The organism is Colwellia sp. BRX8-5 (assembly GCF_014077325.1).
GTDB lineage: Bacteria > Pseudomonadota > Gammaproteobacteria > Enterobacterales > Alteromonadaceae > Colwellia_A.
This window is the reverse complement of the sequence record NZ_JACGVR010000024.1, coordinates 1-57671: the sequence shown is the minus strand read 5'-3', so window position 1 is coordinate 57671 and position 57671 is coordinate 1. Positions and strand designations below refer to the sequence as shown.

Annotated in this window: 47 protein-coding genes, 4 tRNA genes and 1 pseudogene; 19 read left to right on the top strand and 33 right to left on the bottom strand. The window is 38.0% G+C overall.

The genetic code is table 11. The features are described 5' to 3' along the window. Nucleotides 1–22: 22 nt before the first annotated feature. The 16 genes from H4J62_RS14640 to argC all read right to left on the bottom strand — a co-directional run bounded on the left by H4J62_RS14640 (nt 23) and on the right by argC (nt 15559). Nucleotides 23–98, bottom strand: a tRNA-Thr gene (locus H4J62_RS14640). A gap of 13 nt (nt 99–111) precedes the next feature. Beyond that, nucleotides 112–185: transfer RNA gene (locus tag H4J62_RS14635), tRNA-Gly, on the bottom strand. Between the two features lie 24 nt (nt 186–209). After that, nucleotides 210–294, bottom strand: a tRNA-Tyr gene (locus tag H4J62_RS14630). A 25-nt stretch (nt 295–319) separates the two neighbouring features. Further along, nucleotides 320–395: transfer RNA gene (locus H4J62_RS14625), tRNA-Thr, on the bottom strand. A gap of 152 nt (nt 396–547) precedes the next feature. Then, nucleotides 548–1264: a type III pantothenate kinase gene (locus tag H4J62_RS14620; RefSeq protein ID WP_182216812.1), complete on the bottom strand. Its 717-nt coding sequence runs from the start codon at nt 1262–1264 to the stop codon at nt 548–550. Then, entirely contained in the window at nt 1261–2271 is a 1011-nt protein-coding gene (gene birA, locus H4J62_RS14615; RefSeq protein ID WP_182216810.1) for a bifunctional biotin--[acetyl-CoA-carboxylase] ligase/biotin operon repressor BirA, read from the bottom strand. The genes H4J62_RS14620 and birA overlap by 4 nt, the downstream gene beginning before the upstream one ends. A gap of 2 nt (nt 2272–2273) precedes the next feature. Further along, nucleotides 2274–3299, bottom strand: a complete 1026-nt coding sequence (gene murB / locus H4J62_RS14610; protein ID WP_182216808.1) for a UDP-N-acetylmuramate dehydrogenase — start codon at nt 3297–3299, stop codon at nt 2274–2276. A gap of 454 nt (nt 3300–3753) precedes the next feature. Further along, a complete protein-coding gene (locus H4J62_RS14605; RefSeq protein ID WP_182216806.1) occupies nt 3754–5919 on the bottom strand; it encodes a polysaccharide biosynthesis tyrosine autokinase in 2166 nt (721 codons plus the stop codon). 109 nt (nt 5920–6028) lie between these two features. Beyond that, the gene (locus H4J62_RS14600; RefSeq protein ID WP_182216804.1) at nt 6029–6544 is read right to left on the bottom strand and encodes a polysaccharide biosynthesis/export family protein; all 516 of its coding nucleotides are present in this window, start codon (nt 6542–6544) and stop codon (nt 6029–6031) included. A 15-nt stretch (nt 6545–6559) separates the two neighbouring features. After that, complete coding sequence (locus H4J62_RS14595; protein ID WP_182216802.1) at nt 6560–7753, bottom strand: outer membrane beta-barrel protein; 1194 nt, start codon at nt 7751–7753, stop codon at nt 6560–6562. Nucleotides 7754–8001: 248 nt separating this feature from the next. Continuing rightward, nucleotides 8002–9321: an amino-acid N-acetyltransferase gene (argA, locus tag H4J62_RS14590; protein ID WP_182216800.1), complete on the bottom strand. Its 1320-nt coding sequence runs from the start codon at nt 9319–9321 to the stop codon at nt 8002–8004. Between the two features lie 102 nt (nt 9322–9423). Beyond that, complete coding sequence (argH, locus tag H4J62_RS14585; RefSeq protein WP_182170403.1) at nt 9424–11367, bottom strand: argininosuccinate lyase; 1944 nt, start codon at nt 11365–11367, stop codon at nt 9424–9426. A 2-nt stretch (nt 11368–11369) separates the two neighbouring features. Continuing rightward, nucleotides 11370–12641, bottom strand: a complete 1272-nt coding sequence (locus H4J62_RS14580; RefSeq protein ID WP_182216798.1) for an argininosuccinate synthase — start codon at nt 12639–12641, stop codon at nt 11370–11372. A 77-nt stretch (nt 12642–12718) separates the two neighbouring features. Beyond that, a complete protein-coding gene (locus tag H4J62_RS14575; protein WP_182216797.1) occupies nt 12719–13669 on the bottom strand; it encodes an ornithine carbamoyltransferase in 951 nt (316 codons plus the stop codon). A 49-nt stretch (nt 13670–13718) separates the two neighbouring features. After that, nucleotides 13719–14525, bottom strand: coding sequence for an acetylglutamate kinase (gene argB / locus H4J62_RS14570; RefSeq protein ID WP_070375629.1), 807 nt, complete (start codon nt 14523–14525; stop codon nt 13719–13721). Then, a complete protein-coding gene (gene argC / locus H4J62_RS14565) occupies nt 14525–15559 on the bottom strand; it encodes an N-acetyl-gamma-glutamyl-phosphate reductase (RefSeq protein WP_182216795.1) in 1035 nt (344 codons plus the stop codon). Before argC ends, argB begins: the two co-directional genes overlap by 1 nt. A gap of 185 nt (nt 15560–15744) precedes the next feature. Here argC and argE point away from each other — a divergent pair, with 185 nt between their 5' ends. After that, nucleotides 15745–16893 carry an acetylornithine deacetylase gene (gene argE, locus H4J62_RS14560; RefSeq protein WP_182216793.1) on the top strand — a complete coding sequence of 383 codons (1149 nt, stop codon included), beginning with the start codon at nt 15745–15747 and terminating at the stop codon, nt 16891–16893. A 78-nt stretch (nt 16894–16971) separates the two neighbouring features. Here argE and H4J62_RS14555 read toward each other — a convergent pair whose 3' ends face one another. Further along, on the bottom strand, nt 16972–18873 hold the full coding sequence (locus H4J62_RS14555) for a beta-ketoacyl synthase (RefSeq protein ID WP_182216791.1): 1902 nt from the start codon (nt 18871–18873) through the stop codon (nt 16972–16974). Between the two features lie 126 nt (nt 18874–18999). Between H4J62_RS14555 and H4J62_RS14550 the strand changes: the two genes are divergently transcribed. Both H4J62_RS14550 and H4J62_RS14545 read left to right on the top strand, forming a co-directional pair. Further along, nucleotides 19000–20004, top strand: a complete 1005-nt coding sequence (locus H4J62_RS14550) for a GlxA family transcriptional regulator (protein WP_182216790.1) — start codon at nt 19000–19002, stop codon at nt 20002–20004. A gap of 159 nt (nt 20005–20163) precedes the next feature. Beyond that, nucleotides 20164–21282, top strand: coding sequence for a beta-ketoacyl-ACP synthase III (locus H4J62_RS14545; RefSeq protein ID WP_070375624.1), 1119 nt, complete (start codon nt 20164–20166; stop codon nt 21280–21282). A gap of 66 nt (nt 21283–21348) precedes the next feature. Here the strand turns inward: H4J62_RS14545 and H4J62_RS14540 are convergent, their stop codons facing one another. Then, nucleotides 21349–21657 (bottom strand): metalloregulator ArsR/SmtB family transcription factor, encoded by a 309-nt coding sequence (locus tag H4J62_RS14540; RefSeq protein ID WP_083277999.1) that lies wholly within the window; start codon nt 21655–21657, stop codon nt 21349–21351. Nucleotides 21658–21775: 118 nt separating this feature from the next. Between H4J62_RS14540 and H4J62_RS14535 the strand changes: the two genes are divergently transcribed. The 10 genes from H4J62_RS14535 to H4J62_RS14490 all read left to right on the top strand — a co-directional run bounded on the left by H4J62_RS14535 (nt 21776) and on the right by H4J62_RS14490 (nt 33043). After that, the gene (locus H4J62_RS14535; protein WP_259364654.1) at nt 21776–24355 is read left to right on the top strand and encodes an RND family transporter; all 2580 of its coding nucleotides are present in this window, start codon (nt 21776–21778) and stop codon (nt 24353–24355) included. Nucleotides 24356–24364: 9 nt separating this feature from the next. Beyond that, nucleotides 24365–25156, top strand: coding sequence for an outer membrane lipoprotein-sorting protein (locus H4J62_RS14530; protein ID WP_182216788.1), 792 nt, complete (start codon nt 24365–24367; stop codon nt 25154–25156). Nucleotides 25157–25269: 113 nt separating this feature from the next. After that, nucleotides 25270–26574 (top strand): hypothetical protein, encoded by a 1305-nt coding sequence (locus H4J62_RS14525; RefSeq protein ID WP_182216786.1) that lies wholly within the window; start codon nt 25270–25272, stop codon nt 26572–26574. A 142-nt stretch (nt 26575–26716) separates the two neighbouring features. Continuing rightward, nucleotides 26717–27286, top strand: coding sequence for a hypothetical protein (locus H4J62_RS14520; RefSeq protein WP_182216784.1), 570 nt, complete (start codon nt 26717–26719; stop codon nt 27284–27286). 92 nt (nt 27287–27378) lie between these two features. Beyond that, entirely contained in the window at nt 27379–28008 is a 630-nt protein-coding gene (locus H4J62_RS14515; protein ID WP_182216782.1) for a dUTP diphosphatase, read from the top strand. 288 nt (nt 28009–28296) lie between these two features. Continuing rightward, a complete protein-coding gene (locus H4J62_RS14510) occupies nt 28297–28971 on the top strand; it encodes a DUF2726 domain-containing protein (RefSeq protein ID WP_182216781.1) in 675 nt (224 codons plus the stop codon). A 439-nt stretch (nt 28972–29410) separates the two neighbouring features. Continuing rightward, the gene (gene mtnN / locus H4J62_RS14505) at nt 29411–30121 is read left to right on the top strand and encodes a 5'-methylthioadenosine/S-adenosylhomocysteine nucleosidase (RefSeq protein ID WP_182216779.1); all 711 of its coding nucleotides are present in this window, start codon (nt 29411–29413) and stop codon (nt 30119–30121) included. A gap of 178 nt (nt 30122–30299) precedes the next feature. Next, nucleotides 30300–31283 (top strand): cobalamin biosynthesis protein, encoded by a 984-nt coding sequence (locus H4J62_RS14500; protein ID WP_182216777.1) that lies wholly within the window; start codon nt 30300–30302, stop codon nt 31281–31283. Nucleotides 31284–31288: 5 nt separating this feature from the next. After that, complete coding sequence (locus H4J62_RS14495; protein WP_070375615.1) at nt 31289–31918, top strand: trimeric intracellular cation channel family protein; 630 nt, start codon at nt 31289–31291, stop codon at nt 31916–31918. A gap of 138 nt (nt 31919–32056) precedes the next feature. Next, the gene (locus H4J62_RS14490; protein ID WP_182216776.1) at nt 32057–33043 is read left to right on the top strand and encodes a sensor domain-containing diguanylate cyclase; all 987 of its coding nucleotides are present in this window, start codon (nt 32057–32059) and stop codon (nt 33041–33043) included. Between the two features lie 17 nt (nt 33044–33060). Here the strand turns inward: H4J62_RS14490 and H4J62_RS14485 are convergent, their stop codons facing one another. From H4J62_RS14485 to nosR, 9 genes are all read right to left on the bottom strand, one after another. Then, entirely contained in the window at nt 33061–33384 is a 324-nt protein-coding gene (locus H4J62_RS14485) for a ribonuclease E inhibitor RraB (RefSeq protein WP_182216774.1), read from the bottom strand. A gap of 67 nt (nt 33385–33451) precedes the next feature. After that, nucleotides 33452–33937, bottom strand: a complete 486-nt coding sequence (locus H4J62_RS14480; RefSeq protein ID WP_182216772.1) for a hypothetical protein — start codon at nt 33935–33937, stop codon at nt 33452–33454. After that, nucleotides 33930–34469: a DUF4136 domain-containing protein gene (locus tag H4J62_RS14475; protein WP_182216771.1), complete on the bottom strand. Its 540-nt coding sequence runs from the start codon at nt 34467–34469 to the stop codon at nt 33930–33932. The genes H4J62_RS14480 and H4J62_RS14475 overlap by 8 nt, the downstream gene beginning before the upstream one ends. A 184-nt stretch (nt 34470–34653) precedes the next feature. Continuing rightward, complete coding sequence (locus tag H4J62_RS14470) at nt 34654–35175, bottom strand: nitrous oxide reductase accessory protein NosL (RefSeq protein WP_182216769.1); 522 nt, start codon at nt 35173–35175, stop codon at nt 34654–34656. Next, on the bottom strand, nt 35175–35993 hold the full coding sequence (locus H4J62_RS14465) for an ABC transporter permease (RefSeq protein WP_182216767.1): 819 nt from the start codon (nt 35991–35993) through the stop codon (nt 35175–35177). The genes H4J62_RS14470 and H4J62_RS14465 overlap by 1 nt, the downstream gene beginning before the upstream one ends. Continuing rightward, the gene (locus H4J62_RS14460) at nt 35993–36949 is read right to left on the bottom strand and encodes an ABC transporter ATP-binding protein (RefSeq protein WP_182216766.1); all 957 of its coding nucleotides are present in this window, start codon (nt 36947–36949) and stop codon (nt 35993–35995) included. Before H4J62_RS14460 ends, H4J62_RS14465 begins: the two co-directional genes overlap by 1 nt. 12 nt (nt 36950–36961) lie before the next feature. After that, a complete protein-coding gene (locus tag H4J62_RS14455) occupies nt 36962–38329 on the bottom strand; it encodes a nitrous oxide reductase family maturation protein NosD (protein ID WP_404842417.1) in 1368 nt (455 codons plus the stop codon). A 155-nt stretch (nt 38330–38484) separates the two neighbouring features. Beyond that, nucleotides 38485–40374, bottom strand: coding sequence for a TAT-dependent nitrous-oxide reductase (nosZ, locus tag H4J62_RS14450; RefSeq protein WP_182216762.1), 1890 nt, complete (start codon nt 40372–40374; stop codon nt 38485–38487). Between the two features lie 71 nt (nt 40375–40445). Continuing rightward, nucleotides 40446–42578, bottom strand: coding sequence for a transcriptional regulator NosR (gene nosR, locus H4J62_RS14445; protein WP_182216761.1), 2133 nt, complete (start codon nt 42576–42578; stop codon nt 40446–40448). Nucleotides 42579–42870: 292 nt separating this feature from the next. Here nosR and H4J62_RS14440 point away from each other — a divergent pair, with 292 nt between their 5' ends. Beyond that, complete coding sequence (locus H4J62_RS14440; protein WP_182216759.1) at nt 42871–43011, top strand: hypothetical protein; 141 nt, start codon at nt 42871–42873, stop codon at nt 43009–43011. 5 nt (nt 43012–43016) lie between these two features. Here H4J62_RS14440 and H4J62_RS14435 read toward each other — a convergent pair whose 3' ends face one another. Both H4J62_RS14435 and tyrS read right to left on the bottom strand, forming a co-directional pair. After that, nucleotides 43017–43283 (bottom strand): hypothetical protein, encoded by a 267-nt coding sequence (locus H4J62_RS14435; RefSeq protein WP_070375611.1) that lies wholly within the window; start codon nt 43281–43283, stop codon nt 43017–43019. A 364-nt stretch (nt 43284–43647) separates the two neighbouring features. Then, entirely contained in the window at nt 43648–44853 is a 1206-nt protein-coding gene (tyrS, locus tag H4J62_RS14430; protein WP_182216818.1) for a tyrosine--tRNA ligase, read from the bottom strand. A 237-nt stretch (nt 44854–45090) separates the two neighbouring features. Between tyrS and H4J62_RS14425 the strand changes: the two genes are divergently transcribed. From H4J62_RS14425 to H4J62_RS14415, 3 genes are all read left to right on the top strand, one after another. After that, nucleotides 45091–46479: an OapA family protein gene (locus tag H4J62_RS14425; protein ID WP_182216757.1), complete on the top strand. Its 1389-nt coding sequence runs from the start codon at nt 45091–45093 to the stop codon at nt 46477–46479. Between the two features lie 34 nt (nt 46480–46513). After that, entirely contained in the window at nt 46514–47638 is a 1125-nt protein-coding gene (locus tag H4J62_RS14420; protein ID WP_182216755.1) for an anhydro-N-acetylmuramic acid kinase, read from the top strand. Nucleotides 47639–47801: 163 nt separating this feature from the next. After that, nucleotides 47802–47993: a hypothetical protein gene (locus tag H4J62_RS14415; RefSeq protein ID WP_070375607.1), complete on the top strand. Its 192-nt coding sequence runs from the start codon at nt 47802–47804 to the stop codon at nt 47991–47993. An 84-nt stretch (nt 47994–48077) separates the two neighbouring features. Here H4J62_RS14415 and H4J62_RS14410 read toward each other — a convergent pair whose 3' ends face one another. Beyond that, nucleotides 48078–48356, bottom strand: a complete 279-nt coding sequence (locus H4J62_RS14410; protein ID WP_182216753.1) for a hypothetical protein — start codon at nt 48354–48356, stop codon at nt 48078–48080. A 97-nt stretch (nt 48357–48453) separates the two neighbouring features. Beyond that, the gene (locus tag H4J62_RS14405) at nt 48454–50061 is read right to left on the bottom strand and encodes a methyl-accepting chemotaxis protein (RefSeq protein ID WP_182216751.1); all 1608 of its coding nucleotides are present in this window, start codon (nt 50059–50061) and stop codon (nt 48454–48456) included. Nucleotides 50062–50885: 824 nt separating this feature from the next. Here H4J62_RS14405 and H4J62_RS20505 point away from each other — a divergent pair. Further along, nucleotides 50886–52877 (top strand): annotated as a pseudogene (locus H4J62_RS20505) (M4 family metallopeptidase). 98 nt (nt 52878–52975) lie between these two features. After that, nucleotides 52976–53569: a hypothetical protein gene (locus tag H4J62_RS14390; RefSeq protein ID WP_182216747.1), complete on the top strand. Its 594-nt coding sequence runs from the start codon at nt 52976–52978 to the stop codon at nt 53567–53569. Nucleotides 53570–54365: 796 nt separating this feature from the next. On the opposite strand, the gene H4J62_RS14385 is transcribed toward H4J62_RS14390, so the two are convergent. Further along, the gene (locus H4J62_RS14385) at nt 54366–55454 is read right to left on the bottom strand and encodes an ACP S-malonyltransferase (protein WP_182216745.1); all 1089 of its coding nucleotides are present in this window, start codon (nt 55452–55454) and stop codon (nt 54366–54368) included. Then, nucleotides 55451–57655: an alpha-ketoacid dehydrogenase subunit alpha/beta gene (locus H4J62_RS14380; RefSeq protein ID WP_182216814.1), complete on the bottom strand. Its 2205-nt coding sequence runs from the start codon at nt 57653–57655 to the stop codon at nt 55451–55453. Before H4J62_RS14380 ends, H4J62_RS14385 begins: the two co-directional genes overlap by 4 nt. Nucleotides 57656–57671 lie beyond the last annotated feature (16 nt).

Here is a 57671-nt window from a genome sequence, read left to right as displayed (position 1 = left end):
GTGAGATAGAAATCTTAAGGAATGGTGCTGATAGGCAGATTCGAACTGCCGACCTCACCCTTACCAAGGGTGCGCTCTACCAACTGAGCCATATCAGCAATCACTTAAAGATGGAGCGGACGGCGAGAATCGAACTCGCAGCTTTAGCTTGGAAGGCTAAGGTATTACCACTATACGACGTCCGCTTTTCTATCTTCATTATTGCAAAGTGGTGGAGGGAGGTGGATTCGAACCACCGAAGGCTGAGCCGTCAGATTTACAATCTGATCCCTTTGGCCACTCGGGAACCCCTCCAATACTTTTACAACAATTTTATTAATGGTGCCGACTGCCGGAGTCGAACTGGCGACCTACTGATTACAAGTCAGTTGCTCTACCAACTGAGCTAAGTCGGCACTACATTAAGTGGTGCGAATTCTAGTGGAATGTTTTCTCCCTTGCAAGCGTAAAAACAAAAAAAAACCATGTTTTTAACCATTTGATGTTTTTTTAATCGCCTAACGTTAAATGTTGCCACAAACTGGCGATATAATTTGCCATAAGCGAATTAGAATCGTTGCATGCCGATAAAGACTAGCTCATCAATAATGTAATGTTGCCTGTTTAATAAAGCCGCTATTTTTTTAGCGTTACCGCCAGTAAGTAATACTTTATCTAATGAGACTTGTTTATTAGCTTGCTTGATACCTTGTTCAATAAAACCAAGTGTTGCTGCCCAGCAAGCATTATTGACACCGTCAGAGGTACTTTTACCAAAAGAAATGTTGGCCTGATGTTCTTGAGTTGCCAGCACTTTTGTAGTATTTGATAAAAGACTATTAAATAATATATCAATACCTGGCAAAATCCACCCACCTAAATGTATGCCCTGACTATCGAGTAAGTCTATGGTTGTCGCTGTTCCCGCGTCAATAATAAGGACATTCTCATCTGGGTACAAAATATTAGCCGCCAGTAACGTCAACCATCGATCAATACCTAACGTTGTCGGTTGTTGATAGCTTGAAGTAACGCCAAAGCATTTGCTTTCACTGTTTACTATGTGCAGTTCAATATTATGCTGCTGAGCATAGGCTATAAAGACCTCTATAATATAAGCTTCGCTAACACTCGCAACGACGATAGATACCACTGATTCAGTGATACTTGATAGCCACTTTTCATTAATGGTTTCATTTCTTTCACTTTGAATTATTGATAATTCACCTTGCTGCTCAAAAGTGTATTTGGTGCGAGTATTGCCAATATCAACTAATAACCTCATGTGTCAGCCCTCAAGCTAACTTCACCACCATAAATAGGACTAATTTGGCCATCAACTTCTAACAATAAAGCTCCTTGGTTATTAATGCCTCGACAAATACCTTTCTTTTCACGCGTGCCGGTGATTAACCTTATCGGTTTATTGATATAATAATCTTGTTTGACCCACTCCTTGGCCATAGACAACAACCCTTCATGTTGATGCTGCTGAAGCCTTAATGAGAGTTTAGAAATTAACGTTGCAGCTAAAACATTTCGGTCAATCGTATTAACCGCGTTATTTTCATGCTCGGTGGTACTTTGAATCATAGCTGTTTGCAAATCTGTCCAAGGTTGATCGACTTGTTCTGCACTTTTTTGGGGCATATTAATATTTAAACCAATACCAATAACACAGTGACACGGTTCAAGAGCTTGCCCATCCAAATCAATAAGGATACCAGCCAGCTTAACCCCGCCAAAATAAATGTCATTGGGCCACTTTAACTGCACATCAATTTGATAAAGTTCTTTTACTGCATCGCTAACCGCTAGAGCCGACACGACACTTAATCCCATAGCTGCCGCCATACCTTGCTCTAAATACCAATACATCGACATATATATATGTGAACCAAAAGGTGAGATCCACTTACGCCCGCGTCGACCCCGCCCTGCATCTTGATATTCAGCTAAACAGACTTGCAAATTATGATTTTGATTGGGTAAACGACGCAATAAATAACTATTGGTTGAGTCGATAATATTATGCACTTCGACTTTGTTTTTATGACCCAATGCACTTAACTTGTATTGAATTTCTTTTTCATCTAATAGTGTTAACGGTTCAGATAATTTATAGCCTTTGCCGGTAACACTATAAATATCAAGCCCCATTTCAATTAGCGAGGCGATATGATTAGATATTGCTGCGCGACTCACCCCTAGCTGCTCACCTAACCATTGCCCAGAAACAAATTGTCCATCGGCTAAATATTGTATTAATTGCTCTCGTATTGCTTTGGCCATGATCAGTTTATAGCTCCTAAGGTAACTTCGCCCTGCTCACCGAGCATTCTTACTTCTGGTTGCAGCATAATGGCAAATAAGGCTAATACGGTTTGCTGTACATGTAGGGCTAAATTTTTGATATCTGCCCCGCAGGCCGAATCAATATTGGTTAGCACTAGCGCTTGCTTATTATGCACAGCTGCACCGTTGAGTTGATAACCTTTAAGCCCTGCTCTTTCAATTAACCAACCTGCTGCTAGCTTAACAGTGCCATTATCTTGTTGATAAGCGGCAATTTCTGGATGGTTATTTTTTAATAATAAAAATTGCTCAGCGCTGACCACAGGGTTTTTAAAGAAGCTGCCAGCGTTTGGGATAACCTTGGGATCAGGTAACTTAGCATTTCGTATGGCAATCACGGTATCCATAATAACCCTAGCATGACTATTTTTGGGCAAGGTATTTAATCCTTGGTAATTCAGCTTAGGCTGCCAGTTTTTTGGAAAACGTAAAGTAATATCTGTGATGATACCTTTATTTTTTAAAGCATTTTTAAAAATACTATCGCGATAGTCAAATTGACATTGTGCCTGAGTTAAGTGCTGTGATTTATTTTTAGCAAAATCAAACCAAGTTACACTTTCAATAAAATCAGCAATTTCAACGCCATAAGCACCAATATTTTGTACTGGAGCAGCGCCAACACTGCCAGGAATAAGCGCTAAGTTTTCTAGACCGTTAATGCCTTCATCAATACAAAAGCATACCAAGTCGTGCCAATTTTCACCGCAAGCGGCATTGACCTGATAATATTCTTCGGTTTCATTCACATGAATCCCTAAAAACTCAGGCTTAATAATTACCGGTGTTACACCCTCGACAAAAAGCGTATTACTGCCCGCGCCTAAAATATAAAAAGGTTCGCTAGTCACCGCTGCTAATAATTGCAGATCTTGTTCACTATTTGGATAATAAATAATGGGTGTCGTTGCATAGACTGCAAAACTGTTATTTTTTTGTAGGGAAAATTGTTGGCGTGATTTCATATTATAAGCAGAAGTACTTGCTGGTAAAAACTTACTCTTATTCTACCGCAGTTTTCAATAAGCGGAAGAGGTTAATATTGAGAAAAAGATTAACCCTGTTTGCGTACCGGTAGTTTAACAATATTATTAGCGCGTTCGTTGTAATACTTGTTTTGGTATTTATCAGTATCAATGCTTTGGCTGTGGTTGATTATGATGCCTTCAAATATTGGCTGCATTGACTATCGACTACTGACTACTGATAAAAAGAAGAACACTAACCTTGCTTGCGTACCGGTAGTTTAACAATATTATTAGCGCGTTCGTTGTAATACTTATTTTGGTATTTATCAGTATCAATGCTTTGGCTGTGGTTGATTATGATGCCTTCAAATATTGGCTGCATTGACTATCGACTATTGATAAAAAGAAGAACACTAACCTTGCTTACGTACCGGTAATTTAACAATGTTTATTAACCTTGTTTGCGTACCGGTAGTTTAACAATGTTATTAGCACGTTCGTTGTAATACTTGTTTTGGTATTTATCAGCATCAATGCTTTGGCTATGGTTGATTATGATGCCTTCAATGGGTGCATTGACTTGCTTTAGCATACGTAAACCTGTGGTAATTTGCTCTCGTTTCGTTTTTTCACCATGAACAACATACAAAACCGTTTCAACTAATTTAGAAATAATAGCCGCATCACTCACAGCATTTACCGGTGGTGTCTCAATAATAATTCGGTCATAAAAATTACCAAAAACTTTAATGAGCATATTAAGGCGCTTCATTGATAAAAAAACTAGCGGATTAGCCGGAGAAATACCCGAGGTTAAAATATCTAACTTTAAGTTTTTATCGCGGATAATACATTCATTAATTTGATGTGTTTTCGCTAATAGATTTGATAATCCTGGGCGATGTGGACTTAAATTCATATTTTTTGCTACGGTCGGATGTCGCATATCCGCTTCAATGAGCAAAACCTTTTCCATTTCACTAAACGAGCGGGCTAAATGTAGTGCTATAGTCGACTTCCCTTCATTTGGCACCGAGGATGTTATCGCAATCACTTTAGCTGGCTTACTTTCGCCATTAAACAATAAAGAGGTTCTTAACGTGCGCACCGCTTCGGTAAAGCGATTATCTGTGTAATAGGGATCACTCTTTTTTTCAGCACTTGGCGCTTGAAACTTTGGTAAAATAGCGAGAACAGGTGCTTCGGTAAAGCTATCAAGTTTTCGACGTGAATTTAACGTATCCATTGATATCTCACGCATAATGATAATTATGGCAATAATCGCAAACGATAGCATAAAACTCATAATCACTATGAGGGCTTTTTTCGGGGCGAATCTATCCGTGGGTATAATCGCTTTATCAATAAAACGCACGTAAAAGTTTGCTTTATAATTACCCATAGCGTCAGTCTCTTTTAAACGGACTAAATAGTTATTATAAAGTTCTTTATTGGTATCAACTTCGCGTTGCAATTGTGAAAATTTATTTTGTAAACGGCTCAAGCGTAAGTAATCTACTTTCGCAATTGCCAAACGATTATTCGTTGCTTTAACTTTTTCAGAAGAGTTTAGGTAATCTTTTTCAATAGATATTACAATTTCATCAACGAGCTGTACGATGCCTTTTTGTAATGACTCTAGCTCTGCTTGTACCGCTATACGTTTGGGGTGCTTGGGCCCGTAACGCTTGGAAAGCTCAAATATCTTACGTGCTGCTTTTTCATCGGCACGCCTTAATTGTACAAGATCACTTTGCTGACTGATTTCCTGAAGTTCCAGAAGTTGCGCGGTATTTTTTCGACGCTTTTGCATACTTTGGTAAGTTACTTCTAAATCATCTTTGATTTTTTCAGCTCGTATTGCTGAAGAAGTTAACTCGGTTAACTCAGAGCTAACTAGGCCAGCAATCCCTAAAATATCAACAATACCTTCCGCTTCACGGTATTCTTGTAGTGCTTGCTCTGATGTTTCAAGCTTTTTCTCTAACTCTTCAAGTTGGTCAACAAGCCACTGCGACGTTGACTCCTTTGACGCGCTATGGATTTCATCTTGGTATTGAAGATAAGTGAGACCGATTTGATTAGCGACTTTTTGTGCTAATTGAGGTGAGTGAGCAGCAAAACTTATTTTAACAAGTTCGGTGCTCGCTATCGGAGCGATAGTTAAACGACTTTCAAAGATTGAGATTAAGCTACTGACCGTTGGTCTACTAGTCCGCTTTCCTATGTCAGCGAAGAAGCTTATTTTGTCATTGTATTTACCACTATTAAATTCCTGATGTTCAACCAAATTTAAACTAATAATAACGCGCTCAGCAAATTTTCGAGACTTTAATAATTCGTACTGGGTTTTAACTTGCTCTTTACTGGCGCTAGATTCATTAAAGGCGTCATTAATCGATAAAGTATTAGCGGGTTTATTACTGCCTATTTGTAAAATAGCCGTGGCTTTAAAGGAAGGCTTGAGCAACGAAACATAAAAAGAAACCATCAGTGAAACGAGTAAAGTAAAGAAAACAATCTGCCAACGTCGAGACCAAAGCGGTCTTAAGACCTCTTTTAAATCTATCTCTTGGTTTGGGGCATTAAAATTTACGCTTTGATTATCGTTTAACATTACTGCTCATTATTATTTGCAAAACCACATATAAATACGGCTAATAAAATCTGTCGAAAATCCTTTTTCAGTTTTTATAATTATTTTTATTGTTATTGTTATGTTTATTTTAGAAAAAACTTTGTTCTATTTTTATAATATCATCAGGGTGGATCTCAGTAGCAATATTCCCCTCCAACGTCACTTTAACACCTTTGACTAGTCGTGTGATTTTCCAATCAGAAGTCGACGCTCTATTAGATAATCCTCCAGCGATTGCAATGGCTTTATCTAAGGTCAAATAATCTTGATAAGGGTAACCTCCTGGTCGTGTAACTTGTCCGTGGATAAAAAACGGCCGATAAATAGACACAGAAACAGAGACTTGTGGGTCAACAATATAATCTCCTAGTAAGCCTTTTCTTATCGTGGTTTCAAGTTTCTTAGTTGATAAACCTATTACTTGTATATCAGCTAAAAACGGAAAAGATATAAAACCCGATTTATCAATTTTCACATCAGTTGTTAAATCGTCTTCACCGTAAACAACAATATGTATTTTATCGCCAGGGCCCAGTAAATAATCACTTGCCTCACAAAAAAAGCTGCAGAACACTAAAATTAGTGACAAAACATAGTAACGCATATTTTTTATCCAATACTAAATATTAACATTAAAGCCTAACGATAAGCTATTGCCCTGGTTGTTTAGCCTATCATCACTTGCTGTTAGTTCTTTAAAAGTAAAACCTGCAAATACAGTCAGCCAATCATTACGTTGATAATTCAACCTAACCTCTGAGTATAAATAATCTTCATTAATCGTTTGCTCAAGGTAAACGACCTTTTCTTGTCTATACCCAACAACCGCAGATGTCTGAAAATAATCAGTCAGTTGATGAGTAAGTTGTAAATTAGTACTGTCAACAACTCGATAGCTATCGACAATTCTGTTGGTTGTTTCATAATTTCGTTGGGTGTTTATATTCATTTGCATAAAATTCGTTGGCTGCCAATTAATATCAACTCGCCATTTAAAGCGAGTATCGCTGGCAAATAATGTTTCTTCAAAAGTTAATCTTTGATAACCAATTAATGCTTGCAGTTGAGTTATAGCCGTCGATTGCCACTTCATACCGACTAATACCGCATATATGTCTTTATTTAACGGGCTATTATTTTGAAAGTTTGATTGGGTATAAGCTAAATCTGCAGCGAAATATGTCTTTCCTGACAGTAAATAATCAAAACTAGCCGCAACACTTTGATCAACACGGTCAAGTGCCTTATTTTCGGCTCGTCTTGTTTTATAGCGAAAGTCTTCTTGACCGATTGAAAGTTTTAATTTCGCCACTGAATCAATTTGGCCATATAAGTAACCTATATTAGCGGCAAGCGATTTTTTATCATCTCCGCTTGTTTTTGATTCTGCATTGCCTAAAGATAGGCCAGTACCGCGATATTCATAACTTTCCTGTAACTTAATATCTGCAAACAGTGTTTTGTTATGATCAAGCTTAAAGAAATAGCTTGGCTTAAATAATAAATTATTATGATCGTCTTCACTAAAGTGACTAAATTGGTAATGACTGACCTTTGTCGCTAATTGTATTAAATGTCGTGATAACTGTGTTTGAATAAAGACGGACGGTTCAATTTTTATGTAGCCGGTACTTTCTTCATCACTTCCTTGATTAAGAAAGTTACTTATTTGACCATATTCAGATAACAGCGTTGCTGTAAATTGATCACCACTTTCTAGCGCGAAGTCAGTTTCTGCTTTGAGTGCAAAAGAAGTCAGCAAAGTCATTGCAAAAGCAATGAGAAGAATGACTAAAAGTCTAAATATGACCATTGAAAAGTATAAACCTTACAAACAAATAATGAGCGCGGCACACAATATGCCCTAAAAGTAACGAATATGAAACATTACTGTTACATAAGTGCACGATTATTGTATATAAATGCTTTTATATTTACTTTGTTGCATAAATAAACAAACTCAAATATTTAAAGCCCACCTTAAAAACAAAAAAGCCGCTTTTAAAAGCGGCATTTATTTTCATAAATAAACGTTGAATTGATAACAGCGAGACCTATTCACTAAATATGTTTGATGTATACCTTAGATTTTCGTTGGAAGTTATACAGCTGTTTTTTACCTTCAGGTAAATCTTCCATTGAACTCTCGATAAAACCTTGTTCTCTAAACCAATGACCACTGACCGTTGTTAAGACAAATAATGAGGTTAAATGTTGATCAAAAGCCTTTACTTCTAAGGCATTCATTAAGCGCTCACCTCGATTTCCATTGCGATAATCAGGATGAATCGCCACACAGGCTATTTCTCCTGAACTTGCTTCGGGATAAGGATACAAAGCAGCACAAGCAATAATAACATCTTCCTTTTTAAGTACCGTAAAGCGATCAATTTCAACTTCAAGTAGTTCTCTTGAGCGCTTCACCAGAATACCTTCCTCTTCTAAGGGGGCAATCAGTTCTAAAATGCCACCGACATCATCGATGCTAGCGGTACAAACTTCTTCTTTATGATCTTTAGCAATTAAAGTACCGGCACCATCGCGGGTAAATAACTCTTGTAGTAAAGCACTATCACTTTGGTAGCTCACGCAGTGACAACGCTCTATACCATTTTCTCCACTCTCGATTATCGCTCTTAATAATAATTGGCGAACATGACAATCTTTATCATCCAATAACGTTTTTACTCGCCGTACACTACAGCTACGAATAAGCTCACCCGACTCATCAATTAAACCATCCTCTTGAGTAAAGGTAATTAATTTATCCGCTTTAAGGGCGAGTGCTGTTTTAGTCGCGACATCTTCAAGTGCTAAGTTAAACACTTCACCGGTAGAAGAGTAGCCAATCGGCGATAATACCACTATCGAGCCATAATCAAGCTGGGTATGAATACCGACCGCATCGATTCGTCTTACGCTACCGGTATATTTATAATCGACGCCATCACGGACCCCTATCGGTTTAGCAATGACAAAATTCCCGGTGCTAACACGAATTCGCGAACCATGCATAGGCGAGTTAACTAAGCCCATAGTGAGTAAAGCTTCGATATGTAAGCGCAATGAACCCGTCGCATCTTTTACTGCAACCAAAGTTTCAGCGTCGGTTACTCTAATATTATTTTCAATATGGCGAGTAATGTTACGCTGATCCATACGCTCTTCTATCTGTGGCCTAGCGCCATGAACTAAGACTAACTTAACACCCAAGCTACGCAACAAAGCAATATCATGAATAATATTGGCAAAATTTGGGTGAAGCACGGCTTCGCCACCAAACATAAGCACCACTGTTTTTCCACGGTGCGCATTAATATAGGGCGCAGCATTTCTAAACCATTTAACATAATTTTGTTCGTTATTATTGATGCTATCCATTTTCTAAGTTGTAACTACCTATTTGTTTATCCCAAACGCTAGCGTTTAGGATCTTAGCTAAAGTAAATACCTTGCCTAAATCAGTTAAAATGACGACTGAAATTATGCCTGTTGAGGCTGACTAAGTATGTATTCCATGGCGACTTCATCAGCAGGGTCTTTATGTGGGCTGGGTTCGCTATCTTCAATAATATTATCGGCTAGTGAACTTTTATCAATTAAGTTAAAACCAAGCTGCTGAAAATATTTTGGAATATAAGTTAAAACAATAATTTGCTCTAATTCCATTTGATAGGCAAATTCTAACAAATACTGAATAAGTGCTTTGCCTTGACCTTGCTGTTGGGCATCATCTTGTAAAACAACTGAGCGTATTTCAGCTAAACCTGTTTGATAGATATAAAGTGATGCGCTGCCAACAACCTTACCGTCAAGCTCGGCAACAACAAAATTCTGAATATCATGAATAATATTGTCACGTGACCGTGGCAGTATTTCCCCTTTATCGGCCCAAAAGTTGGTCAGTTGATAAATACTATCAACATCAGACATTCTCGCTCGACGAACAGACATAGCGGCAGCACGTTGCGCATTTAAACGCTGTTTTACTTGCTTTAATGCCCTTTGAATTCTTTGTTTGCCTGGCGCACCAACAACTTGCTCATTTAAGATAGCTTCATTGCCAGACTGAGTAGTCGCCAGTGCTTTTTCAACTTGTGAACGAGAAGTACCGCCGAGTGCTTCACGCTTATTAAGTGTCGATTCAATAGAAAGATGCTGATAAACATCTTGCTCAATTCTATCGCTGAATTCTTGTAGTTGGCTTATCGTTAAATCTTCTAAAGGTACACCTTTGTCAATAGCAGCTAATACGACTTCACCAACAATATGATGTGCTTCACGAAACGGAATATCTTTACCGACTAAATAGTCAGCAAGTTCAGTGGCATTCGCATAGCCTTGTTGGGCCGCGGCTAATGTCCGTGAGCGATTTACTTTCAGACCATCAGCAACGAGTACTGCCATTTCCATACATTCTTGCCACGTATCAAGCGCATCAAATAAACCTTCTTTGTCTTCTTGCATATCTTTATTGTAAGCAAGTGCCAACGCTTTCATTGTGGTTAACATCCCCGTTAAGGCGCCAAAAACACGACCTGACTTACCGCGGATTAATTCACAGGCATCAGGGTTTTTCTTTTGTGGCATTAATGATGAACCAGAACTGACCAAATCACTCATTTCAACAAAGCCAGCTTCACCTGAATTGTAGAAAATTAAATCTTCGGCGAAACGTGATAAATGCATCATTGAAATACTGGCTGAAGCCAACAATTCAATGACATGATCGCGGTCAGAAACAGCATCAAGACTGTTCATGGTGGCCGTTCTGAAACCTAAGCGACTTGCCAGTGCATTTCTATCAATAGGATAAGCGGTACCGGCTAAAGCGCCTGAGCCCAGTGGCGAAACATCTAAACGATAAAGCGCATCTTTTAAACGGCCAATATCACGGTTAAACATTTCTACATACGCTAAACACCAATGGCCAAAAGTTATTGGCTGCGCTCTTTGTAAATGGGTATAGCCTGGTAGTACCGTATCTTTTTCACGTTCCGCTAAATTCATCATCGCTTGTTGTAAATTGACAAGAGCAAACAGTAAATCGCCGCCCTTTTCTTTACACCATAGCTTTAAATCAGTCGCGACTTGGTCATTACGGCTGCGCCCTGTATGAAGCTTTTTACCTAAGTCACCCGTTTTTTCAATTAGCTGGATCTCTACCCAACTATGAATATCTTCCGCATCAGACAACAATATTTGTTGCGGATTTTCTTCTACCGACGCTTTTAATTCTTGCAATGCTGCCGTTAAGCGAACCAGTTCATCTTCATTTATAACGCCTACTTCATGAATAGCTTGCGCCCAGGCTATTGAACCAACAATGTCTTGCACTGCCATGCGGTAATCTACCGGCAATGAGTCATTGAACTTCTTAAATTGTAAACTCGCCTTTTCTTTAAAACGTCCACCCCATAAAGCCATGATTATTTTTCCTTATGCTTTAGCACAGTATCTTTTTGAGAAAGTGCGGTGATCCTACTCGATAAGCTAAATAAACGAATAAATCCTTCGGCGTGTTTTTGGTCATAAACATCGTCAGCACCAAAAGTAGCAAATGCTTCAGAATACAAACTATTTGGCGAACGACGTTGTATGACTTGTGCCATGCCTTTATACAATTTAACAACGACATCACCCGTTAGTTTTTCAGCAAATGAGGCAGCAGAAGCCAATTGAGCTTTAGCAAGCGGGGTAAACCAGCGACCATCATAAATAACATGTGAAAATTCAAGACCAATAGATTCGCGATATTTAAGTGACTCTTTGTCGAGAATAAGTGACTCTAAACCTTTATAAGCCGCCATCAAAATAGTACCGCCTGGCGTTTCATAACAACCACGAGACTTCATACCAACCAAGCGGTTTTCGACAATATCGATTCTACCAACACCGTGGGCAGCTCCTTTAGCATTTAAGTACATTAACGCTTGATAAGCACCGGCACTGTTTTCCTGGCCATTACCAGAGAAGTCTATTCCATCAATAGCAACAAGCTCACCGTCAGCAAAACTTAATTGTACTTTTTCAGGCTCATCAGGCGCATCCATAGGATCAACTGTCATGGTCCATACTTCTTTTGATGGCTCACACCAAGGGTCTTCTAACTCACCACCTTCATGAGAAATATGCCAAGCATTAGCATCACGACTGTAGATTTTAGTTAATGAAGCCGCACAAGGAATGTTACGTTCGGCAAGATAATCTAGTAAGTCTTCACGCGAAACCATGTCCCACTCACGCCATGGGGCGATAACAGTAAGCTCTGGCGCTAGTGCAGCAAAACAAGACTCAAAACGAACTTGGTCGTTGCCTTTACCCGTACAACCATGACACACGGCATCAGCACCCACTTTAAGAGCGATTTCTATGTGCGCTTTAGCAATAATAGGTCGTGCCATTGACGTACCTAATAAATATTGACCTTCGTATACCGCACCGGTTTTTAAAATGGGGTACACATACTCTTTTATGTATTCTTCTTTAAGATCAACCACGTAACATTCAGATGCCCCTGAAGCAATCGCTTTCTCTTTAACACCTTCAAGCTCTTCATCACCTTGGCCAACATCAGCACAAAACGCGATAACCTCACAGCCTTGATAATTTTCTTTTAACCATGGAATAATCGCTGAGGTATCTAATCCACCAGAATATGCTAATACTACTTTTTTGATTTGTTTTTTTGCTAAAGCCATTGTCTTATTCCTAACTAATCTTGATAAATTGTCATGCTGAATATAAATCAGCTGCTGACCTAATAATTTCTACACTATTATTTAGCTAATAGCGTAACGAGTACCGCATTTTGCGCCCACATTCTATTTTCTGCTGCTTGGAAAACTACCGACATTTCACTGTCAAAAAGTGCGGTTGTTATTTCTTCCTCTAAGTGCGCTGGTTGGCAATGCATCACAATACTGGCGCCACTGCCTTTCATCATTTGATGGTTCACTTGATAGGGTGCAAACTTCTCTAGAAGTGCAGCTTTTTTACTGGCATCTTCAAAGCCCATTGATACCCATGTATCGGTATAAATAGCATCTTGCGGCCCTAAAGCCTCAACATCTGATGTAAGTACCAACTTACTCCCTGACTTATCTGCAAAAGCTTTCGCTTTACTCAATAATTGTGCTTCTGGTTCATGCCCCGCTGGGCAAACCAAGGTAAAATCGACCCCTAGTATTGCAGCCATAAACATCAACGAATTGGACACATTGTTACCATCACCAATATAAGCAAGTTTAACCTTTGTTAAATCTATACCTTTACCTAAAACAAAATATTCTTGCAAAGTGACAAAGTCAGCTAGTGCTTGGCACGGATGATATATATCACACAGTGCATTAATCACTGGAATAGTTGCGTGCTCAGCTAAACCTTCGATGGCGCTGTTTTCAAAAACACGTGCAACGATAGCGTCAGCATAGCAAGAAAGATTTTTAGCGTAATCACTAACTCGTTCTCGCTCACCTAGTTTGCCATTTTGTTGGCCTAAATATAGCGCATGGCCGCCTAATTTGTTAATACCCATATCAAAACTAACGTGTGTTCTTAATGAAGGTTTTTCAAAGAGCATCACTACAGATTTACCCGCTAAAGCTTTACTATAGTCGCTAGGATGGTTTTTAATCTTTATTGCTAAAGCAATCAGATCAATTATTTGTGTTTTAGTCAGTTGATCATCTGCTAAAAAGTTTTCTAATCTTGTGTGTGTCGGTGACATGATAAGTCCTATCCGAAAAATCGTTAAATTAAGTGTGACTTAACTGTGGTTAATGTGGCTGAATGCGTGTGCCAATGGCATCACCCTTTATTAGATTGATGATTTGCTCAGGCGACTGCCAACTGGCAACCGCGATACTTCGTCGCAATTGGCTTGCTGCATGCAAAGCGGCATTAACTTTTGCGGTCATCCCACCAGCAATAACACCTTGCTCTATTAAGGAATTTGCCTGAGTTTTACTCAGTGAAGCAATATATTCGCCACGCGCATCTTTTACACCATTAACATCGGTTAGCAGTAGCAATTCGGCATTTAGTAACTGACAAATTGCGACAGCTGCATCATCCGCATTAACATTCACTAACTCACCATTGGCTAATGAACCAATAGAAGAGATAACCGGCAAAAAGTTTGCACTTAAAAGTGTATCGAGTAACTTACTATTATTTGCACTAGGCTCACCCACCATACCCAGGCCTTTATCGCTTAACTGACACGAAACCATATCACCATCGACCAGTGACAATCCAACGGCTTGCATGTGTAAACTTGCTGCAGTGGCAACAATCGCTTTATTAACACTACCTGCTAATGCACCCGCAATAAGGGGCATTTGCTCTTGAGGTGTAACACGTAAACCCTGTTTTTTTTCTGAAGTAAAACCAGCTTGGCTGAGTATTTCATCAACAACACAGCCGCCGCCATGCACTAGCACCACGGCTTGATTTTTTAATGTCGCGATAATTTTTAATAAATCAGCTAAAGCATCTTTTTTTTCAAGAATAGCGCCACCGATTTTGATCACTAATGGCTTGTTAGTTTTAGACGTTACTGATGTGTTTATTGTCTTAGTCATTAACTCTTTCCCAAAGTTACATTGTGCAACAAACTATACTCACTCGCTAAACCCAGAGAAATATTCGCACATTGCACCGCTTGTGAAGCAGCACCTTTTAATAAATTATCGATAGCACAACTCACCACAACAACTTGTTTTTCTTCATCGACTTGCCAATGTAAATCAGCAAATGGTGTATTAGCCACATTGTCTATTTTCGGCCAAGCGCCGGTTAAGCGCACCAATGGCTTATCTTGATAAGCGTTTAAAAAAGCTTCGTTAATATGTTTTGTCGTAATACCTGCTTTGATTTGCAAAGTGACAGTTGCCAGCAATCCTCTTTTATAAGGTGCAAGGTGAGGATTAAAAATAACCGCGGCATTAGCTTCTTGGCTTATCTCGGGTTGATGCCTGTGTTGTAAAATATTGTAGGGTGTTAGGCTGACTTCATAAAAGCTTGTCGCTAATGAGGCTTTTCTACCCGCACCGCTGACGCCGCTGATCCCATTAACAACAATGAGAGAGTTTTCAAGATGGTAGTTATTTACGGTAATCGGCTTAAGTGATAATAAACTTGCTGTTGGGTAACAACCAGGTACAGCAACTAATTGTGTATTAGCAATATCATCTTGCTGCCATTCGGCTAAACCATAAGTTGCTTGGGCAAGCGCCGATAAGTTTTTATGTTCAAAACCATAGAATGTTGGATAATCTTCACTATTTTTTAAACGAAAACCACCCGAGAGATCGAAAACCTTAACACCTTTCTCAACAAAAGCTTGTGCCCAGTCAGCACTGAACTCATGCGGAGTAGCAAAGAATACCGCATCAAGCTTTTGTACCGTATCATCGAACCAACGCTGTGAAAAACAGAGTAAAGGTAAATCACATACGCCTAAGTAACGCGGATGTAATTGCGAAAAGGTCATATCTGCCGAGCTACTGTTTTCTGACACCAGTAAATATTCAAGGGAAATTTTATCGTGCGCAGACAATAAATTAATCAGCTCTGCACCCACATATCCACTTGCTCCAATAACCGCGACTTTCATACAACCTCATCTATTAATTTTTTATTAACCTAAGGAAAGCAGAAAACAAATTATTTTCAATAGCCTTCTATATTTAGGTTATTTACACTAGAATAGGAAAATAACACCCAATGACTCGTTATGCAACAAATAAGCATAATTACCCATGGTTTTTTTTATTTATTCATTTTCAACTGTGAGCCACTATGAAAAATTTGCCCAACTTTACTGATTCATTAACACAACTTATTGCCAGTGCTTCTATTAGCTCGACACAAGCGAGCTGGGATCAAGGAAATTTAGCAGTTATTCAACTATTGGCAAGTTGGTTTGAACAACTCGGTTTTAGTATCGACATTCAAGCGGTGCCAGAAACCCGCAATAAATATAATTTATTAGCAAAACTCGGTAGTGGAACAGGAGGATTGTTACTGGCAGGTCATAGTGACACTGTACCTTTTGATGAAAATCGTTGGCAGTCAGACCCGTTCAAAATTGTTGATAAAGATAATAAGTTTTATGGTTTAGGCACGTGTGATATGAAAGGTTTTTTTGCTTTTATTTTACAAGTTTGTAAAGGATTAACCGCGCAACAGTTAAAAAAACCACTTTACATTTTGGCCACCGCAGATGAAGAAACCACCATGGCTGGCGCACGTTTTTTCACCAAAAACCAACAGATAAAACCCGATGTTGCTATTATTGGTGAGCCAACAAATTTGGTCCCTGTCATCATGCATAAAGGTCATATGTCCCATCGCATAACTATTCAAGGTCAATCAGGACACTCAAGCAAGCCAAGTTTAGGCGTGAATGCGATAGAAATTATCCATCAAGTGATTGGCCAATTAATGCAACTCAAAGAAAAATTGGCTCTCAATTATAGTAATCAAGCCTTTGATGTAAAGGAGCCAACCCTTAATTTTGGCGCAATACACGGCGGCGACAATGCCAATCGAATTTGTGGTCACTGCGAGTTAGACATTGATATGCGTGCCCTACCCGGCATGACTGACAGCGAACTTATCTTACTACTCAGTGAAGCGTTAAAACCGTTAGCTGAAAAATACCCTAATAGAATTTCATTTAGTGAATTGGATCCGAGTTCACCCAGCTTTGAACAAAGTAAAAACAGTGATTTTGTCACTATAGCCGAAGAAATAAGTGGTCATTCATGTTGTGCGGTTAACTATGCGACCGAAGCTCCTTTCATCCAACAACTGGGTTGTCAAACTATCGTTTTAGGTCCTGGTTCAATTGATCAAGCACACCAGCCTAATGAATTTCTAGCGCATAGCGAAATTGATAAAACTGAACAACTATTACTGAAGATGATCGAAAGATACTGTTTATAAAGGTACAAAAAAGCAAAGCGATAATGCTTTGCTCTTTCGTTTTTACTTAGTATAACCTTGCAAGGGGTTAAGTTATGACTACACCATATCCGCAAACGGATTTTTACTGGGTAAGGCAATACTATTAGTAAAGCCGGTCATTGAGATATTTTCAGTGTTAATTTCAATATCATCATCACCTAGTACACCCACACCAAATTTATAAATTAATTCAAACTGTCCATTGTTGGCTTTTTCTTGATAGATACTTTGTTTCACTTCAACCGCAGATAACTTTTCTTGGTAACGGGTCATTTCTGCTATGCTATATCGTTTTTTCAGCATAGAGAGCGTTACGTCTGGTGAGAGTATAGTGGCCGTGGCATTGTTACCGCCAAAACCTTTTGAATTGATGAAAGCAACATCCATCGCTTCACACTGCCAGTGATCAAGAGCGATATTCAAGCGCTCATTATGTACATCATCGGCTATCGATTTAATGGTCGTAATACCCGGCATAATATTATGAGCAAAAACACCTAGCGCCATAGTGATTTGGTCACCACTTGCTGGTGCAATAGTATGGCCAACATAAGCTTTAGGCGCGGCTACAGGCCAATTATGAATATCAAAAGTTTCGGCCAAACGGTGATAAATTAACGACTCGGTGATACGGTTTTGTGGGGTACTTGAACCATGAGCTAATATAAAGCTACGCTTTTGTACCGACTCTTCCCCTAAAATACTTTTTGCTAATGCCACTGACTTCGCCATGGTAATGTAATTACCAGGACCTGGAGCGGTAATAGATTTTTTAATACCATCGGCATTAATGAATACATCAGCAACCGACCCCAAAGGTTTAGCGCCTAATTCAACGGCTAATTCGTCATCCATAATCACCAGAAAATGTGCAGCTTCACCAATAGTAAAACCACAATTTTCACCAAACGGGCGACTGGTATTACGATGGTCAGCTTGGCCATCAGTAATACCATCAAGTTTTTTCAAACCTTCTTCATTAGCCAATGCACTCATGTTACCGAAACCTTCAATAATTTCCGGTGTTATTGGGCTTTCACTACTGCCCACAATAGCAACACGCACTCGACCTGATTTAATATCTTGAATAGCATTACGTAAGTTATAAAGAAAACTTGCACAAGCGCCAGTCGAAGTCGAAGTGGTACCCACACTGCCGGTCACATAACCATTAATAAAATCAGCTGACATGGTGTTTAAGCCCAACGCTAAGTTTTTAGTGGTAACACGATCGCCATGCAAACGATTTTGTAACATGCCCCCTAAACCTTCCGATTGCATTTGACCGAAAGCTGAAGAAGAATAAGTACCCACGTGGTCTGGGCTTACTTTTTCTAATATTTCATCCCAGCTAAAGCCCGTTGAATGAATAGCGTCTGCAGCACCAAAAATAGTCGTTTGTAAACCACGTGGCTGATAACGACTATTATATAATGTCGACGGTTCAAAGCCGGTAGGTAATTGCCCCGCTGCTTTAATCGGATTATCGCGATAACTACTATGTTTAATATCTAAATTATCAGTAATTTCAACCTTTACGCGTTTATCTGCTAAGGGTGTTACTGTCCATGAGCGCGGTAAGGGTTTTGGTAATTCTTTTTCTTTAATTTCAAAAGTAATATTTTCAGTGCTCGGTGTTGCCGCCATATTTGTGTGGCAATGCGTCGCGTCAGGGTCAAAGTGATTATTTTCAATTTTACGGATAAGGGTGCCATCAAGAATTTGCTGGCCAAAACGTGCTTCTACTTCGCTTAATGCAACACTATTACCCTCAACGTCAACTAACTGACCTGCTTGGAAAGTTAAGATATTCATCAAAGTAGCAAGACCAACAAAAGTTTCTTGGCGTGCTTCTGCAGTTAATTTGTCGATAACAATACGACGAAAACCTTGATGAAACGAGGTGCGGCCAGCAGCGTTTACGCCGCCCATGCCAACAATAATAGGTAAAGCAGTCATTTATAATTCTCTTAAATACATGAGTCGTAATTCTTGTTACTAGTGTAAAAAGAAATACCAATAATTAATTGTCGTTTTCAGCCAAAAACAATACAATAACAGCCAAATATTGCAAAAGTTATTAATATGCCACTCAAGACAAGCCGAAAAACAATCAATGTTGCCTTGGTTTTATATGATCATATGTTAGCAACCAGCGTAAGCTTACCTATTGAAATGCTTAGAGCAGGCGAAGCTTTTGCTCGAAGAGAAGATAGGCAGTCACCTAAACTCAGTATTGAAATGGTGAGCGAACTATTAGCCCCAGTGCGCACCAGAGCACTTATTAAGCTTTATCCCGATAAAGATATTGAGCATGCCCAAAGTCCAGATTATATTTTTATTCCTAGTCTTTGGCGCAACCCTAGGCCAATAATCAAAAAACAGCCCAAAATGGTAAGTTGGCTTAATCGTATGTGGCAACAAGGTTCAACGCTTATTGGTGGTGGTACAGGGGTTTGTTTTATTGCTGAGTCAGGACTACTTGATCATCATCCGGCAACAACACACTGGCATTATGTTAACCAATTCAAAAGAAATTATCCTAACGTTGAATTGAAACCAGATTTTTTTATTACCCAGTCAGAACGTATTTACTGTGCGGCAAGTTTAAATGCCTTAGCTGATATTACCGTTCACGTTATTCATCAAACGTACGGTGAGACTGCTGCACAACATGTTGAGCGTAATTTCTCTCATGAAATAAGAAAACCATATGAAGAACAACGTTATTTAGAAGGTGCGGTCGATCGACATCCTGATGAATTGATCACTCAAATTCAATTCTGGATGCGTACTAATCTATCATCAACATTATCGCTTACTGAACTGGCGTTACAATTTGGTATTAGCCATAGAACATTTAGTCGGCGTTTTAAAAATGCTACCGGCGTTAAAGCCTCTCATTATTGGCAAAAAATGCGTGTAGAAACAGTCAAAGATTTACTATCATCAAGTAATCTGTCTATTCAAGAAATCGCTTTTCAGGTGGGTTATCAAGAGCAAGGCCAGTTAACTCGGCTGTTTAAGAAACAATTAAAACTCACTCCAAGAGACTATCGAGCAATGGTGCGTAAAAAGCTTTTTAATTAACGGTTAACGTCTGTCAAACAAGCTAAATTTTTGACAGTGCACTTTTATCAGTAACGGGTATAATCCATAACAGATAAATTAAAAGCATTGAAGTGCTTGTACTTTAATACAATAAGTCTCATGGTACGACCACTAGAAAATTACAAACGGAGAAAATACATGTCAATCGTGATCAGTGGTACAGGTCTATTTACACCACCACACAGTATTTCAAACGATGAATTAGTCACCGCATTTAATCAATATGTTGAAGACTATAATATTGAAAATGCCGCCGCTATTAACAGTGAGCAGTTAACGGCCTTAAAACCGTCTTCAAGTGAATTCATTGAAAAAGCATCAGGCATTAAAAGTCGCTATGTTATGTATAAAGACGGCGCACTTGACCCTAAAACCATGATGCCACTTATTCCTCAGCGTAGTGATGAGCAATTATCAGCACAAGCAGAAATGGCTGTTGGCGCCGCGAAACAAGCGATGGCTGCAGCAAATAAAACAGCAGACGATATCGATTTAATCATTGTTGCTTGTTCATACACACAACGCGCTTATCCTGCAATTGCCATTGAAGTACAAAAAGAACTAGGTTGTAAAGGTTGGGCTTACGATATGCTCGTCGCTTGTTCATCGGCAACCTTTGGTATTATGAATGCTTCAAATGCTTTGCATGGCGACACAGCAAAAACAGTGTTAGTGATTAACCCTGAACTCAATTTTCCACAAATTAATTTACGCGACCGCGACAGTCACTTTATCTTTGGCGATGTTGCAACGGCTATTGTTATTGAAAAACAAGCAACCGCTACGGCTGACCATTGCTTTAAAATATTAACTAAGAAGCCGATCACGACCTTTTCTAATAACATTCGTAGTAACTTTGGTCATATCAATAAATGTGATCCAGAAACCATGCTTGATAATGACAAAATGTTTGTTCAGCAAGGACGAAAAGTTTTTAAAGAAGTACTGCCAATGGTCTCTCAATTAATTACCGAGCAAATGGCAGAAGCAAATGTTGAAGCTAAAGATTTAAAAAGATTATTTTTACATCAAGCCAATATCAACATGAATAACTTTGTTGCAAAGAAAGTATTAGGCCGTGACCCTATGGGCAATGAAGCGCCAATTATTTTAGACAAGTTTGCAAATACGGCTTCGGCGGGTTCTATTATTGCTTTTCACTTGAATCATGATGATATGGTTACTGGCGATAAAGCTTTAATCTGTTCTTTTGGTGCCGGTTATTCGGCAGGCTGTATCGTTATAGAGCATATTTAATTCTGCTGTGCGGTTAAGTCACTGAGAAAAACCTCTGTGACTTAATCGTTAATTAACCTTTAACCTTTAACAAAACTCACTATGTAAAAAAGTAATTAGCTTTACTATCGATGGATGAGCAATTGTGTAGTATATCGTTTGTGATTCTCGGCGAGTTTTTACCAAGCCGTCTTTTCTCAATCGAGCTAAATGCTGCGATAAACTCGACTGGCTCAAATCAATAAAACCATTAAGCTCTGATACCGACATTTCTTTCTCACCTAAATAGCAAAGTATCAATAATCTATTTTCATTACTCATCGCCTTCAGTAACTCAGCGGCTTGAGTTGCATTACCACGCATTTCAGCTATGTCTATTTGAGTTTCATTATTCATCATTTGGGTCTTTATTGTCAGCAAAAAGTAAATATTAATTGATATTACATTAGATAGTGCTAATATAAAAGTACATTACATTTATCTAATATAATAACTTTTCAGTTAAGGATCCCTTTTGAATTACACCAGACTGCTGCAACTCGCTATTGAGAAACCTAAACTTGTTTACACCTTAGTCTTATTAATGGTGGCAATTAGTCTGGCGATGATGCCAAACCTTAAAATAGATACCGACCCTGAAAATATGCTGAGCAGTGATGCGCCAGCACGTGTTTTTCATAACCAAACAAAAGCTGACTTTCAAATGCGCGATATGATAGTCGTTGGAATTGTTAGTAACAATAGTATTTTTACTCCTAGTGCATTACAGGTTGTTGAGCAACTTTCAACAGAAATATTACAAATTGAAGGGGTTATTCAACAAGATTTATTATCCTTGAGTGTTGTTGACAATATTACCCAAGAAAAAAATAACCAAGGTGAAAATAACGGCATACGCTTTGAATATCTAATGAAGCAGGCACCGTCTTCACTCGAAGGCAGCTTAGCCATTCAACAAGCCGTAAAACGCTTACCTATGCTTAACAACACCATAGTTTCTGGAGACAACAAAGCGATAGCGATTTACGTGCCTATTCAAGCCAAAGACATGAGTTATAATATTGCCGAAAAAATTCGTACTATCAGTGGCAATTTTCCCGCAGAGTTGGTGGCTAATGTAGACTTTCATATCACAGGTTTACCTGTCGCTGAAGACCAATTTGGCTATGAGATGTTTGTTCAAATGGGTGTTGCAGCTCCACTTGCTGGTTTAGCTATTTTTGTTTTACTTTGGTACTTTTTTCGCAATTTTCCGTTAATAATTGCACCTATGGTGGTCGCGATGGCTACGGTGATTATAGTCATGGGCTCACTCATCGGTATGGGCTTTACTGTTCATATTATGTCATCAATGATCGCTATATTCTTAATGCCAATAGCAGTGGTTGACTCAGTTCATATTCTCTCTGAATTTGCTGAAAAATATAAAACAGGTGATGATGCCGGCGATGTTGTAAAAGGTGTCATGAAGCATTTATATACGCCAATGCTTTATACATCAATCACCTCTGCTATCGGTTTTTATTCGTTAATGCTAACCCCTATTCCGCCGGTAAAAGTCTTTGGTGCTTTTATTGGTACTGGTATTTTATTGGCATTCGCGCTGACAATTATTTACGTCCCTGCTTATATTTCTCGTTTAAAACCTGAAACTTTAGCCAAATTGCATGACGCTATAGTGCGTATGGAGAAAAAAGGCAGATTAGCCAATGTATTAGAACGGTTAGGCAGTTTTGCTACTCAAAAAACCAAGCTTATTCTTATCGGCTTTGTTGCCTTATTTTTAATTAGTATTGAAGGCGTTAGTCGTATTGAAATTAATGATAATCCTGTTAATTGGTTTAAAGCGGATCACGAAATAAGAATTGCTGACAAGGTACTTAATGAACATTTTGCTGGTACTTATGATGCTTGGTTAGTGTTTAACAATAACGAGGGTGACAATAACGGCGAGGTAAAAAAATTCAAAGAAGTTCTGGCAACGTTTACCGCTGATTCAGCTAGCGCTAAAAAAATTCATACCTTTATAAATAACGTTAACTCGGCTAAAAAAGAGTCATTATTCAATCAGCATTTGTTGGTTTTATTAGATGACTTAACGTTTTCTGCCCCTGATAAAGACCAGGTTATTATTGAGCAGTTAGTCAATATTGCTGATAGCGCTTTCAACGACAGCAAAGTATTTCTAGACCCCACGTTATTAAACTGGCAAAGCGACTTTCAACAAGCGTTACTAGCTACAGGTTTAGTTGGTAAAAGTAATGGCTTGGCTGATATCGTTAAAACGGTCAATCGTGAGCTTTTCTCCGGTGAAGATAAAGACTTTACTCTACCTGAAACAAGCAATGGCGTGGCGCAAACATTATTGCAATATCAGTCATCACATCGTCCACAAGACTTATGGCATTTTGTCACTAAAGATTACCAAAAAAGTCTCTTATGGTTGCAAATGACTAGTGGCGACAATCAACACACTACCAAAGTTGTTAACTGGACAGAGACTTACATTACCAACAATCCAATGCCAAAAAATATTAGTTATCAATGGGCAGGTAAATCTTATTTAAACATTGTTTGGCAAGACGCTATGGTAAATGGGATGATCGACAGTCTATTGTCTTCATTTGTCATCGTTTTCTTGATGATGGTTTTACTGTTTCGGTCTTTCAAGTACGGTATTTTAGCCATGTTGCCGCTAACACTTACTATTTCGATGATCTATGGATTAATTGGCTGGATAGGTAAAGACTATGATATGCCTATCGCGGTGTTGTCGGCGCTCACATTAGGACTATCTATCGATTTTGCCATTCATTTTCTCCAACGTGCACGAGAATTAGAGAAAGAACTGGGCAGCTTAACACAAGCATTAACCGCAATGTTCCAAGAGCCAAGCCGAGCAATTTCACGCAATGCAATAGTTATTGCGGTTGGTTTTACCCCATTATTACTTTCACCATTAATGCCTTATATTACCGTTGGTTTTTTCCTGGCGAGTATTATGGCGCTATCGGCGTTAGTTACTTTAGTGCTATTGCCGGCATTAATGACCCTTTTTGCTGGTAAGCAAAACCTAAAAACTGAACAACTATAGGATATAAAGATGAAATATTTATCAAAACTATTGATACTGGTCTACTCCCTTTCAAGTTTTGTTGGCCATGCTGGCGATCTAACCGATGCTAATAAAATTATTACTAAGGCAAATTTAGCCTCATATTATTCTGCTGATGATGGTAGTGCCCAAGCACGTATGATTATTGTTGATGCGCAGGGTAATAAGCAGATGCGACAATTTACCATCTTGCGTAAAGACCAAACCGATTTAGGTAACCAAGACATTTTAGTGTTCTTCTCTCGCCCCACCGATGTCCAAGGTACGGTATTTCGTGTAGTTAAAAAAGTCACAAGCGATGACGACCGCTGGTTGTACTTGCCAGCACTAGATTTAGTAAAACGTATTTCAGCCGGTGATAAGCGTACTTCTTTTGTTGGCGCACATTTTTTTTATGAGGATGTTTCAGGCAGAAACCCCGCAGAAGATAACTTTACCCTGTTAAAAACTGATAACAACTTTTATACGATCAAGGCTCAGCCTAAAGATCTAAACAGTGTTGAATTTGATCATTATATTGTCAGTGTTGATAAAAACACTTTTTTACCGATGCAAGTTGACTTTTATGACAGCCAAGGTAAAAAATCACGTTCTCTGCAAGTATTAAAAACTGAAGTTATTGATGGTTTTACCACGGTTATGCATTCAAAAATAACTCAACACTCCGATGGTAGCTATACTGAAATGCAATTTAGAAATGTTAAATATAATGTTGGCTTACCCAATGATATTTTTTCTGAGCGCAGTTTACGTAACCCACCGAAAGAGTGGTTAGATTAATCAGCTAAGGGTGATCGTATGAACTCATCCTGACCCGTTTTAGCTGCTGAAATTAATTCAGTATCGTGATTATTAGTCTTTATATCGCTTAACAAAAAATGGACAAAATTATCGTGCAAAAATCAGTAAAAAATTTCTTTTTTCTAGTGAGCAGCCTCTGTGTCGTTAGCGCAAGTTTTGCCGCTAATGTTCTCGCAAACGAAACAGATAATTGGGGTGATGAGTGGAGCGAAGCAACAGTTTCACCTTGGAAGTTTTCAGGTTTTGTTGAAGCAGGTTATGGCTATTTATTACAGGATAATATTGTTGAGTCAAACGCATCATTAAGTGAAATCACCACACGCGTTAATCTTGATTACAGTCATGAATCTTTTGAGCTGGTTTCAAAAGCAGAGTTAATTTATGACGATGTATTAAAAAATACTTTTTTGCAAACACGCGAATTAAATATCCGTTTTAGCCCCTCGGATAAAACAGATGTTAAGTTAGGTCGGCAAATTCTGACATGGGGTACCGGTGATTATATTTTCCTTAACGACTTGTTTGCAAAAAACTGGCAATCATTCTTCTCAGGACGTGATGACCAATATCTAAAAGCGCCTTCAGATAGTGCGAAAGGTACTTGGTATATTGGTCACTATTCACTTGATCTCACTTGGACTCCTGAGTTCACCCCTGATGTTTATATCACTGGCGAACGTTTTTCTTTTTATTCACCGCAAGGGCATGCCATAGTTGCACCCGCTGATAATTTTAGGGTAAAAAAAACCAATAAAGCACAATTTTCAGCGCGCCTTGCGACTAACAATAATGGCGTGGAATATGCGCTGTATGGTTATAAAGGTTTTTGGCCAACTCCCGTAGGTATTACAGAAGATAACAGTCAGCCATCACAAGCTTATTTTCCAGAAATGAATGCTTGGGGAGCCAGTGTTCGATTGTCATTAGCCGGCGGATTATTTAATGCTGAATATGCAAGTTATAACAGTATTGAGGATAATAACGGCACTAACCCTTTTATTGCGAATGGTCAAAATAGGTTTTTAGTGGCGTTTGAAAGAGAAGTAATTAAAAACCTGACCGCTAGCGTTCAGTTCTATGTTGAGCAAACCAAACATTATCAGCAATTTATTAGCCATTCTGCTACGCCAGCAACAGAAGTCGATGAAAACCGTCAATTATTAACCTTTCGCTTAACCTACAGAACATTGCAGCAAAAATTAATTTATAGCGTTTTTAACTTTTATTCTCCCACAGACAAGGATGGTTATCTTAAACCTTCAATAACTTATCGCTATAGCGATAAGTGGTTATTCTCGGCTGGGGCGAATTTATTTTGGGGTGAAGAAAAGTATACTTTTTTTGGTCAACATCAACAAAACAGCAATGCTTGGCTTAGAGTAAAAGCCCACTTTTAAATGACGCCAGCACTAAAGGCTCAATGTCTACAGAATTAATCTGACAATAACTTACAGTTTTTCAGCATATCCTAACAATTAGATCACTGAAACTTACCCGTAATAAGATGAGAATGGCTGTAAATCTTCTGTTGAGCTTATTATGAAAAAAATTATTATCGTCATCTGTTTTAACATTTTGTTTTCTTTGAACAGTTACGCAATGAAATCTAATGATTATATTATTTCTATTAAGCATGCAACTAACGACAGTGACTATTATTCAAGTGTTGGCGTAGAGGTAATTCATCGTAAACTTAATAGTTATTTAGGTTTCTCGGTTAATAGCTCAATAGGCTATGCAAGGGTTACCGATACCTTTGATTATCAACATGGTTTTATTGCATGGGAAGGCGGTATAAAAATAGGTTATTTTTCTAACTTTAGTCTTTATGCTGAATTTGGCGTTGATCTGCTTGAGCTTGCCTTTAATGATCGAAGTGACGATGACTATTCACATAGAAATAAGGGCTATAGTACAGATTTCGAAAATGATAACTTTGACCATCATTACAATGACAACGATTCAGATGGCTATATAGGGATTGGTAGTTCGATGATGATTGAGCAAATAAAAGTTACAGCATTTGTTCGTTTTCGTGAAATAAGTGGTTATAACTGGCAAGCAAAAAACTATGCCTTTAGCGGTATTGAGTTAGCGGTAGTTTTTTAATTAAATTACCATCGTTTGTTTGTTTGCTTGTTTCTTTCTTTTCTCTACGGCAAAATAGTCCCCATAGATATTTACAAATAATAGAGAAAAAAATGAGCGTAAATTCAGCAGCACAAAATCAAATAAAACAAATGCTAACCATGCAAGACGCGATGAATACTCGTGTTAGTGATACCTGGCAAGAAAATGGTTATGAGTGGTATCGCGCCATTTGGGTTGAGTGTGCTGAAATGTTAGACCATCACGGATGGAAATGGTGGAAACATCAAGAAATAGATATTGCGCAAGTGCAACTGGAGTTGGTTGATATTTTTCATTTTGGATTAAGCTTACGTTTAATGACAGGCGAAACCGTTACAAGTATTACTGACACCTTAGCAACAGAACTCACTGAAAGCTCAGGCGAAAAAGATTTTAAAATTGCCCTTGAAAACCTAGCGTCAGCCGCCGTTACTAACAAAAGTTTTGATGCGATTGCCTTAGCTGATTGTATGCGTTTGATGAATATGGACCTAGATGAATTATTTCGTCAATATGTTGGCAAAAACACCTTGAATTTTTTCCGTCAAGACCACGGTTATAAAGAAGGGACATATATCAAAGTTTGGCATGGCGAAGAAGACAATGAAGTATTAGCTAATTTAGTTAATACCTTAGATGCCAGTGCAAGTGATTTTCAGCAACAACTTTATGCAGCACTTGAGGCAAAATACCCAGCATAATTATTCGCTCAAAACCTAATGAAGACTCTAGATAAATAATAACTAGAGTCTTTTATCCCCCACCCTTCTCCCATGCTCAAACAGTCTTTTAGCTTAAAGTATATAGAATAAATTCTACTTTCCGAACGGTCATTAAAACAACTCTTTTATATTAAGATCTGTCGCATAAATTTAACCTAGCCAAGGGTTATTAAAAGAATCTAGCAAAATTATGATCTGTGGCACAAATTCTGCTTATTCAACAGTTATTAAGAAGACCGTCAAGAATTTGAACCGCCGGAGCAGTGTATGGAATTAATTCTCTTTGCCATGATCAGCCTAATTGTTATTGTCGCTTTGTTAGCTAGCCGTTTAAACGACAATAGTTTTCCTTTTCCATTTGATAAAAAGCAAAGTCTTTTTACGCCAGCAGAGAAGAATTTTCAGAATTTGCTCGAACAAGCCCTTGGTGGTAAATACCGTATTATTAATCGAGTAAAACTTGCTGATATTGTCACTATTCGTCATGGTGTGTCGAACAGAGCAAGCCAAACAGCATCAGCGAATGCCGAAAGTAAATACTTAGACTTTGCTATTTGTGATCGTGAGAGTATGAAGCTATGTGGCGTTATTGACTTAGTTGATACCCAAGGTAAAGGCTATAAAATCAAAAAAGACTGGTTTGTCAGCGGCGCATTAGAAGCATCTTCAATTCCTCATATTCGTATTAAAGTGAAAACTAATTATACCGTTGACGAGATCCGCGCTTGTATTTACAGTCGACTTTTAGGAAACAGACCACCAGAGCCAAAAATTAAAGGAAAAATTATTCCTGCTCCCATGCTAAAACCTCGACCCAATAGAAATAGAGAAGAAGTTGGCGCTTTGTCTCCTATTGCCGCTCGTGCGCAATTAGGCTCATCAACAGGCAATGCTATGTCGCAACGTATCCCTGCACCGCAAGTAGCCGCATTACCTCATTAAACTCTACAATAAAATTAACTCATTATTAAAATAAAAAGTCAGCGATTTAAATCGCTGACTTTTTTGTTTTCCCTTAGATAGAATTAACGTGCTTGGCAGTTTTAATGCCATAAAGGCTGAGAGTGGCAATGTGATCGTAATATATCGTTGACGTATAATCTTGTGCCTATTGAACTCATACATAGAAAGACAGGGTGTCTGAGAAAGGCCATCCTGAACATATACGCTCTTTGCCATCTCGGTAACTGCTCCTGCGTTACTCTACTTCCTACATCCATGTAATCACAGCACCGCGTTATACCGTTGACGTGCAAGGATGCACTAATGCCTAGAAAGACAGGATGTCTGAGAAAGGCCATCCTCAACATAAATATACGACATCTGGGAATCTTCACGTTATAATTGTTTTATTAGATGTTATCAACGAATTGGAAATAAAATGAAAGCAGGAATAATTGGCGCAATGGAGCCAGAAGTTGCTATTTTAAAAGCAAAATTAACTCATGCAGTAACAACCGAACATGCAGGTTATACCTTTTATCAAGGGCAACTCAACGGCAGTGATGTCGTTATTGTACAATCGGGTATTGGTAAAGTGGCTGCTGCCTTAGCAACCGCGATTTTAATTGATAAGTTCCAGCCTGACTATATTGTTAATACTGGCTCTGCTGGTGGTTTTGAACAATCACTAAAAGTAGGCGATATTGTCATTAGTTCAGAAGTTCGCTATCACGATGTCGATGTTACCGCTTTTGGCTATGAGATTGGTCAGTTACCAGGCAATCCAGCTGCCTATATTCCTCACCCGACACTCGTTAAAGCCGCACAGGCAGGTGTTGCTGAATTAGAAAATATCCAGACCTTACTGGGTTTAATCACTACCGGCGATACCTTTATGACTGCTGATGATGATATTGCTAAAGCCCGCGCTAACTTTCCGACTATGGCCGCGGTTGAAATGGAAGGAGCCGCAATTGCTCATACCTGTCATCAATTTAAGGTGCCTTTTGTGGTTATTCGTTCTATGTCTGATATAGCAGGTAAAGAGTCTCCTACCTCCTTTGAAGCTTATTTAGAAACAGCTTCGGTGAATTCATCTCAGTTAGTTGAAAATATGCTCGACGCATTGCAAGGTAAAAAGTTAACTTAAGCCCTAAGTTTAATCGATACCAACTCCACTAATTTTGTGAGCTTGTTCGCGCAAGGAGAATATATCAAGGCAAGGCTGACGATTTTCTAATCACTGGCTATAGGCGTTGAGTGCGCCGCAGGTTTGGAGTATTTTAACCCGCATAAGTGAGCAATAATTTAATGGAATGGCTATAAATATGACTGCTAATAATCTAACAAACTTAATTGATATCAGCCCTTTCGCCTATTCAGTTGTCATGCTTTACGGTGTTATTTTGGTTAAGCTTTTTACTGGCTATTTAGCGAGTCATCAACCCTTAAGGTTTTTTCGAATTTTTTGCGATCAGCTCGCCAAAAAAGTCAATAAAAGTAAGAATACTGACCGTCAGCGTTTTATTTCTGGTTTAATTGCTATTGTAGTTAGCCTTACGCCTATAGTCATTATTCTTTGGTTATTTGAAGCTTTTGTTGAGGCCACCTGGCTTTGGCAGGGATTTTTACTTTATCTTGCCTTAGGCTGTTTACAACTAGGAAAAACAAGTAAAGAGATTGCCAAGTTAATTGTCGCCAACAAAAATTTCGAGGCTAAACAGTTATTAAACCCCTGGCTGTTGCGAAATACCGAACAGCTTTCCTCTTTAGGCTTAGCAAAGAGCTGTATTGAAATGTTATTGCTTCGAGCGGTGCAAAATCTATTCACTATTAGCTTGGTATTTTTACTTTTTGGTCCGCTTACTGCTTTAGTTTGTCGATTGCTTATTGAGATGCATTACAGCTGGAATAACAAACAAAATAGTTTTCAACCTTTTGGCGACAGTGTTGCTTTTATTGTCAACATTATACAATGGCTACCTAGCCGTATTTTTTCATTAATCCTGCTGTTTGGTTGTATTGGCAAAAATTTCGTTTTATTTTTTCGGTTAAATCGCCGCTACTTTTTTCAATTAAATAATAGCTATGTGCTCAATTTATTTGCCTTGTCATTAGAGGTTAAACTTGGTGGTGTGGCTATGTATCAAAATATAAAATTACGTAAAACAAGTTACAACGATCACGGAAGGCAGCCTCAAGCTACTGATATTATTCATGCCAGCAAACGTATTAGCCAAGTGTTCTATTTTTGTTTTCTATTTTTAACACTACTGACATTATTTATTTACTCGTTCAATATCAATAGGTAACAAACATGTATGAACTTCTTTACTGGTTAGATTTATTTGGTATTGTTGTCTTTGCCTTATCGGGTGCATTAATGGCGGGGCGGTATAAGCTCGACCCTTTTGGTGTTGTCGTATTAGCCGCAGTGACAGCGATTGGCGGCGGTACCATCCGCGATATTACTTTAGATACGCCAGTATTTTGGGTTGCCAATCCCATTTATCTTTATGTTATTTTATTAACTGCAGTGTTAACAATTATCATTATTCGCCGTCCTAAGCGTATTCCAAAGCGCTTTTTACTGATTGCTGATGCATTTGGTTTAGCATTATTTGCTGTTTTAGGAACTGAGAAATCATTAAGTTTAGGCGCTCCTGTATTTGTTGCTGTTGTAATGGGCACCATTACCGGTGTTGCTGGTGGGATGATCCGTGATGTTATATGTAATGTTATTCCAATGATCTTACAAAAAGAAATTTATGCTACTGCTGCGATCTTAGGCGGCTCTTTGTATGCGTTATTTCGATACTTAGCTTGGCCAGAAAATATCGCCATCATTTCTGCAATTCTTGGCGCATTAACGCTGAGACTAGCCGCTATTTATTGGCGAGTTTCACTGCCAGCGTTTCATATTGTTGAAAAAGAAGAAAGTAAATAATGCCAGCTCAGTGCTTTACAGATGTCGATAAGTTGTTTGTTTCTGTTAGATAATTAAGAGATACTAAAGACTAATTTTTAATCACTTTATGATTTCATTAAGCGACTAAGCCATTAATAACACTCATCGAACTATTTTATGACTGATAAAGATAAAATCATTGAAAAACTATCCAACAAAATAGTCATGTTAACTCAAGAAAATGAGCTTATTAAAGATGAACATAAAAAATTAACTGAGTACTTATCCGCGGCTCTAGATAGAACTGGTTTATTTATCTGGGAGCAACACATACCTAGTGGGCAGTTAAAAATATTAGATCAAGCGTTTGGTAGCATGTGCGGTTTTGAAACCAATGAAATTGAATCAACAGTATCCTCTTGGAAAAACAACTTACATCCAGATGATAAAGAAAAAGTTATCGCTGCATTTGAAGAGCATTTAGCGGGAATAACACCCTACTTTTATATGACTTACCGTATGAAGCACAAGGACGGAGGTGATGTATGGGTATCTGATCGCGGTAGGGTTATTGAATTTGATGATGATAATAATCCTTTACGTATGACAGGAACACATACTGATATTACCCAAGAAAAACTTTATGAATTAGAGTTAGCTCAATATGCTAATTTAGATCCGCTCACTAATTTACTGAACAGAAAAGCCCTTCAACATAATTTTGAAGTCTACACTAACACCAGTAAATATTGTGGTGGTGCCTTATTTTTTATTGACTTAGACGATTTTAAATCAATAAATGATATTTATGGACATAAAGTGGGCGATAAATTACTGCTGCATGTTACCAGTAACTTTGATGCCTTAGCACCAACAGACGCCTTAATTGCCCGATTCGGAGGTGATGAATTCGCGATTATTTGTAAAACAACCGATAGACTAGCCCTTGAATTATTAGCGCAGTCGATCTTAACAATATTAGCTAAACCCACTGAAATTGAAGGGATAAAAATATCAATTAATTTAAGTATCGGGATATGCGTTTTTGAAAAAAATAATGAAAGCTTTGCCAATATCTATGAGAGAGCTGACAAAGCGATGTACTCGGTGAAACGAAAAGGCAAAAATCATTATGCCTTTTGGGACGAAGACAAAGAAAGTTAAACGTCGAATTCCTCTGTTTAAGCCTCCATTCCCCAGCCATCGTTATAGCCATTATACTTTGCAGCAAGTTGTTCAAGCTGTGCTTCTTGCGCGACAATCCCATCGTAGCAAGGTAGCATTTTTACAGTGCAATCTAAATCCCAAACATTAGGTGTTTCATCAGGATGAATGACTAATTCCATTTCAGGTGCATGTTCTGCTAAATAATCAGCCATTGCTTGGGCTTGTTCTTTTTTTTCGAACAATTGAAAAAACACGACGGGATGAATAATAGACAAATCAATACCAGCATCTTGCATTTCAGCCAAAATTTGGCCTGTTTCATCATTTGGAAAGGTCATAAAAGTTATTATCTGGGTAAAAAGTACTTCATTATAAACCGCTATTTTCTTCAACTCCACAGGAGAGTTAATTATTAATGTTTGAGTAGCTGCATAAATTATTCTGACAACTCAATTGACTCTTTGCGGGGTAGCGAGGACACCTTGCCACTGAACTCGACTCACCTGCTGTTTTCGCTAATAAAGAGGCGCCAATGGTATTAATAGCAAAGGCACATGTTAACTCTCCAAAGGTAATGTTAACTAACACACATTGTTTTTTTGATGAGCAGGTTAAATTTTCTAGCAATATTTTTTGTTTGACCGAGACAAAGGTTTTACTTGTTAATGTATTCGTCTTGGCAGCAACGTTAACAAGAGAGGTTTCAATAACCGTGTTAAGCTTGTGTTTATTTCTTTTTTCTTTGCTTTTTTGAGCAGCCCTTTCCTGATCAAGCTGATGTTTTAAGTGCGTTGTTGCTATTTCATGCTCTTTTAATAAATACCCTAAGCCTAATAAAATAGTAATAAAAATCACTACGGCTATCAGTGTTATCGTTAACCATTTAAGCATTGTTAGCTTTACTTGCATCACGAGAATGAGGATATTTATCTATCATCGCATCAATAGCCCGGTAAATTTTCAATTGAGCCTCTCTACTATTATCGGTTTTAGCATTAATTTTCAAAGGGTAAACACTTCGCCAAACTGAACGTTTTTTTTCAGGGTCAAGTACATCAATAATTAAACTTCCCGGTTTAGTTTGCCACTGTTTTTTGTCCGCTTGCGCTTCACCGCCACGCAAACAAAGAGAACAATAAAGCACCCCTTTATTGTAGGTTAATAATTCCTTAGTGTTTTCATTAACAAGATGATAAGTAATCACAATATCAGCATCATCTAGCGTATTATAAATAAAACCATTCTTATCTAATACTTGCTCTATGGCTAATTCAATACTGTTACGCGTGGTATAACTAATATTTTGAAACTGGCCAAAGTCAGAGTTACGCTTATAAAAAGCGTAGCTGCTTACCTTTGAAAAATTAAAGTTAGTTTGATATTTTGAAATGGCCGGTTGGTATAATGTACAACCTGAGAGCATTAGTGCTGAAAAGCATAGCAAGGTTATTAAAAAAATAAGCTGAAAAGATATTGGCTGGCTATTTTTAATCAAGAATAAAAGGCATAGATAATGAAAAGGATAACTTTAGCCTACCCTGCTGAAAAAAAATTACAACTATTTGCGCAAGTAATAAAATAACAGCAGAGCGTTTTGTGTAAATAGCTTACATCAACACAGATAAATCAACTTGGGTAAAATTAATGACCTTACCACCAAATTCAGCTGCAAAGGTTTGCGCATCTTTTTGTTTACTAAAACTTGCCAGCGTTTTACCCATCGCACCTGTTTTAATTGAGCCAGCAACAAACCATGCGTTGCGGGCATCAATAAAGTATTGGTCATTTGGTGTTTTCCACGGTGATTTACTCATATCGTGTACTAATATGGTGGTAACATTTCGCTTATTCTCAGGGTCTAAGTAAAAGCTAAACATATCGCGAGTCGAGCAAAACTTTTTCACACTATCGCCTTCCGCTTTAGTAAGACCCTTTCTAAATAATTCCCCTTTAGGACCACTAAAGTTTGAAATTAACATCCCACACAAATGACATTCATCGGCCGTTTCTATCGCCACGGCTTCATGTAACGATTGGGCGACCTCGTCATTTTTAGAACACGCAGACAGCAGTGCTGCCAACAATAGGGTTATCAATAAAAGGGGTAAGCTAGGCTTTAAAATATTCATTAGAGTGTTTTTTTCCTAAAAATAAAAATGGCAATAATGATAGGTACCATGACCCATGCCAGTAAAATGCTAAATAATTGCCCTTGTGACAGACTCGATTTTATTGCAATCGCTAAAGCGCCATTAACGTCACCACTATCAAGGCCGGCAAGATTTACTAATCTAAATATATCGGCTGGATTTAGCATCATTAATTGGGTAAGTCCCTGCTGGCTAATACCTTGTTCCACACCGACCAATAACGCCAGCAACGCTAAATCAAAAACTAACGCAAAGAAAAACCAAGTGATTAAAGCAAAACCCGCTGCTTTTGATTTTTCACTTACCGATAAACTGATCAAATAAGCGATGGCAGTAAAACTTAAACCTAATAAAACAGCACTCCCAATAAAGGTAGCAAAAACATTAAAAACGGCACTGTCGTTTAGTTGATAATATAATATTAGCGCCGACGAGCCAAAGCCCAAAAGGGTTGCAAGTGCAATAATACCGCCTTGTCCTAAAAACTTACCTAATAACAGTTGGCTTTTACTTAAGGGATAAGTCAACAATAATAACAAGGTGCCGCTTTCTTGTTCACCCACAAAACTGTCGTAACTGAGCAGTAATGCAATGAGTGGAATAAGAAATACCGCTAAACTGGCCAGACTCGCTATCGTTGTTGATAAAGAGGTTACGCCTACTGTCCCTGACGCTGCAGCACCAAAATAGGTCAAACCAATAGACAAAATAGCAAAAATAACAGTAATTGACACTAGCCAACGGTTACGTAAACCATCATGAAATTCTTTGTTGGCAACGGCTAATATTTGTTTCATTAGCGGGGCTCCTTAACGGTATTTTTATTATCGACATGTTCAGCTAAATGGCGTGATAAATAAAATTGATAAACTTGCTCTAAATTGGCCGAATCAACTCTGACATCTTTAATCGCTTGATAACTCAGTAACTGACGCAAGGTCGCTAATTTATCTTGCTCAGGTACCGTCAGTAAATCACTATGATTTTTATCTACTAAAAATTTAGCCAATTTAGGATCGCCTTGAAGCGAACCATTTAAACCTTCAACTTTGATGGTTACGGGCAAGGCGGCGGCTTGGCGTAACTCTTCTAAAGAGCCCATAGCAAGGACTTTTCCGGAAGATAATATCATCGCTCGGTCAATATGTTGTTCAACACCGGGTAAAACGTGTGAACATAAAATAACACTGGTTCCTTGGCTTTTTAGATCATCAACCGTTTTATAAAAATCAGCGGTTGCCATAGGATCTAAGCCAACAGTGGGTTCATCAAGCAACAACAGAGCTGGATTGCCGATAAAAGCCTGTGCTAACCCTAAACGTTGCCTCATTCCTTTTGAATACGTTTTAACTTGCCGCTTCATGGCATGAGCAACCCCAACTTGCTCGAGTAAAGCCATTGCATGTTTTTTGTCAAAGCCCTTAAGTTTAGCAAAATAACTAAGCACTTCTAAACCGGTTAATTGCTCATAAAAACTAACATTTTCAGGTAAATAACCAATTTTAGCGCGCATGTGCCAAGCTTCTTTAGAATCTGGTGCCATCCCCATCACTTTAACATTGCCATGACTTGGCGTAATAACGCCAAGAATAAGCTTCATCATGGTGGTTTTACCCGCACCATTATGACCAAAAAGTCCTAAGACTTCTCCCTGTGAAAGTTGCATATCAACAGAGTCTAGTGCTGTTAATTTGGGATATTTTTTACCCACGTTAGTTAGTTTAACCAGAGGTGTTTTGTCTGTAGTGTTCATCAATTTATATCCTTAATGCTCTGCACGTTGCACAACAGCAGATTGATTATCTGCCGTGTCAGTTTTTAGTGCCTCGGCATTAATCTTTTGTACCCTTGAGAAATTTTCATCAGTATTTCGGTGATGTGGTGAGGACATCAACGGAAAACTGTCTTTCACACCGGGTGGTTTTAGTACTGGAAATTGACGTTGCACCCATCGCAGAATAATAATCGCGGGGCTGTCCATTAGCATTTTCATTTCTGGGTATTGCCAAACTAATTTGTCGATACCATCGTTTGGTTCAAACATAACATCGCCAATGTTATCGTTATTCATATCCCAGCCTAGGTAATTACTCCAGTAATTACCTTTACCCGCTAAGCTCCACTCTTGCTTTTTATTGGAAACGTACTTAACTTGTGTCGGGTTATTAATAAAACTGTTACCGTAAATTTTAATATTTTCTGAACCAGCCGTTAAATGAATGCCTATTTCAGCGCCTTCGACAAGATTGTTTTTTAAAGTGTTATAACCTGAATTATAAACAAAGAGCCCTTTACCATCACGGCCTAATACTTTATTTTCAGGCTTTGTCCAAACACGTTTAACAATATTATTGCTGATAGTTGACTGTGTTATATAATTAAATAAAAAACCATAATCTTCACTGTCTATCGTTGTATTCCCGCTGATAATTAATCGCCTAGAGCTCATTAGTGCATAGCCAGCTCGCGTGTTATAAGCAAAATTATTAATTACCGAATTGTCGTATGAATACATATAATGAATGCCATATCGTAAGTCGTGCAGAGTATTATTTTCTAAAATATTCTCTTGACTAGAAATAATATAAAGCCCATCACGGGTGTTAAATATTTCATTTCCTCGGACTTCAGCATGTTTCACGATAGAAAGCTGAATACCGTTACCTCTATCGGCTGAGCGTAAGCTCAAATTACCTTCAACAGTATTATCAAGGACTTTTATGTGTTCGCTTTTTTGTAACCAAATACCAAAGCCATCACCTTTAAGCTTGTTGTTTTTAATCACTATATGGCTGGATTTTTTTTCAGAATAAATAGCAGAATGTTGCTCAGTAAGGTTACTTCCCCAATTAACTATGGTGAGATTTTTTATGGTGATGTTAGAGTTTTTCAGTAGCAAAGCATGACCATCACCTTGCGCATCAATAATCACTTTGCCTAAATCATCACGCTGGGCTGAAAGTGTAATCGAATGTTCAATAATGAAGTTGCCTAAATAACGACCGGGAGTAAGAATAACAACATCACCATCAACGGCTTTATCAAGCTGTTGTTGTAAATTGTCTTGTGGCGTCAGCTTAATATTTTCAGCGCAAAGCGGCTTAATAAAAAGACAAAACACACTAATAAATATAAACACTGATTTGCATTTTACCAAGAGACAACCACCAAAAATCAATAATATTTGTAAGTAAAAAAAGCATATCACCTTTTAATGATATGCCCTTGATCTGGATTAACTTCGTTAAACGTTAAGTCTATTAAAACTAAAATGTACTTAACTTAGTACTAAGCTTCAACCAACATACGACCGCGCATTTCCATGTGTAATGCATGACAGAACCAATTACAGTAATACCAATAAACACCGGGTTTATTCGCCATAAAAGTAATAGAAGCAGTTGCTTGTGGACCAATTTCCATTTGCGCGCCGTGATCAGTCATACAAAAACCGTGGGTTACATCTTCTACTTGGTCGAGGTTAGTGACGATAACAGTCACTTCATCACCTAACTTCACTTTAAATTCAGTCATACCGTAAGTTGGCGCGATTGAGGTCATGTAAACGCGTACTTTTTTACCATCACGAATAATTTTGTTTTCAGAGTACACATCTACGCCATCACGTTTTGCTATAGCAATTGTTTCTGCAAACATTGGATCCGTACGAGGCCACAATTTTAATGGTTTCATTTTAGTGCGGTGTACCATCATACAATCATGTGGTTCAGCAAATGCAGGTCCATCGTGAACAATTTTCATTTCGTCACCTGAAATGTCAATTAATTGATCGTTTTCTGGACGTAAAGGACCAACAGGTAAAAATCTGTCTTTAGAAAACTTACATAAAGAGACTAACCATTTACCATCAGCATCACGTGTTTCTCCCATTGTTGTATGGTTGTGACCGGGTTGATAATGAACATCTAGTTTTTGACGAATATAGTTCACTTTTTTACCATTGTGGGCATCAATAGCATCTTGAACATTCCACTTAGCAATTTGGCTATCAAGAAATAATGTTGTGTACGCATTACCTTTGTTATCAAATGCGGTATGAAGTGGGCCTAAACCTAATTCTGGTTCCGCAATAATCGTATCACGTGGTTTAATTTCATCAGCGAATAATGCATCTAATTTTTTAATTGAGATGATTGAAACGGTCGGTGATAATTTACCGTTAGCGATGAAATACTCACCATTAGGTGACGTGTTCAAACCATGTGGTGATTTAGGAACCGGAATATAACGCGTTAATTGAGAGCCTTTACGACCATCTAAAACAGGTACATTGTTGCCATTATAAGTTTTGAATTTACCTGCCTTAACAGCAGCTTCACAACGCGCTAGACTAAATACAACAACATGATCGCGTTCAGATGTGATCATTTCACCCAAGCTCATCCCCATTTCTGAGTTGTAACATGTAGATGCAAAATATTTTCCATCATAATCAGCGTCGGTGTTATCTAAGTTACCATCAACGATGACTTGGAAAGCCATTTCCATCGTTTCCGCATCAATCACGTTATATATTGAACGATAAGTACTTACATCTTCTAAAGAGGCTTTACCATCATTGACAATTGGCACCTCAAACTCGCCATTACATACGATGTATTTTGTATAGGGTACTTTTTGTACACGTAAACCGTGAATTGCTTGTGTATTAGGAACGGTAAGCATTTTATCCGTTTTCATCACATCACATCGAATGCGTGCTACACGTGTATTTGATTTATCGTTAATGAAAACATATTTACCGTTATAACGACCGTCAGTCATACTCATATGAGGGTGATGCGTATCGCCAACCATAATATTGGCACTATCGCCTTTAATACGTTTAGACTCGTTTGTTAAGCCCCAACCAGTCGCACTATCAATGTTAAAGACAGGAATACGCATTAACTCACGCATTGATGGAATACCCATAATACGTACTTCACCAGATTGACCACCTGACCAAAAACCATAATACTCATCTAAATCACCAGGATGAACAAACGGATCACTGCCGGCATCTTTAGCACGAGCTTGTGCCATTGATGAAAACATAGCTGCCGTCATTGGAGCAGCAACAACACCAGCACCTAATATCGCTGTTTTACCAAAAAACTTACGTCTACCTTCGTTCTCTAACTCTACGTTATTAGAGCTTTTATCGTCATTACTCATTACTTTTCTCCATTATGGTTAATTTTTTTAATATTGATTCCAACACTTGCTTGTATACTTTTATTTACTTGTTAACCGACATTTACTGCTTCTATTTCTGTTTCTTTATACTTTGCTTTTTTGCGTGCTAATTTTTTCAATGGTGGGCATTTCTCATCGTTAAAGTAAGTGACTTGGCAGTCGAGACAATAGTGACACTCGCGCATATTGATCACGCCATTAGGGTCTATCGCTTGAATTTCACACTCTTTAGCACAGGTTTTACAAGGCTGACCACATTCAGGGCGACGACGTAACCAGCTAAATAAACGAATACTATTACTGGTTGATAATGCAGCGCCTAATGGGCACAAATAACGACAAAAGAATTTGCGATTAAAGATATTGATAATCAAGAGTACTGATGCATATAAAACAAATGGCCATTCTCGATCAAACTTTAATAAGAACGTTGTTTTAAAAGGTTCAACTTCAGCGAAATGTTCAGCCAGTGATAATGATTCCATCGACAAACCAAAAAGTGCTAATAGAATCAGATATTTAATGGCCCATAATCTTTCATGCACGGCCCAAGGTAATTCAAATTGTGGTATTTTTATGTAGCGAGCAAAGATATTCATCAACTCTTGTAAAGCGCCAAATGGGCACAACCAGCCACAATAAACCGCCCGGCCCCATAAAATCATGGTAACGGCTGCCGCTCCCCATAAAATAAATATAATCGGGTCGAGTAAGAATAAATCCCACGAAAAATCAGACATTAAGGCTTGTAAGAAAGTAAATACATTGACCACAGACAACTGGCCACCCCATGACCAACCAATAAAGACGACAGTAATAATCAAAAACAAATGACGGAAGTTGTGCATAAAAGTTGGGTGGCGTACCAATATATCTTGAAAAAACAAACTCATGACAACGATAGCAAGTAAAATAATCAAGATAATGACTTCAGCTTCTTTCTCTTGCCAAACTTCTTGAATCAAGGTTAACTCTGGCTCAGGATAAATAAGAGCTGGACGGTCAACATACTTATCTAATGTGTGATAATCGCCTTTGAAAGAGGTAAATAAGCTATCGACTGCGCCTAATTGGCGGCGAACAAGTAACTCCACCTGCCAATCAACACCGGGGTTAAACTGGTGCTCGGCACGGACAATAAATAATGACATTTCTTTAAATCTAGGTGCGCCAGCAATATAAAGATCAGTAACACGGTTATGATCTAAATCACGAAAGGCAAAGGCTTCGTTATTTTGTAGTATTTGAATACGATCAAAAATACCGCCACGCACATAACCCGACCCTTTATAAGAATAGCCATTTCCCAGCATAATAATGGCATGTTCACCCTCTTTAAGGCTTGCCATTAACCATTGATATTCACTATCGCCTAATAAGTTACGACCCACCGTTGGGATATCAGCCTGAGCAAAGTAAATTTCAGCAAACAGCTGTTGTTTCTGCTCTGCACTTGCTTCATCAACATGCTCAACTCTAGTCCCCGCAAACGCTTCATCAACTATTTTTCTATTTAAGGCTAATTTTCGAATGGAGCCGTCACCAAGGAGTCCTTGCCAATCAAGCTTTTGATAGACATCTGGGTATATTCTGGACATAGGTTGAATAATGTCTTGGCTAGCTTTAATAATACCTAAAGAACGAGCGACTTTTGTTGCCGCTTTAGTAATTGCTACATTCATCACCATGACAGTAACAGTTGCACCAGAAAGCCCATCGATATGAATAACGCCTTCCTTGTTATTCCCACCGACCTTTAATCTGTCACTGACGTTTAAACCATTATATTGATCAGCAAATTCATACAGTTTACTTTCAGGGATGCCAGCAAGAATAATAGGTTCATGATGCTCTAGAACTTTAGCTCCCAAATAAACACCTGCTGGGCTAATGGCGACTAACATATTGACTGGCTCACCAGAATAAGCTGGCATTTTAGCTAAGTCGTTTGTTTCAAAAGCATAGCCAATAATGTCTTTGTCTTTATATATGGTCCAAATTAACGGTTCACCTTGCTTATCTGATATTGATGTTGCTTCTGGGAATATTTCATGGATAAGTGGAATAGGGTCTTTAGGCGGGCTAACAAACAAAGCTTGTGCAGGCATTACTACAGATAAAAATATCGAAAGCATTAATAGCAAACTGTTAATTTTAGATGTCTTTACTCTATTCTTAGCCATGACTTAACATTCTTTTATTTAATTTTAATTCAGTAAACCTAAAGGTACTACTGCGACAATATGTCGCATATATTACGCTCACGGTTAAACAGTGATCTGATGTAGATCAATAAACAAAAGAAAAATAACCCTCCAAAATATAGGGTTAAAGAAACATTAGTATCAGGAAAGGTAACAACTAGCGTCGTAGAATATCTGCAGTGGCTGTAGAGTGATAACGGTGGTGTTTCAATTTAGGTAATCGATAATCGAGCTTAGTTTAGGGGCAGAGCTCTACTGGCAGCGGATAATAATGACGATGGTGGTTATGGTATCAATGGTGGTTATGGCAGCAATGGTGTCATTACTCGCAATACTAGCAATACTAGCAATGCAGAATAAAAGTCAGTTTAGAAGCAGAACTCTACTGGCAGCAGATAAAGTCGACAACTAGTATCACTATCGTATATTGATATCTGGTGTAGTATTAATGTCGCCATCTTCGCTTATAGTTGCTGGTGTACCATTTTTTAAGACAAGAACAGCAGTACTGCCACTCGATGTAAACCGGGTAAAGCGGAGTTCATAGCCATATTTAGTTAAACTTAGTGCAGCAAAACGTTGAGCTAACGTTAATTTTTTCCAATTATTATCAGATTCAAACTCACTGTCATCAAAATATTGTCGCCGTTCGATTAAATTATTTCTCTCGGGTTTATTTTCCATAGTGCGGCTCAATACTGTATTTAATATTTGGTTCAACAAAATAACAACTCGACAACTTTAATGAGTGGGATTTATCGGTTAACAACCTTAACTCGACACTTAAATTAAGCACAAATTATTCCAAGATTAAAATACTGTTATTTAACAACGAACTGGAGATAAAGCATTCTGTACTTACGACTAGATTTAGCGTTAGTGTAAAAAAAATTGACGAATAATTATTAAGCAATCATGCTGGATTTTATTACTGAGATAATAAATAAAAGTCATTATGATTTTAGCGTAAAACACCTGACTCTTTAATGCACTGATAAAAAAGCCAGTAATAAATACTGGCTTATACATAGGTTATAAATATGTGAGGTTATTTTACTGTTACTTTAGCAAATTTACGTTTGCCAACTTGGTAAATAGCCGTAGTCCCCGAAGCAATACGTAACTTGCTGTCGGTAATTTTTTCACCTTCAATTTTAGCCGCCCCTTGCTTAATCATTCGCATGGCGTCTGAAGTACTCGCTACTAAGCCCGCTTCTTTTAGTAGGTTAGCAATAGCGATGTCACCACTGTCATCAGCTATCTGAACTAATTTATCCTCAATTTCATCAGGCATTGCGCCTTTTTGAAAACGATTAATAAATTCTTGATGTGCCGCCTCAGCCGCGGCATCATCATGAAAACGAGCAATTAACTCTTTGGCTAAATCGATTTTCACATCGCGAGGGTTCATTCCTTCAGCAATTTTTGTTTTATAAGCAGCAATTTCTTCCATTGGCTTAAAACTCAACAGTTCATAATAGCGCCACATCAATACATCAGAAATAGACATTATTTTACCAAACATTTCTGTTGGGCTATCCGTTATACCAATATAGTTATTAAGCGACTTAGACATTTTCTGTACACCGTCTAACCCCTCTAAAAGAGGCATCATTAAGACCGTTTGCGGTCGTTGCCCCTCTGATTTTTGTAATTCGCGCCCCATTAACAAATTAAATTTCTGATCAGTGCCACCTAGTTCAACATCAGCCTCTAAGGCTACAGAATCCCAGCCCTGAACGAGAGGATACATAAACTCATGAATGGCAATAGATTGACCGCTGGTGTAACGTTTTTTGAAATCATCACGTTCCATCATACGGGCAACCGTCTGACGAGATGCCAGTTTTAACATACCAGCAGCGCCTAGCTTATCCATCCAGGTAGAGTTAAAAGCAACCGTTGTTTTAGCTGGGTCTAGAATTTTAAAAACTTGTTCTTTATAAGTTTCAGCATTTGCCAGCACGTCTTCTCTTGTTAACGCTTTACGCGTAACATTTTTACCGGTTGGATCACCTATCATGCCAGTGAAGTCGCCAATTAAGAAAATAACTTCATGGCCAAGTTGTTGAAACTGACGCAACTTATTAATTAATACCGTATGACCTAGATGTAAGTCTGGTGCTGTAGGGTCAAACCCTGCTTTAATTTTTAGTGGCTTTCCCGTTTTTAATTTTTCTAGTAATTCACTCTCTAGCAAAATTTCTTCTGCACCACGCTTAATTTCAGCAAACGCTTGGCTGACATCAGTCATCGACTTAGCTCCAAAAAATATAATCATAATTTATTGCTCGATTCTACTGCAATAATGCCTTGGGTGAAAAGCCTTAAGTTAATATTTAGGGCAATTGTTCTATTTTTTAATTATTGCAGCTTGTTTTTTAAGGAAGAAGTGCCGCTGAGTCCCCGAGATCACTCACCTTTACGGTAATTAAATTTTACTCAAGGCTATTTTTTGATATAGTAAACGATAGCTATCGTATTAAGATACATGAAATTAGGTTGTAGTCTGTTGAAAAACATAAAAAAATTCTATTTACAGTTACCAAAACCGCATAGGGTAATTATTAGCTCATTCAGCATAATTGTGTTGTTGTTACTCCTTATTCCTTCGGAAAAGGCAACAGCCAGTCGTCAATTGACAGATACGTCACTAGAAATAGGTAAACGTTACGCATTAGCTTTACCTGAAGTTGAAGATATCTCCTTAGACACGCCTGCTAGCAATATCGAATCATCAATAAATAAAGAAAATATAACGGCACCTATTAACAGTGAAGAAGAGACACTAACCTGGAAAAAAGCAAAAGTACGCAGTGGTGACTCTCTTGCCAAAGTATTTAAACGCCTTGGCTATAGCGCGAGAACAACATACGACGTGAGCTCAGCAAAAGGTGACTACAGTAAATTATTGAAAAAAATTAATGTTGGTGATGTCTTTCATATAGGCCAAAACGCAGCAGGAGAGCTAGCAGTACTGACCTACTCTTTATCAAAAACAGAAACCTTATATGTAAAACTAATTGATGATGGCAGTTACCAATCAAGTAAAGAAACCAAAACGGTAGAAATTCGAGAAACTATTGCCCACGGTGTTATAAAAAGTAATTTTTGGAATGCTGGTATTGAATCAGGTTTAAACGATGCACAAATAATTAACCTTGCTAATATTTTTGGTTGGGATATCGATTTTGCCTTAGATATTCGTGAAGGGGATAGTTTTCATGTTGTTTTTGAAAATCGATATGTCGATGGCGATCATATAGGTACAGGTAAGATTCTTGCCGCTGAATTTATTAATAAAGATGATCCTTTTCAAGCCATTCGCTTTACAGACGGCGAATATTATTCTCCTGATGGCAGAAGTATGCGCAAAGCTTTTTTACGTGCGCCGGTAAACTTTAGGTATATTAGTTCAAATTTCAAACCAAAGCGTTTTCATCCTATTCAAAAGCGCTGGAAAGCTCATCGTGGTACTGATTACCGTGCAAATAAAGGTACACCTGTTGTAGCTGCAGGTAATGGGAAAGTGACCCATTCAACCTATAACAAATATAATGGTAATTACGTATTTATTCAGCATGGTAATGGCATTGAGACTAAATATTTACACTTTTCAAAACGAAATGTTAAAAAAGGGCAACGGGTAAAGCAAGGTGACGTTATTGGTTATGTCGGCTCAACTGGCATGTCAGAAGCATCACATTTACATTATGAATTTTTACTTAATGGCGTACACCGTAATCCAAGAACGGTAAAGTTACCTGATGCTAAACCCATTAATAAGAAATATGCTGCTGAGTTTTCGGTATTATCAAGCCAACGCTTAATGGAACTTTCAGGCTCTAGACAAGCTTTGTTGGCGATGCAGACGCATTAACCCTCTTTAGCCCAATAATAATTAGCGAGTATAAATGACAAAAGCTACGTTTTATATTGGGTTAATGTCTGGCACTAGTGCCGATGGCATTGACTTAGCCCTTGTTGACTTTACTAGTGGAAGTGCCGAACTAGTTGCTAGTTATTATCAAGCATATGACAATGTCACTCGACAAAAAATCACTGAGCTTTATCTACCCAATCATAACGAAATAGACAGAGCCTTTTCACTTGATATTACTCTTGCCCATCAATTTAGTGAGGCAATAAGTACACTATTAGACAAAGAAAACTTAGTAGCTGCTGATATTATTGCTATTGGTAATCACGGTCAAACCATTCGACATCGCCCAACTCAAAGCTCTGCTATTGAAGCGCCTTTTACTTTACAAATAGGCTGCAATCAAACGTTAGCGGTATTAACCGGCATTAGAGTTATTGGTGACTTTAGAACAAAAGATATTGCCTTAGGTGGACAAGGTGCTCCTTTAGTCCCTGCATTTCACCAATTCTTATTACCTGCCACTGAAAAAGAAACTTTTTTAGTGAATATAGGCGGCATAGCTAATATCACTTTTTTGCCTAAAAAAAACTCGTCTAAAAGTGTATTAGGCTTTGATACCGGCCCAGGGAACGCTCTTTTAGATGCATGGTGCTTTGAACACTCAGGAAAGAGATTTGACAATAACGGCGACTGGGGAAGCTCTGGAACGATTAACCAAGCACTATTAATACAGTTACTAAGTGATGACTACTTTTTGTTATCAGCCCCCAAAAGTACAGGCCGTGAATATTTTACCTTGCAATGGTTAGCACCCTTTCTCACCCCATTACAAATAAGCGCTGTCGACGTACAAGCAACCCTCACCGCCTTAACTGCTTGTTCTATAGCCGCCGACATTAAAAAAACATCAAATTCAGCAGATGTATATTTATGCGGAGGAGGAATCGATAATAATTTTTGTTATAAGCTTATAAAGCAAGAGCTTAACAACTTCAATGTTAATAAGGTACATTCACTAAAGCTGAATAATAACGCACTTGAAGCAATGGCATTTGCTTGGCTCGCATTCGCTTATGACAAAAAAATCTATGGAAATATCCCAGCAGTAACAGGGGCTAGAAAGTCAACAGTACTCGGCTGTGAGTTTTTTGCCTAATTCACTCTAGACCTAAGTAACTTTATCTTTATAATAAAATATTACCTGTTTAAGTAAATATGCTCATTTAGCAGATTAATTGAACTAAACAATCTATTGTAAATCTAAATAACATAGGGTTTATTTATCAATGTCAACACAGCAATTTAGGCGAGGAGGTTCAATGGAATTTCATGATATTCATATTGGTATGAAATGCGGTAGTAAAAAAGGTAGTGGTACAGTCACCTGGATTGACGGTTCAACGCGCACTATTTATATGGCAAATACAGAAGAAAACAATAGCTTTGAAGTGGACTTTGAAGAAATCATAGAAGACCCTCAAGCACATAATAATACTGACGCCTATTATTAATCACTATGGTGACCCATTACATAAAATAAAAAGCCTCTTTTTAAAGAGGCTTTTTATTCGATAATAAACTTTTATTTCAATAGGTTAACCGCCAACCTTCAAATTGGGTAAGTTAGTATTTGCAATCGTCGATAATACAAGTGAGACCATAAAAAAGAAGAATGTTGTTGCCCCTATCGTCGCTCGAAACACCTCATCATTGTTCTCTGAAAACGTTAAAACTCCGCCAAAAACCATGGCAAGCATAAAACAAATAATGCCAGTAACCTTAGCCAATTTTTGTAAAAAACCTTTTTTGGTTTGTGTTAACTCTGTAGTTATTTCTTTGCTTGTGCAATTTTCGCCATTTTTATGTGCTGACATCGTAGAACTCTCCTCAATGATCAATAACCGTATAATAAAACAACACGTTGATCATAATTAAACACCGCCATTTTTTGTTAAATATAACGGCTAAATATTACATTTTAAATTGTGATAATTGCTGATTAAGCTCGTAAGCTAACTCGAGTAACTGTTCACTTATCTCTTTACCACGTATCGCATCTTTACTTGATTTTTCTGCAACGTCACTAATATTGACAACATTGACATTAATTTCGTCAGCCGCTAAATTTTGTTGCTGTGCTGCACTAGCAATTTGTGTGTTTAAATCATCAAGCTCTGTTATTTGCGACGTTATTTCCACTAATAAACTGGCTACATTCGTTACATCTTCTGCCTTTTCATTTGCCTGCTGACTAACATCATTCATAGAGTTAACCGCATTACTGGCATCGACTTGTAATCCCCTAATCGTTAACTGGATTTGGTCAATAGACTCTCTGGTACGCGTGGCTAATGAGCGCACTTCATCGGCAACCACTGCAAAGCCTCGCCCTTGCTCTCCGGCTCTTGCTGCTTCAATAGCGGCATTCAATGCCAATAAATTGGTTTGTTCGGCAATACTGGTTATTACTTCTAAAACACCTCCTACTTCATGAGTTTTGTCGCTTAATGCAGCTATCATAGCGGTATTATCAATTACCTTATCACGCAATAAACCAATGCCATCTTTAGCATTTTCAACTAATTCCAGGCCTTGCGTTGCTTTTTCTCGTACCGACAGTGAATTCTCAGCGGCGGTTTGAGTATTACGATGTACTTCACTCGCAGATGTATCTAGTTCATTAATTGCAGCGGCTACAGAGTCGGTGCCGTTCTTTTGTTCAAGCACAGCCGCACGCATTAAATTCGATATTTCATCAACACTTTTTGCTGAATCAATTAATTTGTCTGTTGTTGATGAGATGGATAAAAAACTTGTTCTAAATTTTTGCATCATGCTATTCAATGCCACACTTACTGCACCTAATTCATCATCATGATGTACTTTGATTTCTTTGTTCAAATCTAAATTATGTTCTACATCGTTAATGGTTTTTCTAAGTCGTTTGAGGCGACTAAAAATCAATTTTTTTATGGTTAAACTTAATAACCAAAAGCTAACAACAGTGATAACTAACTGTAGGATCGCTGCTTGAGTTATAGAACTCATAATTTGCTGGTCAACTTTAGACAGATCATAGGTCACCTTTACCGCGCCTAATATTTCATTTTCTTTGACTTGATGACAGGTTAAACAGTTAGTGCCACGGTAATCTGAACTGGCACGAATAGGCGAAATAAAACTCATCATTCGCTTACCGTCACGTTCAAAAACATCAAACGCTTTAGTGCCGTTTATACCTTGTTGTTCAAAATTACCGACCGCTTTTTGATCAGCAAAACCGTCACCAAAAATAGCCGTTAAAGCAGGCGCTCGAATAATACGTGCCTCAACAATTTCATCTTGGCTCTGTATTTTATTTTGTATTAACTGACGATTTACTATTGTCCCGGTTAACATCATAGTATTCACAGAGTCAAAATAATTAAGTGCTAAACTTTCTAGGTTACGTTCAACAAAATTTTCACTGAGCTCTTTTTCATCATAATAAAAGAATATGACTGTGGTACTTAAGAACGCTATTGCGATAAGTACTAATGCAGCATTAATCTTTACTGCCAATGATAGTGTAGAAAACATTGTGTTCATGAACCCGATAGTTAAAAGTCATTAAAGTGTAAATTATTATCATAATAAAACTTTGATTTACTTTAACAATCGAGCATATATTTTTATCTATTTATAATAAAACCAACCATTTTATAACTCATCTCTTTACTTATTTATTATCTTCATAGATCGAGGGCAATTGTAGAAATGGAATAAAGATGGAAACCGTTAAATACAATCGGAAACTGGAATTATTAAGTTTAAGCGCAGTATCTGCCACAAAGCGGTCTAAATTTACGAATAAAAATCATCCTTCGTAACGATCTCTTTGATACGAAACCGGACGTTAGCCTTGGCTTATCTAGCGACAAGAGAACCGATGAAAATCAGCCCTGCGTTAGATAATAGAATTGTTCTAAATTTCATCAGGAATCTATAAAGTCAAAAATTCTAATTTGATTAGAAAATACCAAAGCGGACATTAAATTAATATGATTTTAGGTATTAAATTCTATGGCGCTTCGGGGCACTAAGCGTATATGGATTTGATCTGATTTAGATTGCTTATTAATGTTTTAAAAATCAGGTGTTCATTTGAAATTTCATTGTAAATCAATTTGTTCCTTGTGATTAATAATCAATGTGATATATTTTTTGTGACTAAAAAAAGAACACATTGGAATTGTGTAGCTTTTTAAATGGAATATCAAACATGCATAGGGTTAAGGATGAATAGCAACAATTGTGAAATTAGTCACGTTCGTGAGTATTAGTCGTTAGTCGTTAGTCTTTTAAGTTAGAAGTAAATGCATTTTGTTGTTCCAATAATTTAATTATAACAACAGGTAAGTTAAATGATTGATAGAACAAAAAAAACAAACTACATCCGTTTAAAAACGTTTACATTAAACATAGTTAAACTTGTGATGACACTCACTTTTAGCTTTGTATTCACAATTAGTATAGTGTCGGCTAATGAAGTAATAAAAAAGGATAAAGGAACACGTATAGAGCAAAGAAATGCCATCAAAAAAATTGGTAACCTCAGTAAATTAAAGTTTAACGCACATGGCATGCCATCAAATATCGAAGGTGAATTAGGTTATTACAACCCAGCGACACACGATAAAGATATTAATAAGTTAATTAAAAATATTGGCGCTATATATCATCTACAAGCTAACCAGTCTTTTAAAATAAGAAGAGTTAATAACTCATCAACGGGTTATCATACTCGGCTAGACTTATATGTAAATCACATAAAAGTAGAGGGTGCTGAATTCATTATTCATACCGACAACAATAATAATATTTATGCTATCAATGGTAATGTTATTTCTTCTGAAAATTTGGCCATTCAAGCTTTAATCACTCAACAGCAAGCGCTTAATGCATCATTAGATATATTAAGTGATAACAAAAATATAAATATCCTAGATCAGCCCAAGTTAATTTATGTGGTTGATGCTTTAGGGGGTGCTCATTTGTCATGGTTATCTTTAATTGAATATAAGGATAATAATGGTAGTCAATACCTTGATAAGATTTATATTGATGCCACAAATGCTCAATTTATCATGCGAACACCTCAAATTCATAACGCTTTAGATAGAGAAATACGCAGTGCTGGCAATCAAGATATCCCTTTAGGAACAACAACTCTTATCTCTGAGGGAGGCTCATCTTCAGACACTACCGCTATGGATGTCTATGAACATCTAAAAACAACGTATGATTATTTTAATAATAAACAGGGTATTGACTCTTTTGATGATAATGGCACAAGCCTAAAAGCGACTATTCATTATGTAGTAAGTGATGTAGGATAGCCAGATGAAAAAAATATTGGCCGTTGGGATTCAAACAATAAAAGGTTCCTCTTTGGTGATGGGGATGACAGCCTGTTTTCTTCTTTAGGACGTTCTTTAGATATTGTCGCCCATGAATATACTCATGGAGTATCGAATGAAATAGGCCCGACATTTATCTATCAACAGGGTGCTAACGGTAAATTTATTGGTGAGTCAGGAGGAGTAAGCGAAGCTCTTAGTGATGTTTTTGCTACAGCTGTTGATATTTTTAAAAACGGTCAAACAAGCAATACTTGGCTCCTTGCTGAAGATGTATGGAAACCAGCCGTTAGTGGTGATGCCATGCGGTATATGAATAACCCTACTAAAGATAATAATTCATTAGATTTTTATTTAGACCTCACTTCTAATACTGAGGTCCATGATAGCTCAGGCATAATCAACCTTGCTTATTACTTGTTGGTCAATGGCGGTTTTCATCCACAAGGACGAACCAGTCACCCTGTAGAAACGGGGGTTGGCCATACAAAAGCAGAAAACATCTTCTTTCAAGCACTTACCCAATACATGACTAGCGCTGAAACCTTTATAGATGCGATGGAACATACGGCAAGAGTTGCCCTACAAGTACACGGTAATAATTCAAATGAACACAAAGCGGTTTGTGCTGCATGGAGTGTGGTTGGTATACCTAATGACAGCTCGGTTTATTGCGCTAGCAGCCTGCCAAACAAAACAACTTGGCTTAATAAAAGTTACTCTTGTTCAAATGGTGGGGCATTAATTAATACTTCTTGGGGAATTGTTAATGGCAGTTTAGCTTCAGGAGAGTTTTATCAGCTTGAACACCGTAATGGAAAATACGGTGTTTGGGCAAAAATATTACCCTATAGCCAATCAACAAGTCACAGTGAAATTTATTTTAGTGGTTTGCAATATTTTAAAGCAAGAGTCTGTAACCATATGGGTGACTGTGGCACAGCAACGTCAACTTTAGTAAATGCTAGTTGTGGTGGCGGTGGTGGCGATTTGTAATAAATTAAGCTCAGGTGTTGTTAGAGTATAATAATTACCAATATCATCTGAGCGTACAATAAACGGTTGACTTAAAATTAAACTAATTGAGATATAAAATGAAAATTAACAATCTTTTGATACTTGTAATTATCTGTTTTATTAACGCTTGTCAGGGTGATTCAGAAGAAAAAGCAGAGCCAATAGCTGAACAAAAATATTTACTGGCTGTGACCTATGATAACTATGCATGGGGGGCAAGTCATGCAGGGATTTTTGTTGATATTGAAGGCAACTTTTATCATTATTATCATGATAAAGGGGATAATGATGGTTACCTTTCAGTAAATGAAGTGGCAGAGCAGTCAGAAATAGAACTCACTAAAGTGATGGGGGGCGCTGGGACTTTACTTGAAACTTTAGATATTGAAGTTATCAAGGAAATTAAAAGTATTGCCAGTCGGGTGACTTCTCATAATTTTACTGAGTCGCAGCAACGTTGTCATGATTCTGGAAGTATACGTTTTTTTAGCTTTTATTTTAATATAAACACTCAAATGTATACTCCAACTCTACTAGAGAAAACTGGTGGATTGGCACAAGTTAATCTTTCACCTTCTGCAAAAGAATTAGTGAATTGGCTGGACACTAAATCAAGTGAATATCAGTTAGGTCTTAATTCAGATGATTGCAGTTATATACCTGAAGATTAATATTATACGACTTTACTTTTGTGAAAATTCTTATAACTCTATAGCACTTTTGGGGATATATGACCTTAAAGTTAACAATCTAATTTCGGTGCATCCAAGATGATTCTAATGTCCGCTTTTGAAATTGGGAACATAATTGTACGTTCAATATTAAGTGAATTTTAGAGTACAAATAAATAAAATTTGTTGTAGTAGCTCAGACCAGTTCTGCCGTTAGTAACTCAAAAGCTAACTTCCGCTTTTGGCTAGTAGTTGCCCTAAAGAATAAACAGGAGTTAACGTCAACAATGCCGACTTTCCTGACTGTAATACTAAAATATAATCATAATAAGAAACAGACAGTTCGCGTTTGAATAGATCAGATAAGGCGTCTTTTTTGTTGCAGAAAACTTTATAAAGCATCTAATGAAAACATACCAACAGAATCTACTTTTAGCCAAAGCATCAACAGATAAAGAACGTTACCAGCAGGTGTGCCTGAGCGCTTAGAAAACTTAACTTGACGTCACATTATATTAAAGCCAGTGCTCTTCCATGTTGAATTGAAAGTATTGTTAAACTTAAGGTTTGCTTGTTCAAATAGATCAGCCGTTAGTGATGATAAGTTTAAGATGTTTGTGGCAGAATTCACTCGATGTCTCTTTTGGCTTTTTACGTTGTCTAGTTAACAAGTATTTACCACATTGAGACATCACTTATTTAAAATCATCGTCTTATTATCATTGTTTTATTATATTTGAATCCCGAAACTTGAGTTGATTTTATACAAAAATGTTTAGTTGTTATTTTAAACTTATCATACGACCTTTTTACGTTGCTCTGCTAATCCCATGGCGAGTATAAAAGGGTTTTCCTTTTGCTGCGCTATAAAATTAGCTTTGCTTTGTAAATTAAGCCAATGATGGCTGATCAAACTCTGCGCTACTGCGCCACCTAAGGTAGCACCTGGGCCCAGAATAATAAGCTTATCGGGCGCAAACTCTTTAATGGCTACCTCTATCGCTTTTGAAAAGTTATAAGGTTCTACCACTTGTGTATTAAGCGTGTAGTTATGTAATTGCTCAACATCGCAACTATAAGGTTGCCACACTTGCCCTAAGCCATCAATTAACGGTATTTCAGGGGCATTAAACAGTTGTGCTGGCAATAGTTCCACCGCCCGCTTTGAAACATCACTTAGCAGCGGTGTATGAAAAGCAGCATGGTTAAATAAATTCATTGGATAACGATCTTGCACCACAGGCAGTAACGCTTCTAACGCTTTCAAACCGGCCTTGTTACCACCAAATACTATATAACCACCTAAATTAATCGAGACATAAACTTCACATTCACTTTGTTGATTTGCTTGTGCTAACCATTGCATAACCTTGTGTTCTTGCTCTCGCTCAATATTCCACTCATCGTTAATGATTGGATATATCATTTGTCCGCCAATCACACCTTTTGTCATCATCGAGCCCATGGTATTAATTAGCTTAATAGCTTGTTTGGGCTTTAATGCGCCAGCAACCGCTAATGCTATATACCAACCCATGGAGTTGCCAGTAACCGCGACAATGTCGAACTCGTCTTTATTAATGGCTTGATAATCTGATAACGCACAAGCATAAATAAGTGCCGAAGCATTTTCACCAGCTGTATGGGTACGCATGCTGTAATTTTCCATACCATCAAGTTCAGAAACTTTCATTTGCCCTTGGCTGTCGCGAAAATCATCAATTAGAGAAACTATTTCGGTTTTATCGCTATGCAAACGCTGTAAATATCCTAGTTCTTCTTTATTGTAGGTACCTCGGCCAGGGCAAATAACTACCGCTCTTTGCTTTTTCTTATTCATGGCTTTTACTGGTGCTCTATCGGTATTTTTTATTGACGAACTCATTGGCAAATCTCCTTCGCAGCATCGACAATATTCTTAACCGATGGTAATACCTCATAGGCTGCAGCGCCTAGAGGAATAAAGCTATCACTGGCGGTAACGCGTTTTATTTTAGGACATTCACTTGTTTTCTCATGAATTAAAGTCACTAGCGCTTCACTAATTGAGCCCGTTTGACGACATTCATCAACAATAAGCACATGCTCACAATCATTCACTTGCGCCAAAATACCTTTTTCATCTAATGGTGCTAACCAACGTAAATCAACAACACGTGCATCAATACCCTGCTCTGCTAATTTTGCTTGTGCTTGGCACGATAAATAATTGCCATTGCCATACGTTAAAATACACAGTTGTTTACCTGAGCCAGCAACCTTAACGCCTAAATCGATACTGCTGTCTGCCAATTCAGGAGGCAGATACTCAAAGGTCCATAAACCATCACCTTCTTGGTGTAGGTCTTTCGCCATGTACAATGCTATTGGCTCTAAAAATATCACCATACGTTGTTGCTCTTGCGCTAAACGCACACTAGCGCGCATCATTTCAACTGCATCGGCACCATTTGACGGACAAGCGATGATTAATCCTGGAATATCGCGAAAAACGGCAAAAGAGTTATCATTATGAAAATGACCACCAAAACCTTTTTGGTAGGCCAAACCCGCAATGCGGATCACCATGGGATTAGTAAATTGCCCATTTGAGAAAAACGGTAATGTCGCCGCTTCGCCACGAATTTGATCTTCAGCGTTGTGCACATAAGCTAAAAATTGAATTTCAGGGATAGGTAAAAAACCGTTGTGCGCCAAACCAATAGCGGTACCTAAAATCGTTTGCTCATCTAACAAGGTATTAATCACCCGGCTTTTGCCAAAACGTTCACATAACTTTGCCGTAACGTTATAAACGCCGCCTTTTTTGCCAATATCTTCACCGCACATAACAATACTGGGATATTCAGCCATCAAGTCCATCAATGCCCAGTTAATCAATTTTGCTAAATGCTGTTTTTTAGGTAGGTTATGTTTCTCATGTTTAAAAATTTCTGCGCGAGTTTTATCGCTAACTAACACCGAGCTTCGTGCTTTAGTAACGTTAGGTATAATGCTTGCCATTACGGCATTAGCACTGGTCAGTTTTTCCTTGCTAGCGGCATTTTCAGCAATAACCTCAATGCGCTTTTCAACGTCTTGATAAATATCGATTAGCTCTTCAGTCGTTAAAATATTGTTTTCTAAGATAATGCGCGCGGTGTGTAATAAAGGATCTTGAAACTCTGTTGCCGTAATGTCAGCCATATCACGGTAAACAAACTCAGCATCAGAGCCCGCATGCCCCAAAATACGCACAGTGCGGATATGTAAAAACACGGGTTTACGCAATTCTCGAGCAATTCGCTCTGCTTCTTTTGCGGTTTTATAGGTATCTAAAATATTTAAGCCATCACAATAGAGGTAAGTTAAGCCGGCTCTATTTTCATAATTAGCGGCGATCCAGCCTTCCGGTGTAGCCGTTGAAATACCAATACCATTATCTTCACAGACAAAAACAATTGGCATAGGTATAGACTGATAAGCTGCCCAAGCTGTGCTGTTAATTGCCCCTTGTGTAGTGGAGTGATTCGATGAAGCATCACCAAAGTTACAAATAATGACGCCATCGTCTGGGATCTCACCTTTATGCGCTAAACGTTTTGCTAACGGAATGCTATATGCAGCGCCCATCGCTTTAGGCAAATGCGACGCTATGGTACTTGTTTGTGGTGGAATAGAGAGCGCTTTACTACCAAGCACTTTATGACGACCGCCAGAGATAGGGTCATCTTTTGATGCAGCAAATGACAATAGCATGTCATATAAAATCGTTTGTCCTGGTACTTGCTTACTTCGCTGAATAACAAACGCACCGCTGCGATAATGCAAAAATGCCATATCTGTCGGACGAAATGCCTTAGCATAAGCAGCATTACCCTCATGACCTGAGCTACCAATAGTATAAAAACTTTGACCTTTTTTCTGCATCACACGTGATTGCAAATCAAGGTGGCGACTCATTACTTGGGTTTCAAATAGATCAATAACTTCAGCTGAACTTAATCCAACATCACTAGGAGTTAAAGCACAAGTTGATTCAGGCAAAGTTTGGGCGCGAACAAAGTTAATAAAGTTTTCTTTCACCAGCTGATTACGATCAGACATGATATCTCCACGGGGA

Excerpts from the sequence above, each read along its gene's own strand:
- H4J62_RS14620 (WP_182216812.1), bottom strand. The coding sequence starts at position 1,264 with ATGAGGTTATTAGTTGATATTGGCAATACTCGCACCAAATACACTTTT.
- birA (WP_182216810.1), bottom strand. The coding sequence starts at position 2,271 with ATGGCCAAAGCAATACGAGAGCAATTAATACAATATTTAGCCGATGGA.
- murB (WP_182216808.1), bottom strand. The coding sequence starts at position 3,299 with ATGAAATCACGCCAACAATTTTCCCTACAAAAAAATAACAGTTTTGCA.
- H4J62_RS14605 (WP_182216806.1), bottom strand. The coding sequence starts at position 5,919 with ATGTTAAACGATAATCAAAGCGTAAATTTTAATGCCCCAAACCAAGAG.
- H4J62_RS14600 (WP_182216804.1), bottom strand. The coding sequence starts at position 6,544 with ATGCGTTACTATGTTTTGTCACTAATTTTAGTGTTCTGCAGCTTTTTT.
- H4J62_RS14595 (WP_182216802.1), bottom strand. The coding sequence starts at position 7,753 with ATGGTCATATTTAGACTTTTAGTCATTCTTCTCATTGCTTTTGCAATG.
- argA (WP_182216800.1), bottom strand. The coding sequence starts at position 9,321 with ATGGATAGCATCAATAATAACGAACAAAATTATGTTAAATGGTTTAGA.
- argH (WP_182170403.1), bottom strand. The coding sequence starts at position 11,367 with ATGGCTTTATGGGGTGGACGTTTTAAAGAAAAGGCGAGTTTACAATTT.
- H4J62_RS14580 (WP_182216798.1), bottom strand. The coding sequence starts at position 12,641 with ATGGCTTTAGCAAAAAAACAAATCAAAAAAGTAGTATTAGCATATTCT.
- H4J62_RS14575 (WP_182216797.1), bottom strand. The coding sequence starts at position 13,669 with ATGTCACCGACACACACAAGATTAGAAAACTTTTTAGCAGATGATCAA.
- argB (WP_070375629.1), bottom strand. The coding sequence starts at position 14,525 with ATGACTAAGACAATAAACACATCAGTAACGTCTAAAACTAACAAGCCA.
- argC (WP_182216795.1), bottom strand. The coding sequence starts at position 15,559 with ATGAAAGTCGCGGTTATTGGAGCAAGTGGATATGTGGGTGCAGAGCTG.
- argE (WP_182216793.1), top strand. The coding sequence starts at position 15,745 with ATGAAAAATTTGCCCAACTTTACTGATTCATTAACACAACTTATTGCC.
- H4J62_RS14555 (WP_182216791.1), bottom strand. The coding sequence starts at position 18,873 with ATGACTGCTTTACCTATTATTGTTGGCATGGGCGGCGTAAACGCTGCT.
- H4J62_RS14550 (WP_182216790.1), top strand. The coding sequence starts at position 19,000 with ATGCCACTCAAGACAAGCCGAAAAACAATCAATGTTGCCTTGGTTTTA.
- H4J62_RS14545 (WP_070375624.1), top strand. The coding sequence starts at position 20,164 with ATGTCAATCGTGATCAGTGGTACAGGTCTATTTACACCACCACACAGT.
- H4J62_RS14540 (WP_083277999.1), bottom strand. The coding sequence starts at position 21,657 with ATGAATAATGAAACTCAAATAGACATAGCTGAAATGCGTGGTAATGCA.
- H4J62_RS14530 (WP_182216788.1), top strand. The coding sequence starts at position 24,365 with ATGAAATATTTATCAAAACTATTGATACTGGTCTACTCCCTTTCAAGT.
- H4J62_RS14520 (WP_182216784.1), top strand. The coding sequence starts at position 26,717 with ATGAAAAAAATTATTATCGTCATCTGTTTTAACATTTTGTTTTCTTTG.
- H4J62_RS14515 (WP_182216782.1), top strand. The coding sequence starts at position 27,379 with ATGAGCGTAAATTCAGCAGCACAAAATCAAATAAAACAAATGCTAACC.
- H4J62_RS14510 (WP_182216781.1), top strand. The coding sequence starts at position 28,297 with ATGGAATTAATTCTCTTTGCCATGATCAGCCTAATTGTTATTGTCGCT.
- mtnN (WP_182216779.1), top strand. The coding sequence starts at position 29,411 with ATGAAAGCAGGAATAATTGGCGCAATGGAGCCAGAAGTTGCTATTTTA.
- H4J62_RS14500 (WP_182216777.1), top strand. The coding sequence starts at position 30,300 with ATGACTGCTAATAATCTAACAAACTTAATTGATATCAGCCCTTTCGCC.
- H4J62_RS14495 (WP_070375615.1), top strand. The coding sequence starts at position 31,289 with ATGTATGAACTTCTTTACTGGTTAGATTTATTTGGTATTGTTGTCTTT.
- H4J62_RS14490 (WP_182216776.1), top strand. The coding sequence starts at position 32,057 with ATGACTGATAAAGATAAAATCATTGAAAAACTATCCAACAAAATAGTC.
- H4J62_RS14485 (WP_182216774.1), bottom strand. The coding sequence starts at position 33,384 with ATGACCTTTCCAAATGATGAAACAGGCCAAATTTTGGCTGAAATGCAA.
- H4J62_RS14480 (WP_182216772.1), bottom strand. The coding sequence starts at position 33,937 with ATGCTTAAATGGTTAACGATAACACTGATAGCCGTAGTGATTTTTATT.
- H4J62_RS14475 (WP_182216771.1), bottom strand. The coding sequence starts at position 34,469 with ATGCTCTCAGGTTGTACATTATACCAACCGGCCATTTCAAAATATCAA.
- H4J62_RS14470 (WP_182216769.1), bottom strand. The coding sequence starts at position 35,175 with ATGAATATTTTAAAGCCTAGCTTACCCCTTTTATTGATAACCCTATTG.
- H4J62_RS14465 (WP_182216767.1), bottom strand. The coding sequence starts at position 35,993 with ATGAAACAAATATTAGCCGTTGCCAACAAAGAATTTCATGATGGTTTA.
- H4J62_RS14460 (WP_182216766.1), bottom strand. The coding sequence starts at position 36,949 with ATGAACACTACAGACAAAACACCTCTGGTTAAACTAACTAACGTGGGT.
- nosZ (WP_182216762.1), bottom strand. The coding sequence starts at position 40,374 with ATGAGTAATGACGATAAAAGCTCTAATAACGTAGAGTTAGAGAACGAA.
- nosR (WP_182216761.1), bottom strand. The coding sequence starts at position 42,578 with ATGGCTAAGAATAGAGTAAAGACATCTAAAATTAACAGTTTGCTATTA.
- H4J62_RS14440 (WP_182216759.1), top strand. The coding sequence starts at position 42,871 with ATGACGATGGTGGTTATGGTATCAATGGTGGTTATGGCAGCAATGGTG.
- H4J62_RS14435 (WP_070375611.1), bottom strand. The coding sequence starts at position 43,283 with ATGGAAAATAAACCCGAGAGAAATAATTTAATCGAACGGCGACAATAT.
- tyrS (WP_182216818.1), bottom strand. The coding sequence starts at position 44,853 with ATGACTGATGTCAGCCAAGCGTTTGCTGAAATTAAGCGTGGTGCAGAA.
- H4J62_RS14425 (WP_182216757.1), top strand. The coding sequence starts at position 45,091 with ATGAAATTAGGTTGTAGTCTGTTGAAAAACATAAAAAAATTCTATTTA.
- H4J62_RS14420 (WP_182216755.1), top strand. The coding sequence starts at position 46,514 with ATGACAAAAGCTACGTTTTATATTGGGTTAATGTCTGGCACTAGTGCC.
- H4J62_RS14415 (WP_070375607.1), top strand. The coding sequence starts at position 47,802 with ATGGAATTTCATGATATTCATATTGGTATGAAATGCGGTAGTAAAAAA.
- H4J62_RS14410 (WP_182216753.1), bottom strand. The coding sequence starts at position 48,356 with ATGTCAGCACATAAAAATGGCGAAAATTGCACAAGCAAAGAAATAACT.
- H4J62_RS14405 (WP_182216751.1), bottom strand. The coding sequence starts at position 50,061 with ATGTTTTCTACACTATCATTGGCAGTAAAGATTAATGCTGCATTAGTA.
- H4J62_RS14390 (WP_182216747.1), top strand. The coding sequence starts at position 52,976 with ATGAAAATTAACAATCTTTTGATACTTGTAATTATCTGTTTTATTAAC.
- H4J62_RS14385 (WP_182216745.1), bottom strand. The coding sequence starts at position 55,454 with ATGAGTTCGTCAATAAAAAATACCGATAGAGCACCAGTAAAAGCCATG.
- H4J62_RS14380 (WP_182216814.1), bottom strand. The coding sequence starts at position 57,655 with ATGTCTGATCGTAATCAGCTGGTGAAAGAAAACTTTATTAACTTTGTT.